47 protein-coding genes and 4 pseudogenes (1 of these 51 running past the window's edge) are annotated in these 57,671 nt (G+C 71.7%); 36 read left to right on the top strand and 15 right to left on the bottom strand.

The annotated features are described in order from the left end of the window. From BG482_RS20320 to BG482_RS20265, 12 genes are all read left to right on the top strand, one after another. Positions 1 to 1,183, top strand: partial view of a bifunctional diguanylate cyclase/phosphodiesterase gene (locus BG482_RS20320; protein ID WP_069770486.1) — the 3' portion only. 1,064 nt of this gene lie to the left of the window's left edge; 1,183 of the gene's 2,247 nt are visible here — the last part of the coding sequence; its start codon lies off the left edge, out of view; its stop codon occupies positions 1,181 to 1,183. Between the two features lie 200 nt (positions 1,184 to 1,383). Beyond that, positions 1,384 to 1,680 carry an Asp-tRNA(Asn)/Glu-tRNA(Gln) amidotransferase subunit GatC gene (gene gatC, locus BG482_RS20315; RefSeq protein WP_007384860.1) on the top strand — a complete coding sequence of 99 codons (297 nt, stop codon included), beginning with the start codon at positions 1,384 to 1,386 and terminating at the stop codon, positions 1,678 to 1,680. 5 nt (positions 1,681 to 1,685) lie between these two features. Then, positions 1,686 to 3,188: an Asp-tRNA(Asn)/Glu-tRNA(Gln) amidotransferase subunit GatA gene (gatA, locus tag BG482_RS20310; RefSeq protein ID WP_069770485.1), complete on the top strand. Its 1,503-nt coding sequence runs from the start codon at positions 1,686 to 1,688 to the stop codon at positions 3,186 to 3,188. After that, positions 3,185 to 3,424, top strand: a complete 240-nt coding sequence (locus BG482_RS20305) for a hypothetical protein (RefSeq protein WP_069770484.1) — start codon at positions 3,185 to 3,187, stop codon at positions 3,422 to 3,424. The genes gatA and BG482_RS20305 overlap by 4 nt, the downstream gene beginning before the upstream one ends. A 15-nt stretch (positions 3,425 to 3,439) precedes the next feature. Further along, positions 3,440 to 4,954, top strand: coding sequence for an Asp-tRNA(Asn)/Glu-tRNA(Gln) amidotransferase subunit GatB (gene gatB, locus BG482_RS20300; RefSeq protein ID WP_069770483.1), 1,515 nt, complete (start codon positions 3,440 to 3,442; stop codon positions 4,952 to 4,954). Positions 4,955 to 5,040: 86 nt separating this feature from the next. After that, a complete protein-coding gene (locus BG482_RS20295; RefSeq protein ID WP_069770482.1) occupies positions 5,041 to 5,361 on the top strand; it encodes a hypothetical protein in 321 nt (106 codons plus the stop codon). Positions 5,362 to 5,538: 177 nt separating this feature from the next. Continuing rightward, positions 5,539 to 7,776 carry an MMPL family transporter gene (locus BG482_RS20290; protein ID WP_069770481.1) on the top strand — a complete coding sequence of 746 codons (2,238 nt, stop codon included), beginning with the start codon at positions 5,539 to 5,541 and terminating at the stop codon, positions 7,774 to 7,776. Next, positions 7,754 to 8,329 carry a GNAT family N-acetyltransferase gene (locus BG482_RS20285; protein WP_069770480.1) on the top strand — a complete coding sequence of 192 codons (576 nt, stop codon included), beginning with the start codon at positions 7,754 to 7,756 and terminating at the stop codon, positions 8,327 to 8,329. Before BG482_RS20290 ends, BG482_RS20285 begins: the two co-directional genes overlap by 23 nt. A 35-nt stretch (positions 8,330 to 8,364) precedes the next feature. Further along, entirely contained in the window at positions 8,365 to 8,943 is a 579-nt protein-coding gene (locus tag BG482_RS20280) for a hypothetical protein (protein WP_069770479.1), read from the top strand. A gap of 197 nt (positions 8,944 to 9,140) precedes the next feature. Then, a complete protein-coding gene (locus tag BG482_RS20275) occupies positions 9,141 to 9,347 on the top strand; it encodes a hypothetical protein (RefSeq protein ID WP_069770478.1) in 207 nt (68 codons plus the stop codon). A gap of 95 nt (positions 9,348 to 9,442) precedes the next feature. Further along, entirely contained in the window at positions 9,443 to 12,496 is a 3,054-nt protein-coding gene (locus BG482_RS20270) for an AAA family ATPase (protein ID WP_069770477.1), read from the top strand. A 40-nt stretch (positions 12,497 to 12,536) separates the two neighbouring features. Beyond that, positions 12,537 to 12,767 (top strand): DUF6191 domain-containing protein, encoded by a 231-nt coding sequence (locus BG482_RS20265; protein WP_069770476.1) that lies wholly within the window; start codon positions 12,537 to 12,539, stop codon positions 12,765 to 12,767. Positions 12,768 to 12,773: 6 nt separating this feature from the next. Here the strand turns inward: BG482_RS20265 and BG482_RS20260 are convergent, their stop codons facing one another. Both BG482_RS20260 and BG482_RS20255 read right to left on the bottom strand, forming a co-directional pair. Beyond that, positions 12,774 to 13,958, bottom strand: a complete 1,185-nt coding sequence (locus tag BG482_RS20260) for a sorbosone dehydrogenase family protein (protein ID WP_176741424.1) — start codon at positions 13,956 to 13,958, stop codon at positions 12,774 to 12,776. A 114-nt stretch (positions 13,959 to 14,072) separates the two neighbouring features. Then, positions 14,073 to 15,068, bottom strand: a complete 996-nt coding sequence (locus BG482_RS20255; protein ID WP_069770475.1) for an aldo/keto reductase — start codon at positions 15,066 to 15,068, stop codon at positions 14,073 to 14,075. 75 nt (positions 15,069 to 15,143) lie between these two features. Between BG482_RS20255 and BG482_RS20250 the strand changes: the two genes are divergently transcribed. The 6 genes from BG482_RS20250 (at position 15,144) to serA (ending at position 25,215) form a co-directional block, all read left to right on the top strand. After that, positions 15,144 to 16,121 (top strand): 2-hydroxyacid dehydrogenase, encoded by a 978-nt coding sequence (locus BG482_RS20250; RefSeq protein ID WP_069770474.1) that lies wholly within the window; start codon positions 15,144 to 15,146, stop codon positions 16,119 to 16,121. 425 nt (positions 16,122 to 16,546) lie between these two features. Further along, on the top strand, positions 16,547 to 19,624 hold the full coding sequence (locus BG482_RS20245) for an EAL domain-containing protein (RefSeq protein ID WP_069770473.1): 3,078 nt from the start codon (positions 16,547 to 16,549) through the stop codon (positions 19,622 to 19,624). A gap of 255 nt (positions 19,625 to 19,879) precedes the next feature. Then, the gene (locus BG482_RS20240) at positions 19,880 to 21,727 is read left to right on the top strand and encodes an acetolactate synthase large subunit (RefSeq protein WP_176741423.1); all 1,848 of its coding nucleotides are present in this window, start codon (positions 19,880 to 19,882) and stop codon (positions 21,725 to 21,727) included. Positions 21,728 to 21,749: 22 nt separating this feature from the next. Next, complete coding sequence (ilvN, locus tag BG482_RS20235) at positions 21,750 to 22,274, top strand: acetolactate synthase small subunit (protein ID WP_069770471.1); 525 nt, start codon at positions 21,750 to 21,752, stop codon at positions 22,272 to 22,274. Positions 22,275 to 22,393: 119 nt separating this feature from the next. Then, entirely contained in the window at positions 22,394 to 23,392 is a 999-nt protein-coding gene (gene ilvC, locus BG482_RS20230) for a ketol-acid reductoisomerase (protein ID WP_069770470.1), read from the top strand. Positions 23,393 to 23,625: 233 nt separating this feature from the next. Continuing rightward, positions 23,626 to 25,215 (top strand): phosphoglycerate dehydrogenase, encoded by a 1,590-nt coding sequence (gene serA, locus BG482_RS20225; protein ID WP_069770469.1) that lies wholly within the window; start codon positions 23,626 to 23,628, stop codon positions 25,213 to 25,215. A 225-nt stretch (positions 25,216 to 25,440) separates the two neighbouring features. Here serA and BG482_RS20220 read toward each other — a convergent pair whose 3' ends face one another. Next, a complete protein-coding gene (locus BG482_RS20220) occupies positions 25,441 to 26,961 on the bottom strand; it encodes an MFS transporter (protein WP_069770468.1) in 1,521 nt (506 codons plus the stop codon). Between the two features lie 97 nt (positions 26,962 to 27,058). Between BG482_RS20220 and BG482_RS20215 the strand changes: the two genes are divergently transcribed. Then, on the top strand, positions 27,059 to 27,649 hold the full coding sequence (locus tag BG482_RS20215) for a TetR/AcrR family transcriptional regulator (protein ID WP_069770467.1): 591 nt from the start codon (positions 27,059 to 27,061) through the stop codon (positions 27,647 to 27,649). An 18-nt stretch (positions 27,650 to 27,667) separates the two neighbouring features. Here BG482_RS20215 and BG482_RS20210 read toward each other — a convergent pair whose 3' ends face one another. Beyond that, a complete protein-coding gene (locus BG482_RS20210; protein WP_069770466.1) occupies positions 27,668 to 28,882 on the bottom strand; it encodes a CdaR family transcriptional regulator in 1,215 nt (404 codons plus the stop codon). A 127-nt stretch (positions 28,883 to 29,009) separates the two neighbouring features. Here BG482_RS20210 and BG482_RS20205 point away from each other — a divergent pair, with 127 nt between their 5' ends. The 11 genes from BG482_RS20205 to BG482_RS20160 all read left to right on the top strand — a co-directional run bounded on the left by BG482_RS20205 (position 29,010) and on the right by BG482_RS20160 (position 42,432). Beyond that, a complete protein-coding gene (locus BG482_RS20205) occupies positions 29,010 to 29,939 on the top strand; it encodes a proline dehydrogenase family protein (protein ID WP_069770465.1) in 930 nt (309 codons plus the stop codon). 58 nt (positions 29,940 to 29,997) lie between these two features. Next, on the top strand, positions 29,998 to 31,629 hold the full coding sequence (gene pruA, locus BG482_RS20200) for an L-glutamate gamma-semialdehyde dehydrogenase (RefSeq protein WP_069770464.1): 1,632 nt from the start codon (positions 29,998 to 30,000) through the stop codon (positions 31,627 to 31,629). 439 nt (positions 31,630 to 32,068) lie between these two features. After that, positions 32,069 to 32,200, top strand: a complete 132-nt coding sequence (locus tag BG482_RS45300; RefSeq protein ID WP_106971817.1) for a hypothetical protein — start codon at positions 32,069 to 32,071, stop codon at positions 32,198 to 32,200. Positions 32,201 to 32,396: 196 nt separating this feature from the next. After that, positions 32,397 to 33,440, top strand: coding sequence for a 3-isopropylmalate dehydrogenase (locus BG482_RS20195; RefSeq protein ID WP_069770463.1), 1,044 nt, complete (start codon positions 32,397 to 32,399; stop codon positions 33,438 to 33,440). 273 nt (positions 33,441 to 33,713) lie between these two features. After that, positions 33,714 to 34,802, top strand: coding sequence for a branched-chain amino acid aminotransferase (locus BG482_RS20190; protein ID WP_069770462.1), 1,089 nt, complete (start codon positions 33,714 to 33,716; stop codon positions 34,800 to 34,802). 177 nt (positions 34,803 to 34,979) lie between these two features. Then, positions 34,980 to 35,687, top strand: coding sequence for an urease subunit gamma (gene ureA, locus BG482_RS20185; RefSeq protein WP_069770461.1), 708 nt, complete (start codon positions 34,980 to 34,982; stop codon positions 35,685 to 35,687). Continuing rightward, entirely contained in the window at positions 35,684 to 37,357 is a 1,674-nt protein-coding gene (locus BG482_RS20180) for an urease subunit alpha (RefSeq protein ID WP_069770460.1), read from the top strand. The genes ureA and BG482_RS20180 overlap by 4 nt, the downstream gene beginning before the upstream one ends. 25 nt (positions 37,358 to 37,382) lie before the next feature. Next, a complete protein-coding gene (locus BG482_RS20175; protein WP_069770459.1) occupies positions 37,383 to 38,420 on the top strand; it encodes an agmatine/peptidylarginine deiminase in 1,038 nt (345 codons plus the stop codon). A gap of 54 nt (positions 38,421 to 38,474) precedes the next feature. Beyond that, positions 38,475 to 39,089 (top strand): TetR/AcrR family transcriptional regulator, encoded by a 615-nt coding sequence (locus BG482_RS20170; RefSeq protein WP_069770458.1) that lies wholly within the window; start codon positions 38,475 to 38,477, stop codon positions 39,087 to 39,089. Positions 39,090 to 39,396: 307 nt separating this feature from the next. After that, the gene (gene cimA, locus BG482_RS20165) at positions 39,397 to 41,001 is read left to right on the top strand and encodes a citramalate synthase (protein ID WP_069770457.1); all 1,605 of its coding nucleotides are present in this window, start codon (positions 39,397 to 39,399) and stop codon (positions 40,999 to 41,001) included. Between the two features lie 54 nt (positions 41,002 to 41,055). After that, on the top strand, positions 41,056 to 42,432 hold the full coding sequence (locus BG482_RS20160) for a hypothetical protein (RefSeq protein WP_069770456.1): 1,377 nt from the start codon (positions 41,056 to 41,058) through the stop codon (positions 42,430 to 42,432). A gap of 136 nt (positions 42,433 to 42,568) precedes the next feature. Here BG482_RS20160 and BG482_RS41230 read toward each other — a convergent pair. Further along, a pseudogene (locus BG482_RS41230) lies at positions 42,569 to 42,781 on the bottom strand (trypsin-like serine protease); the annotation flags it as partial. A 254-nt stretch (positions 42,782 to 43,035) separates the two neighbouring features. Here BG482_RS41230 and BG482_RS20155 point away from each other — a divergent pair. Then, positions 43,036 to 43,443, top strand: a complete 408-nt coding sequence (locus BG482_RS20155) for a YciI family protein (RefSeq protein ID WP_069770455.1) — start codon at positions 43,036 to 43,038, stop codon at positions 43,441 to 43,443. 8 nt (positions 43,444 to 43,451) lie between these two features. Next, positions 43,452 to 44,597 carry an RNA polymerase sigma factor gene (locus tag BG482_RS20150; RefSeq protein ID WP_069770454.1) on the top strand — a complete coding sequence of 382 codons (1,146 nt, stop codon included), beginning with the start codon at positions 43,452 to 43,454 and terminating at the stop codon, positions 44,595 to 44,597. Positions 44,598 to 44,661: 64 nt separating this feature from the next. On the opposite strand, the gene BG482_RS20145 is transcribed toward BG482_RS20150, so the two are convergent. Beyond that, positions 44,662 to 45,300, bottom strand: coding sequence for a hypothetical protein (locus BG482_RS20145; RefSeq protein WP_069770453.1), 639 nt, complete (start codon positions 45,298 to 45,300; stop codon positions 44,662 to 44,664). 93 nt (positions 45,301 to 45,393) lie between these two features. Beyond that, the gene (locus BG482_RS20140) at positions 45,394 to 46,005 is read right to left on the bottom strand and encodes a YceI family protein (protein ID WP_069770452.1); all 612 of its coding nucleotides are present in this window, start codon (positions 46,003 to 46,005) and stop codon (positions 45,394 to 45,396) included. A gap of 378 nt (positions 46,006 to 46,383) precedes the next feature. On the opposite strand from BG482_RS20140, the pseudogene BG482_RS42740 reads away from it, so the two are divergent. From BG482_RS42740 to BG482_RS20130, 4 genes and pseudogenes are all read left to right on the top strand, one after another. Beyond that, positions 46,384 to 46,872: pseudogene (locus BG482_RS42740) on the top strand (carboxyl transferase domain-containing protein); the annotation flags it as partial. A gap of 1 nt (position 46,873) precedes the next feature. Continuing rightward, a pseudogene (locus tag BG482_RS20135) lies at positions 46,874 to 48,384 on the top strand (acyl-CoA carboxylase subunit beta); the annotation flags it as partial. Between the two features lies 1 nt (position 48,385). Continuing rightward, positions 48,386 to 48,880 (top strand): carboxyl transferase domain-containing protein (locus BG482_RS44030; protein ID WP_306286936.1); only part of this gene is annotated, 495 nt, incomplete at its 5' end. 66 nt (positions 48,881 to 48,946) lie between these two features. Further along, entirely contained in the window at positions 48,947 to 49,138 is a 192-nt protein-coding gene (locus tag BG482_RS20130) for an acyl-CoA carboxylase subunit epsilon (RefSeq protein ID WP_069770451.1), read from the top strand. A gap of 163 nt (positions 49,139 to 49,301) precedes the next feature. Here BG482_RS20130 and BG482_RS20125 read toward each other — a convergent pair whose 3' ends face one another. From BG482_RS20125 to BG482_RS20090, 8 genes and pseudogenes are all read right to left on the bottom strand, one after another. Further along, positions 49,302 to 49,883 (bottom strand): ATP/GTP-binding protein, encoded by a 582-nt coding sequence (locus tag BG482_RS20125; protein WP_026248371.1) that lies wholly within the window; start codon positions 49,881 to 49,883, stop codon positions 49,302 to 49,304. After that, positions 49,864 to 50,451, bottom strand: a complete 588-nt coding sequence (locus BG482_RS20120; RefSeq protein ID WP_069770450.1) for a DUF742 domain-containing protein — start codon at positions 50,449 to 50,451, stop codon at positions 49,864 to 49,866. The genes BG482_RS20125 and BG482_RS20120 overlap by 20 nt, the downstream gene beginning before the upstream one ends. A 96-nt stretch (positions 50,452 to 50,547) precedes the next feature. Then, positions 50,548 to 50,961, bottom strand: coding sequence for a roadblock/LC7 domain-containing protein (locus tag BG482_RS20115; protein WP_037737006.1), 414 nt, complete (start codon positions 50,959 to 50,961; stop codon positions 50,548 to 50,550). 10 nt (positions 50,962 to 50,971) lie between these two features. Further along, the gene (locus BG482_RS20110) at positions 50,972 to 54,379 is read right to left on the bottom strand and encodes a nitrate- and nitrite sensing domain-containing protein (RefSeq protein WP_069770449.1); all 3,408 of its coding nucleotides are present in this window, start codon (positions 54,377 to 54,379) and stop codon (positions 50,972 to 50,974) included. A gap of 376 nt (positions 54,380 to 54,755) precedes the next feature. Beyond that, on the bottom strand, positions 54,756 to 55,331 hold the full coding sequence (locus BG482_RS20105; protein WP_030793795.1) for an ATP/GTP-binding protein: 576 nt from the start codon (positions 55,329 to 55,331) through the stop codon (positions 54,756 to 54,758). After that, entirely contained in the window at positions 55,312 to 55,710 is a 399-nt protein-coding gene (locus BG482_RS20100) for a DUF742 domain-containing protein (RefSeq protein WP_009190816.1), read from the bottom strand. Before BG482_RS20100 ends, BG482_RS20105 begins: the two co-directional genes overlap by 20 nt. Positions 55,711 to 55,822: 112 nt before the next feature. Further along, positions 55,823 to 56,236 (bottom strand): roadblock/LC7 domain-containing protein, encoded by a 414-nt coding sequence (locus tag BG482_RS20095; protein WP_003993189.1) that lies wholly within the window; start codon positions 56,234 to 56,236, stop codon positions 55,823 to 55,825. A 9-nt stretch (positions 56,237 to 56,245) separates the two neighbouring features. Continuing rightward, positions 56,246 to 57,671: pseudogene (locus tag BG482_RS20090) on the bottom strand (hypothetical protein); the annotation flags it as partial.

The following is a 57,671-nucleotide window of genomic DNA, read 5'->3' as shown; positions in this document are numbered from 1 at the left end:
CCTCGGCCATCTCGCCGGCGACCGCCTGTTGCTGCAGATAGCCGACCGGCTGCGGGTCGCCCTCCCGCGCGGGGCGGAGGTCGCGCGGCTCGGCGGGGACGAGTTCGCCGTCTTACTGCCCGTCGCGGACTCCACCACCTCCGCGAGCCGGATCGCCCGCGCCCTGGTCGCCGACCTGAGCTCGCCGCTCGACCTCGACGGCCTCACCCTCGTGCTGGAGGCCAGCGCCGGGGTCGCCGTCTTCCCCGACCACGCCCTCGACGCCGAGGGCCTGTTGCGCCGTGCCGACGTGGCGATGTACCAGGCCAAGCGGGACCGCACCGGAGTCGAGGTGTACGAGTCCAAGCGCGACTCCAACACCCCCGACCGGCTCGGCCTGCTGGGCGACCTGCGGCGCGCCCTCGACGCGCACGAGGTACAGCTGCACTACCAGCCGAAGGTCCGCTTCGACGGACAGGTGGCGGGACTCGAGGCCCTGGTCCGCTGGGTGCACCCGGAGCGCGGGAAGGTGCCGCCGGACGAGTTCATAGCGATCGCCGAGTCGTCCGGGCTGATGCCCTATCTGACGGAGTACGTGCTGGACACCGCGCTCGCCCAGGTCGCCCGGTGGCGGGCCCAGGGCCTGTACGTGCCGGTCGCGGTGAACGTGTCCCCCCGCGACGTCCACACACCGGGGTTCGCCGGATCCGTCGCCGCCCGCCTCGCCCGGCACGGAGTGCCCGCGGGAGCGCTCCAACTGGAGATAACCGAGCACGTCCTCCTGGAGGACCCGCAGCGCGCCGCCGACACCCTCAACGCGCTGACCGGCCACGGAGTCAAGATGTCCCTGGACGACTTCGGCACCGGCTACTCCTCCCTGGTCCATCTGCGCCGGCTGCCGGTGAGCGAGCTGAAGATCGACCGCTCGTTCGTGGCCCGGCTGGCCGTGGACCCCGAGGACGCCGAGATCGTGCGCTGCACCCTCGACCTCGCGCACTCCCTGGGCCTGCTGGTGGTCGCCGAGGGCGTCGAGGACGACGAGACGTGGGAACGTCTGCGCGACCTGGGCTGCGACGCGGTCCAGGGCTGGCTGGTCGCCGCCGCGATGCCCCCCGAGGAGACGACGGCCTGGCTGCGGGCCCGCGGCTCACGCGGCTGGCAGCGCCCCGCCGCGGCCCTCCCGGCGGCCGCGTCGGACGAGTAGCCGCCCCCTCCGCCCCCTTCGCCCCACACGTTCACCCGTTCGCCGGCGCCCGTGGGCCGAGGCCCGGCGAGGGCGCCGCAGCCGCGGAACGCCGGTGGGAACCCGGGAGGCGAGCCGAACCGTTTCACGGGTAGGCCGCCCCGCACCCTAGGATTGGGCGGAAGCACACACTCACTCACTCCACCCCAGAGGAACGCTGCATGCCTGGCATCACGCGCGAGGAGGTCGCCCACCTCGCCCGGCTGGCGCGTCTGGAGCTGAAGCCCGAAGAGCTCGAACACTTCGCGGGACAGCTGGACGACATCATCGGCGCGGTCGCCCGCGTCAGCGAGGTCGCCGACCAAGACGTACCGCCGACCTCGCACCCGCTCCCGCTGACCAACGTCATGCGGGCGGACGAGGTCCGTCCGTCGCTCACCCCCGAGCAGGCGCTCTCCGGCGCCCCGGCCCAGGAGCAGCAGCGTTTCAAGGTGCCGCAGATCCTGGGGGAGGACTAACCGCCATGACGGACAACGTCACCATCATCAAGCTCACCGCCGCCGAGACCGCCGCGAAGATCGCCTCCGGCGAGCTCACGGCCGTCCAGGTCACCGAGGCGCACCTGGCGCGCATCGAGGCCGTCGACGAGAAGGTCCACGCCTTCCTGCACGTCGACCGCGAGGGCGCCCTCGCGCAGGCCCGCGCCGTCGACGAGAAGCGGGAGCGCGGCGAGAAGCTCGGGCCCCTCGCCGGCGTCCCGCTCGCCCTCAAGGACATCTTCACCACCGAGGGCATCCCGACGACCGTCGGCTCGAAGATCCTCGAGGGCTGGATCCCGCCGTACGACGCGACGCTCACCAAGCGGCTGAAGGCCGCCGACGTGGTCATCCTCGGCAAGACCAACATGGACGAGTTCGCCATGGGGTCCTCCACCGAGAACAGCGCCTACGGCCCGACCGGCAACCCCTGGGACCTCACCAAGATCCCCGGCGGCTCCGGCGGCGGCTCCTCCGCCGCCCTCGCGTCCTTCCAGGCGCCGCTGGCCATCGGCACGGACACCGGCGGTTCCATCCGCCAGCCGGCCGCGGTCACCGGCACGGTCGGCGTGAAGCCGACGTACGGCGCGGTCTCGCGGTACGGCATGGTCGCCTTCTCGTCCTCCCTCGACCAGGGCGGCCCCTGCGCCCGCACGGTCCTGGACGCCGCGCTGCTGCACGAGGTCATCGCCGGGCACGACCCGCTGGACTCGACGTCCATCGACGCGCCCGTCCCGCCGGTCGTCGAGGCCGCCCGCAACGGCAGCGTCGACGGCATGCGCGTCGGTGTCGTCAAGCAGTTCCGCGGCGAGTTCTACCAGGCCGGCGTCATCCAGCGGTTCGACGAGTCCGTCGCGCTGCTGAAGGAGCTGGGCGCGGAGATCGTCGAGCTGGACTGCCCGTCCTTCGACCTCGCCCTGCCGGCGTACTACCTGATCGCGCCGTCCGAGTGCTCGTCCAACCTGGCCCGTTTCGACGGCCTGCGCTACGGCCTGCGCGTCGGCGACGACGGCACCCGCTCCGCCGAGGACGTCACCTCCCTCACCCGTGAGGCGGGCTTCGGTCCCGAGGTCAAGCGGCGCATCATGCTCGGCACGTACGCCCTGTCGAGCGGCTACTACGACGCCTACTACGGCTCCGCGCAGAAGGTCCGCACGCTCATCACGCGCGACTTCGAGAAGGCCTTCGAGCAGGTCGACGTGATCGTCTCGCCGACGACCCCGACCACCGCCTTCGCGATCGGCGAGCGCGCCGACGACCCGATGGCGATGTACCTGGCCGACCTGTGCACCATCCCGACCAACCTCGCGGGCAACGCGGCCATGTCGCTGCCCTGCGGTCTGGCCCCGGAGGACGACCTCCCGGTCGGGCTGCAGATCATCGCCCCGGCGATGAAGGACGACCGTCTGTACAAGGTCGGCGCCGCCGTCGAGGCCGCCTTCGTGGAAAGGTGGGGTCACCCGCTTCTCGAGGAGGCTCCGTCGCTGTGAGCGCACTGAACAAGGCCAAGGGCTTCAAGAAGTCCAAGTCCGGTACGTACCTGTCCATCGCCGGGACCGCGTTCGGCGCGATCGGCGTCGCCAAGCGGCTCAAGAAGGCCCGTGCCGAGAAGGACACGCTGGTCCTGATCGACGCCACCGTGTCCGCCGTCGCCATCGTCACCGGCCTCGCCATCCTGTACCGCGAGCTGAAGCGGCTGGGCGACGACGACGTCCTGCTGGGCTGAGAGGGAAGTTTCACCGTGACCACCACGACCGACCTGGTGTCGTACGAGGACGCACTCGCGTCGTACGACCCCGTCATGGGCCTCGAGGTCCATGTCGAACTCGGCACCAAGACGAAGATGTTCTGCGGTTGTTCGACCGAGCTCGGTCAGGACGCCAACACGCAGACCTGTCCCACCTGCCTCGGCATGCCCGGCGCGCTCCCGGTCGTCAACGCGATCGGGATCGAGTCGGCGATCAAGATCGGTCTCGCGCTGAACTGCGAGATCGCCGAGTGGTGCCGCTTCGCCCGGAAGAACTACTTCTATCCGGACATGCCGAAGAACTTCCAGACCTCCCAGTACGACGAGCCGATCGCCTTCGACGGCTACCTCGACGTGCAGCTGGAGGACGGCGAGACCTTCCGGGTGCAGATCGAGCGCGCCCACATGGAGGAGGACACCGGCAAGTCGACCCACGTCGGCGGCGCCACCGGCCGCATCCACGGCGCGTCCCACTCGCTGCTGGACTACAACCGCGCCGGCATCCCGCTCATCGAGATCGTCACCAAGCCGATCGAGGGCGCGGGCGAGCGTGCTCCCGAGGTCGCCCGGGCGTACGTGCGTGAGCTGCGCGAGGTCATCAAGGCGCTCGGCGTCTCCGAGGCCCGCATGGAGATGGGCCAGATGCGCTGCGACGTGAACCTGTCGCTGCGCCCGCACGGCCGGGAGAAGTTCGGCACGCGGTCCGAGACGAAGAACGTGAACTCGCTGCGGTCCGTGGAGCGCGCGGCCCGTTTCGAGATCCAGCGGCACGCGGCCGTGCTGAACGGCGGCGGCACGATCATCCAGGAGACCCGCCACTTCCACGAGGACACCGGGTCCACGACCTCGGGCCGTGTGAAGGAGGAGGCCGAGGACTACCGGTACTTCCCGGAGCCCGACCTGGTGCCGGTCGCCCCGTCGCGCGCGTGGGTCGAGGAGATCCGCGCCGGACTGCCGGAGCTGCCGCTGGTCCGCCGCAACCGGCTGGTCGCCGAGTGGGGCATCTCCGCCACCGACATGCAGTCGATCCTGAACGCCGGTGCGCTGGACCTGATCGTCGCCACCATCGACGCCGGGGCCGACGCGGCCTCGGCCCGCAAGTGGTGGATGGGCGAACTGGCCCGCAGCGCCAACGAGTCGGGCGTCGCGCTCGACGAGCTGGCCATCACGCCGGCGCAGGTCGCGCGGGTCGCCGAGCTGGTCCTCAAGGGCGATCTGAACGACAAGCTGGCCCGCCAGGTCATCGAGGGCGTCCTCGCGGGCGAGGGCGGCCCGGACGAGGTCGTCGACAAGCGCGGGCTGAAGGTCGTCTCCGACGACTCCGCGCTCGGCACGGCCGTCGACGAGGCCATCGCGGGCAACCCGGGCGTCGCCGACAAGATCCGCGGCGGCAAGGTCGCGGCGGCCGGCGCCCTGGTCGGCGCGGTGATGAAGGCCACGCGCGGCCAGGCCGACGCGGCCCGCGTCAAGGAGCTGATCCTGGAGAAGCTGGGCGTCAGCGAGGGCTGAGCCCCGCCGGACTCCCGAAGGGGTGCACCGCGAGCCGGTGCACCCCTTTGCCCTGCCGCGAACGCGACGCGCTACGCTCGCCCGCCATGAGTGCACGAACCGACTCCGAACCCCACAGCGACACGGAGGACCTGGAGGGCCCGGACGAGGAGTACGGCACCGAGGACGCCCGACGGGCCCGCTGGACGGCGACCGCCACCGGAGCGCTGCTCACCCTCGCCGGCCTCGCCGCGTCCCTCATACGCCTCACCCGTTCCGCTCCGGCCCTCGTCCCGGCGGCCTACGCCCTCGGCGCCGTCGTCTGCGCCCTCGCTGCGTTCCTCGGATCCCGGGGCCGCACCCGGCGCGCCCTGTGGCTGCTCGTCGCCGGCGTCACGGTGATGGCGTTCGGCGACCAGGCCGACTGACGTGCCCCGACAGCACGGACGTTATTGTCCTGTGATCTGTCTCCCACTCCTGTGAAAAGCCACACGAACACGACAAACGATCTCGTGCGCCTGCAAGAGTGAACCCGTATCGCTCATACGTTCTTTGCGGGCTGTTTCCCGGTCAAAGATCCACAATTCACCTCCGGGAGCACGTCAGTGGCAGCCCTCGCACGTTGGTGTGTCCGCAACCGCCTGCTCGTGGTGGTGCTCTGGCTGCTGGCCCTGGGCGGCACGGCCACGGCGGCCGTCGTCGCAGGCTCCGCGTACTCCGACGACTACGAGGTTCCCGGCACCGAGTCCGGCCGCGCCACGCACCTGCTCACCGAGGCCTTCCCGGGCCTCGGCGGCGACAGCGACACCGTCGTCTGGCACACCACGCAGGGCACGGTCCGCGCCGTCGACGTCGAACAGACCATGACCCGCACGCTGGAGAAGATCGCCGACCTGCCCGGTGTGGCCTCCGTCGCCGGGCCCTACGACGGGCAGGGCGCGGCGCAGATCAGCAAGGACGGGCACACGGCCTACGCCACCGTCGTCTTCGAGGACCGCGCCGAGGACGTCGACCGCGGCGAGGCGCAGACCGTCGTCGACACCGCCGAGGCCGCCCGCGGCGACGGCCTCCAGGTCGAACTGGGCGGCAGCGCGATAGCCCTCACCGAGTCCTCCGGCGGCCATGCCGCCGAGATCGTCGGCGTGGCCGTCGCCGCGGTGGTGCTGTTCCTCGCCTTCGGCTCCCTCGCCGCCTCGGCGCTGCCCATCGCCACCGCCCTGGTCGGGGTGGGCACCGCGTACGCGGGGATCGCGCTGCTCGGGCACGCCATGACCGTCGCCGACTTCGCCCCCATGCTCGGTCTGCTCGTGGGACTCGGTGTCGGCATCGACTACGCGCTGTTCATCGTCACCCGGCACCGGCGCGGACTGAAACGCGGGCTGCCGGTCGCCGAGGCCGCCGGGAACGCGGTGGCCACCACCGGACGCGCCGTGGTCTTCGCGGGCGCCACGGTGTGCCTGGCCCTGCTCGGCATGCTGACCCTGCGCCTGAGCTTCCTCAACGGCGTGGCGGTCGCCGCCTCACTGACCGTCGTCCTCACCGTCGCCGCCTCCGTGACGCTGCTGCCGGCCCTGCTGTCGTTCCTCGGCATGCACGCCCTCAGCCGCCGCGAACGACGCCGCCTCGCCGACCACGGGCCGCAGCCCGAGCTGCCGACCGGGCTCGCCGCCCGCTGGTCGGCGTTCGTCGAGCGCCACCCCCGGCTGCTCGGTGCGCTCGCCCTCGTCGTCATCGCGGTCCTCGCCCTGCCCACCCTCTCCCTGCGCCTGGGCACCTCCGACCAGGGCAACGCCCCGAAATCGGCCACCACGCGCCAGGCCTACGACCTCCTCGCCGAAGGCTTCGGCCCCGGCGTGAACGGTCCGCTGACCCTGGTGACCCGCGTCCAGGGCGCCGAGGACCGGCTCGCCCTGGACAACCTCGACACGGCCCTGCGCGCCGCCGACGGGGTGGCGTCCGTGACGCCGGTGACCTTCGACTCCGGCGGCCACGCCGCCCACCTCACGGTCGTGCCGCAGTCCTCGCCGCAGTCGCCGCGCACCAGCGAGCTCGTCGACCGGCTGCGCACCGAGGTGCTGCCGCGCGCGCAGGCCGGCACCTCCCTCGACGTGCAGGTCGGCGGGGTGACCGCCGGCTACGACGACTTCGCGGACGTCATCGTCGGCAAGCTGCCGCTGTTCGTCGGGGTCGTCATCACCCTGGGCGCTCTGCTGCTCCTGCTCGCGTTCCGGTCCGTCGGCATCCCGCTCAAGGCCGCGGTGATGAACGTCGCCGCCGTGGCCGCCGCGTTCGGCGTCGTCGTCGCGATCTTCCAGTGGGGCTGGGGGAGCGAGCTGCTGGGCCTCGGCCGGGCCGGGCCGATCGAGCCCTTCCTCCCCGTGATCATGGTGTCGGTGCTGTTCGGTCTCTCCATGGACTACCAGGTCTTCCTGGTCAGCCGGATGTACGAGGAGTGGCTGGAGACCGGTGACAACCGGCGCGCCGTCCGGGTCGGCCTCGCCGAGACCAGCCGGGTGATCAACTCCGCCGCCGTCATCATGATCTCGGTGTTCCTGGCCTTCGTCCTCAGCGGCGACCGGGTGATCGCCATGTTCGGCATCGGCCTCGCCGCCGCCGTCGCCCTCGACGCCTTCGTGCTGCGCACGCTCCTGGTGCCCGCGCTGATGCACCTGCTCGGCGGCGCCAACTGGTGGCTGCCCCGCGGGCTCGACCGGCGCCTGCCGAGGATCAGCATCGAACCGCCCGAGTGCCGCGCCGCCCATGAGAGGCTCGCGGAGGCAGTGGACACAGCACATGTACTGGAGAAGGAGCCGCAGCCGGATGTACGCGATATCGCTGGGTGACGACGGAGCCGAGCTGCGCCCCCTGGAGCCCTGGCACGCCGAGGAGTTCCTCGCACACCTCGAACGCGGCCGCGAGTTCATCAACCAGTACGTCCCCTTCGGCTCGAAGGCCGTGGACCCGGCCGGCGCGCGCGAGGTGCTCCAGCGCTACGCCGACATGCGGGCCGCCGACACCGGCTCGCTGCACGGCCTGTGGCTGGACGGCCGGCTCGTGGGCGGCGTGCTCTTCCTGAACTTCGACGCCCAGGCGGGGAACTGTGAGGTCGGCTGCTGGCTGGAGCCCTCCGGGACCGGCCGCGGGCTGATCACCAGGGCCGTCCGGGTGCTGATCGACTTCGCCGTGGAGCAGCGGGGGATCCAGCGCATCGAGTGGATCGCCTCCGCGGGTAACGCCCCCAGCCTGAACGTCGCCCGGCGGCTCGGCATGACCCGCGACGGCGTGCACCGGCAGGCGTACCCCTATCGTGGGGTGCGGCACGACCTCGAGGTGTGGTCCGTGCTGGCCCAGGAGTGGCGCGACGCACGTGCGCGTGCCGCTCACGACGATCATTAAGGGACCTCTCAGAGAGCGTCCGTACGGTGCGAGGTATGGGAACCAAGACTGCTGACGAGACCGGCGCCGAGACCGCCGGGACCACGACCGACGACGAGAAGGCGGCCCTCACCGGGACCGACGCCGCGAACGAGGTGACCGAGGAGGCCCCGCACTCCCCGGAGGACGCCGACGAGCTCGCCGCCGAGGACGAGGCCGCCGTCGCGGACGGCTCCGTCGGCGTCGGCCAGGGCGCGGGCGCCGTCGTCTCCGCCGCGCTCGGCTTCGTCTCGCTCACCGGCAGCTGGATCGGCACCCTCGCCGGCGCCCGCCAGACCCTTGTCGGCCAGCTGCAGACGTCCGCCTCCTCGGGCACGACCGTCGCCAAGCAGCTGGAGGTGATCTACGGCGACGCCTGGCAGGCCACCGCGCTGTGGGCCGGTCTCTTCGCCCTGGCCGCGCTGGTCACCGGCGTCGTCGTGCTGGCACGCCCCGCCTTCGGCAGCCCCGCCCGTCCGCAGGCGGCCTGGATCAAGTCGGTCTCCTGGGCCGGCGTGGCCCTCGGCGTCATCGGCCTGCTGCTGGCCGTCCTGAAGTACACCGACGCCCTGCTCGGCCTGCCCTCCGCCGGCTGAGTCCGCGCACGTCACGAGGGGCCTTAGGCCGGCCGTAAGCACCTTACGGCCGTCCTGAGGCCCCTTCGGCGCGTCTAAGGCGCCGTCCGCCGCCGAAGATGCGGAACTCTCCCGATGTGGCGTACCCCCCTGGCGGACGAAGGTGGAGGCATCGCAGCAAGCGAAGCCCGACACCGACCTCTCAGGGGACACACACCATGTACGAGTACGAGCTCCACCAGGCCCGTTCCGCCGAACTGCGCCGCCGGGCCGCCGACGAGCGGCTGGCCCACGAGGCGGCCCGCAACGCCCGCGCCGCCCGTCGCGAGGCCGCCTCACGCACCGCCCAGCGGTCGGACGGTGACGCCGAGAGCGAATCGCATACCCGCCGTCCGCGCCGGTTCGGCTTCCCCCGGCCGGCGTGAACACCGCCGTGGAGCGGGGTGGCCGTACGGGGGTCGGCCGCCCCGCAGAGGAGGGCCCGGCGATATCCGCTGGGCCCTCCTCGTTCCCGCGTGCCATGCTCGCCCCCGTGGAGACCAGGTCAGTCAGCCCCGTCTTCGTCGGCCGCGCCGACGAGTTGGACACCCTGAACGAGGCGCTCTCCCGCGCCGCGGCGGGAGAGCCACAGGCGTTGCTCATCGGCGGCGAGGCCGGCGTCGGAAAGACCAGGCTGGTCGAGGAGTTCGCCACGGCCGCCTGCCGCCGCGGCGCCGTCGTCGCCCTCGGCGGCTGTGTCGAGATCGGCGCCGACGGACTGCCCTTCGCCCCGTTCTCCACCGCCCTGCGCGCCCTGCGCCGCGCGCTGCCGGACGAACTGGCCGCCTGCGCGGCCGGCCAGGAGGAGGAACTCGCCCGGCTGCTACCGGAGTTGGGGCAGAGCCGGACCGGCCGCCACGACGAGGAGGGCATGGCCCGCCTCTTCGAACTCACCGCCCGTCTCCTGGAACGCGTCGCGGCCGAGCACACCGTCGTCCTCGTCCTGGAGGACCTGCACTGGGCCGACGCCTCCACCCGCCACCTCCTGTCCTACCTGCTGCGCACCCTGCGCGCCGGCCGCCTCGTCGTCCTCGCCACCTACCGCGCCGACGACATCCACCGCCGCCATCCGCTGCGCCCCCTGCTCGCCGAACTCGACCGGCTGCGCACCGTCCACCGCCTCGAACTGGCCCGACTCACCCGTGACGAGGTCTGCCGCCAGATCGCCGGCATCCTCGCCCACGAACCCGACCCCGCCCAGGTCGACGACATCTTCGAACGCTCCGACGGCAACGCCTTCTTCGTCGAGGAGCTGGCCGTCGCCGCCCACGAGGGCTGCTGCGCCGGCCTCACCGACTCCCTGCGCGACCTGCTGCTGGTCCGCGTCGAGGCGCTGCCCGAGAGCGCCCAGCACGTCGCCCGGATCGTGGCGGAGGGCGGCTCCACCGTCGAGTACCGGCTGCTCGACGCCGTCGCCCGGCTCGCCGAGGACGACCTCATCGAGGCGCTGCGCGCCGCCGTGAACGCCAACCTGCTGCTCGCCACCCCGGACGGCGACGGCTACCGCTTCCGCCACTCCCTGGTCCGCGAGGCCGTCAGCGACGACCTCCTGCCCGGCGAACGCGCCCGCCTCAACCGCCGCTACGCCGAGGCCCTGCAGGGCGACCCGACACTCGTCCCCGCCGACGAACGCGTCATGCGGCTGGCCAGCTACTGGTACCACGCCCACGACCCGGCCAAGGCCCTGCCCGCCGTCCTCGACGCCTCCGTCGAGGCCCGCTCCCGGCGCGCCTACAGCGAGCAGCTGCGGCTGCTGGAACGGGCGATGGAACTGTGGGAGTCCGCCCCGCAGGACGTGCGGGCCGCGCTGCGTCCCGTCGACTACACCGAGGCCTACCCTCCGTGCGGCTGCGACCCCGGCACCACCCCGCTGCGCTATCTCGACCTCATGGCCGAGGCCGCCGTCGCCGGCCGCTACTGCGGAGAACGCGAACGCGCCCTGAAGATCGCCAAGCGGGCGCTGCGGCTGCTGGAGGACGAGGACGACCCCCTGCGCGCCGCCTGGTTCTGGATGCAGCGCTCCCGGCTGGCCCGCTCCCTGGGCCGGGGCAGCGGCCGTGAGGAACTGGCCACCGCACAGGAGCTGTTGCGCGGACTGCCGCCCAGCGCGGTGCACGCCGAGGTGCTCACCCACATAGCCAACTGGTCCACGATCCACGCCCCCGGCCCCGAGGCCTACGAGGCGGCCGAGCGTGCCGTGCAGTACGCCCGCATGGTCGGCTCCCGCGAGACCGAGCTCGACGCCCGCCAGATCCTCGGGGTCCTCATGGTCCACGCCGGCCATATCGAGGCCGGGCTCGCGGAACTGCACGAGGTCAGGGAGCGGGCCCTCGCCGAGGACGCCCCCTCCGTCGCCCTGAACGCCTATGTCAACCTCCCCTCCGAACTGGAGGCGGTCGGCCGCTCCCGGGAGGCCGTCCCGATGCTGGAGAAGGGCCTCGACTTCGCGCGACGGCACGGACCGCCCGACACCGAGGCCTGGGTGTGGGGCAACCTCGCCGAATCCCTGCTCTCCCTGGGCCGATGGGACGAGGCCGACCGCGCCTGCGCCGCCGCCGGCCGAGTGGGCCAGGGCGTGGCGGTCCGAGGGGTCCACGCCACCCTACGCGCCGAACTCGCCCTCGCACGCGGCGATCTCGCCGAAGCCGAGCGCCAACTCGACGCGGGGAGGAACTTCTTCGGCTCCCAGGAGCACGCACCCCAGCACCACCTTCCTCTGACCCGTCTCGCCGTCCAACTGGCCGCGGCACAGGGCCGTCCGCTGGACGCCCGCGCCCACGTCGCCCCCGTCCTCGACCGGGGCTTCCCGCTCGGCACCCAGCGCGACGCATGGCCCCTGCTGCTCGCCGCCGCCTCCGTCGAGGGCGACGCCCGCGCGCTGTCCGCCGCCGACGCCGGCCGCGCCGACCTCCTGGCCCGGATCCGGGCCGCCGCCAAGAAGCTCGTCACGATCGCGCCCGTGTGGCAGGCCCACGAACACTGGGTCCGTGCCGAACTCCTGCGGGCCGAGGGCCGCACCGCTCCGGACGACTGGTGCGAGGTCGTCACCGCCTTCGAACGCCTGGAGCGCCCCTACGACCTCGCCCGCACCCGGCACCGTCTGGCGGAGGCCCTGCTCTCCACCGGCGGCGAATCCGAGCGCGACCGGGCAGCCGAGCTCCTGCGCCTCGCCCACGCGGTGGCCGGCCACCTCGGCGCCCGCCCCCTCGCCGACGCCGTCGCCCTGCTCGGCCGGCGGGCCCGGCTGTCCCTGGCCCCCGTCGCGGGCCGGCCGGACGCCTCGGCGGCTCCCGCCGATCCGCTCACCGCCCTGGGCCTGACCAGCCGGGAACGGGACGTCCTGCGCCTGGTGTCCGAGGGCCGTACCAACCGCCAGATCGCCGGGGAGCTGTTCATCTCGCCGAAGACGGCGAGCGTTCATGTCTCGAACATCCTGTCCAAGCTCGACGTCTCGGGCCGGGGCGAGGCGGCGGCGGTGGCCCACCGGCTGGGGCTGTTCCCGCCGAAGGCCGAAGACCGGGTGACCGCGCGATAATGGGGCTCAGGCCCGTGACCAGGCACGGCGGAGGAGGACGATGTTCAATCCCTTCGAGGAACTCTTCGCACCGGGCCGCAAGCACACCCGGGACGAGCAGAACCGGCTGGAGCTGACCCGGGAGGACGTCGGCGACGCCGATCCGGGGCACGGACCGATAGACCTCGCCTCCGGAAGGGTCGTGGTCCGGGCGGCCGGGCCCGACCCGGCGGGGGAGGAGCCGCCCCAGGAGGAGCCGGCCTGGGAGGAGCCGCCGCCCGAGGCCGGGTGACGGCGCTCAGCTCACCCGCAGCTCCAGGATCCGGTCGTCGCCCGCCTTCGGGTGGCCGCGGCCGTCCGTGTTGCTGGTCGTGACCCACAGCCGGTCCCCGCCCGCAGACACCACCGTGCGCAGCCGGCCGTACTCGCCCTCGAGGAAGGCCTGCGGGGCCGCCGAGGCCGTCGTGCCCCTGAGGGGGATGCGCCACAGGCGCTGTCCCTTGAGACCGGCCATCCAGATCGAGCCCTCGGCGTAGGCGATGCCGCTGGGGGAGGCGTCGTCGGTGTGCCACTGGGCTATCGGGTCGCGGAACTTCGCGTTCGCGCTCCCGCCCCCGGCGCTCTTGCCCTCCGCGATCGGCCAGCCGTAGTCGGCGCCCGGCGCGATCGCGTTCAGCTCGTCCCAGGTGTCCTGGCCGAACTCCGAGGCGAACAGCCGCTGCTCGGCGTCCCAGGCCAGGCCCTGCACGTTGCGGTGGCCGTACGAGTACACCGGTGAGTCCGGGAAGGGGTTGCCGGCGGCCGGTTCGCCCTCCGGGGTCAGGCGCAGGATCTTGCCGCCCAGGGACTTCTTGTCCTGGGCCAGCCCGCGGTCGCCGTTCTCGCCCGTGCCGGCGTACAGCATGCCGTCGGGGCCGAAGGCGATCCGGCCACCGTTGTGGATCATGCCCTTGGGAATGCCCTTGAAGACCGTGTCGGGCGCCCCCAGCTGGTCGTCGGCCGGTCGCTTCGCGTCGTAGAGCATGCGGACGACGCGGTTGTCCGAGGCCGTGGTGACGTATGCGTAGACCATGTGGTCCGAGGCGTACCGGGGGGAGAGGGCGAGGCCCAGCAGACCGCCCTCGCCCGCGGCGGAGACGCCGGGCACCTCGCCGAGCTCCGTCTTCGCGCCCGTCTTCTCGTCGACCCGTGTGATCGTCCCCTTGTCGCGCGAGGCGACGAGCAGGCCGCCCTCGGGAAGGGGAGCCAGACCCCAGGGGCTGCCCAGGCCCTCCGCGACGGTGCGCACCACCGTGACCGTGCCCTTCGCGGGCGGGGTGCGCCCGGCGGGCGGCGAGGCCGACGCGGTGGCAGCGCCGGGGGAGGCGCTGGCGGAGGCGCCCGGCGACCCTCCGGCGCCGGAGGAACAGCCGGCCGTCGCCAGCAGGGAGCCCCCGGCCAGCACGGCCAGCACGGCGGACACAGCTCGACGTCCCACGATCACGGTCCCTTCGGCACGGCGGTTCCTTCGGCGGGCTCCACTCGCCCTACGCCTAGTCCTACGCAGTTCGCGTCTCCCGGGTTCCCGATCCGCGGGGACGCCACCCACGTGTGTCACTCACTCCCACGATCCCCGCGCCGCCGGCAGCTTCGCCACCTCCGCCAGATCCTGCGGCGTCAGGCGCAGCCCGGCCGCCGCCGCGTTCTCCGTCACCCAGCGCTCCTGCTTGGCGCCCGGGACCGGGACGACGTGCCGGCCCCGCGTCAGCACCCAGGCCAGCGCCACCTGCGCCGCCGTCACCTCCTCGCCGTGCCGTGCGGCGACCCGGCGCAGCCCGGCGACGATCGGCTGGTTCGCGGCCATCATCTCGGCGGTGAACCGGGGATGCCGGGCCCGCATGTCGTCCGGTTCGAAGCCCTGGCCGGGTTTCAGCGTGCCGGTGAGGAAGCCGTTGCCGAGCGGCATCGCCGCCAGGAACCCGACGCCCCGGGCCTCGCACCACGGCAGCAGGGTCTCCAGCGCCTCGGGCGACCACACCGACAGTTCCGCCTCCACCGCGCCCACCGGGAAGACCTGTTGGACGCGCCGCAACTGCCGAATCGTTCCGTCGTACAGTCCGCCCGACCGGCGACCGCCGCGCGCCCCCACCGCGCACCACCCCAACGCCCGTACCTTGCCCGCCCGCACGAGCTCCGCCATCGCGCCCCATGTCTCCTCCACCGGGACCTCGGGGTCGGCGCGGTGCAACTGGTAGAGGTCGATGACGTCCGTCTGCAGACGCCGCAGCGACGCGTCGCAGGCCCGTCTCACGTACCCGGGACGGCCGTTGGCGACGATGTGCTGCTGGCCGACGAGCAGACCCACCTTCGTCGACACGAAAGCGTCCGCGCGCCGCTCCTTCAACACCCGCCCCAGCAACAGCTCGTTGGTGAAGGGGCCGTACATGTCGGCGGTGTCCAGCAGGGACGACCCCGTGTCCAGCGCCCGGTTCACCGCCCTGAGCGACTCGTCGCCCCGCTGCCGCGACCCGCTGTACGCCCAGCTCATCGGCATGCACCCGAGGCCCACGGCCCCCACCTCGAGCGCCCCCGCGCCGATCGTCCTGCGCTCCACCTGCTCGTGACCCTCCCTCGCCGGACCCCCCAACCTAACCGCTGGGCCGACACACGCCTGACATAGCCTCCTGACATGACCGCTGACCAGGCACGCGACGTATGGCTGCCCATCCCGCCCGACGAGATCGACGGGCTTCCGGACGGGCTCGACTACCTTTTCTGGGACGGGGGAGAGGCCGGCGACCAGCCGTTCCCCGGAGATCCCGCGCGCTGCGTCGTGTACGTGGTGCCGTACATGAAGCGGCAGCCCGTGAAGGTGCGCCCGTTGCGGGAGATGCGCCGCCTCCAGGTCGTGCAGACCCTCACCGCCGGCGTCGACGACATCACCGCGCGGCTGGCGGATCTCGTGCCCGGGGTGCAGTTGTGCAACGCGCGCGGGGTGCACGAGGCGAGCACCGCGGAGCTGGCGCTCACCCTGACCCTGGCCGCGCTGCGCGGGATCCCCCAGTTCGTCCGCGCGCAGGACGAGGGGCGCTGGCAGAGCGCGTTCCATCCCGCGCTCGCCGACAAGAACGTCCTCGTCGTCGGGTACGGCTCCATCGGCTCCGCCATCGAGGACCGGCTCGTGCCGTTCGAGGTGGCGCGGGTGGCGCGCGTCGCGCGCTCCTGGCGCACGACGGCGCGCGGTCCCGTGCATCCGATCGCCGAACTGCCCGGCCTGCTCCCCGAGGCGGACGTGGTGATCGTCTCCACGCCGCTGAACGACAGCACGCGCGGTCTGGTCGACGCCGACTTCCTGGGCCGGATGAAGGACGGCGCGCTGCTGGTCAACGTGGCCCGCGGGGCGGTCGTCGACACCGATGCGCTGCTCGCCGAACTGGAGAAGGGCCGCCTCATCGCCGCCCTGGACGTCACCGACCCCGAACCCCTGCCCCCGGGACACCGGTTGTGGACCGCGCCGGGCGTCCTCATCAGCCCGCACGTCGGCGGACCCAGCTCCGCCTTCCGGCCTCGCGCCGAGCGACTGCTGGCCGACCAGTTGAGCCGCTTCGTGAACCAAGAGCCCCTGCGCAACGTGATCGTGACGACGGGCACCGACAACGGGATCTGACGGCCCGGGGGTTCTCCGTCCCTGTTCGCGCACGCTCCGCAGTCCCGCGGACGCGTTCTGTACCTCATCCGGACGCATATGCCGATGATCGTCACGCAGCGTAGAGGAACTATGTCCCTGAGTGACGAGACTGGTGTATCGTCCCGACAGGGGCTGCGCCGCGCACGATCGGCGTCAGGGATGGACATTTCAGACTTGTGAGGGGGGCGACGGGCGATGCACGGCCTATGGACGAACGATCCGACGCGGCGGAGCCGCCGGCGGCGACCCTGGCACCCGGCAGCGGGCGCACACGGCCACCGCACTCACCACGGTCCTCCCCACGGCCCACCCCCGCGCGGGTGCGGCGGTCGCGGGAGGCGGACCCAGCCGCCGCACCCCAGCCCTCGGGACCCGGGAGCGACGCGGCAGACCGGGAGGGCGCGGTGAGTTCGCCGTCGACCTCCACGCCCCTCCTCGACGGGGCGCTGCGGACCCAGCCCCCGACCGGGAGGCCGCGCCTCGGACCGCCGTCCGCCCACGGCCCCGGATCGAACCTGGCCCACCAACTTCTGCTGGCCCTGGTCTGCGCGGTGTACGCCGTCGGCTCCGCGCTGGACTGGGGCTCCGACCGACTCGCGCTGATCATGGGTGACTTCGGGCTGACCGGCGCGGCCGGCACGGCCGCCGTCTCGTGCCTCCTCTACGCACGCAGCCGCCGCGTCCGCTTTCGACCCGCCTGGATGCTGTTCTCGCTCTCCTCGGCGATGGCGGCCCTCGGCAACCTGGTCTGGGGCTGGTACGAAGTGGTCCTGGGCCGTCCCGTGCCCAGCCCCAGCTTCGCCGACCTGTTCTTCCTGTGCTTCGCGCCCCCCGCCATCGTGGGGCTGCTGGTGCTCGCCGCCCGCCCCATGACCAAGGCCGGCTGGGTCTGCCTGGCGCTGGACGCCTGGCTGATCGCCGGCTCGCTGCTCACCCTCTCCTGGAGCCTCGCGCTCGCCCAGGCCGCGAAGTTCGACGGGCCGAGCGTGGCGCACGCCGCGCTGTCGCTGGCGTATCCGCTGCTGGACATCGCGCTGGTGAGCATGGTGCTCGTGCTGCACTTCCGGCGCACCTCGGTGAACCGCACGGCGGTGAACACGGCCGTGGGCGCGCTCGCGCTGACCGTGATGTGCGACGCGCTGTTCACCTCGCCGCTGCTGCACAACAACTACCACTCGGGCCAGCTCCTCGACGCGGGCTGGTTCGCCGGCTCCCTGCTGCTGGCCTACGCGCCCTGGGCCGCCTCCCGCCGCCGGACGGCCGAGGAGGGGCACACGCGCGTGGTGCTCGAGCACCTGCCCGGCCAGCGCACCGGCGGCCGGCCCCCGGCGCCGCCGCGGGCCCCGGGCTCCCCGCAACAGCCCCCGCACCTCCAGGCGCAGGCGCCTCCACAAGGAGGCGACCACGGCCGGTCTCCGGTCACCCGGCCCATCACCGGTTCCCTGGCCGCGCTCACCCCCTATCTCGCCGCCGCCGTCTGCACCCTGGGGATCCTCTACAACGTCCTCAACGGCCGCAGCGTCGACCGCGTGGTACTGCTGACCGGCGGCACCGTGGTGCTGGCGCTGGTGGTGCGCCAGGGGATCATGCTGCTCGACAACATCACCCTCACCCAGGAACTGGCCCAGAAGGAGAACCACTTCCGCTCCCTGGTGCAGGGCTCCAGCGACGTCATCATGATCGCCGCGCCCAGCGGGGTCCTGCGCTACGTCTCCCCGGCCGCCGCCGGCGTCTACGGCAGGCCCGCCGAGGACCTGGTGGGCACCGAGCTGGCCGACCTGATCCACCCCGGGGACCTGGGCGGCGTGGTGCACGAGGTGCGCCGCTTCCTCGCCGCCAGCCCCCAGGACGAGCCCACCACCCGCATCGAGTGCCGGTTCCGCTCCGGCGACGGCGGCTGGCTCAACGTCGAGTCCACCGTCAACCGCCACCACGGCGGTCTGATCTTCAACAGCCGGGACGTCACCGAGCGTGTGCGGCTGCAGGCCCAGCTCCAGCACAACGCCGAGCACGACCCGCTCACCGACCTCCCCAACCGCGCGCTGTTCACCCGGCGCGTCCAGCAGGCCCTGTCCGGCCGGCGCAGCTCCGACCGCGGCGCGGCCCTGCGGGGCACGGCGGTCCTCTTCATCGACCTCGACGGGTTCAAGGCCGTCAACGACACCATCGGCCACGCGGCCGGCGACCAGCTCCTGGTCCAGGCCGCCCGCAGGCTCCAGGACGCCGTCCGCAAGGGAGACACCGCGTCCCGGCTGGGCGGCGACGAGTTCGCGGCCCTGATCGTCGGCGACGGCGCCCGCGACCGCGCGGCCCGTGAACGGCACATACTGGAACTCGCCGACCGCCTCAGGCTCACCCTCTCCCAGCCGTACCTCATCGACGGCAACGAGGTCCGGGTCGCCGCGTCCATCGGCGTCGCCTTCGCCGACCCCGGTCTCGGCGCCGGCGAGCTGCTGCGCAACGCCGACCTCGCCATGTACCGCGCCAAGGCCGGCGGCAAGGGCCGGGTCGAGCTCTACAAGCCGCAGATGCAGCAGGACGTCGTACGCAAGGCGGAGCTGGCGACCCGTCTGCGGGCCGCACTGCACGACGGCGAGTTCGCGCTGCTGCACCAGCCCGTGGTGCGCCTCGAGGACGGCCGGATCACGTCGGTGGCCGCGCAGGCCCGCTGGCGCTCCTCCCAGGGCGTCCTCTTCACGCCCGCCGAGTTCCTGCGGGTCGCGGAGGACGGCGACAAGGCGGCCGAGCTGGGCCGCTGGGTGCTGGAGGAGGCCGTCGAGCAGGCCGCCGACCGGGCCGCGAGCGGGCTCACCCTGCCGGTGGTCGTGCGGGTGAACGCCCGGCGGCTGACGGACCGTTCGATGCCGCTGGGCTCGGTGGAGGCGCTGCTGACCCGGCACGGGCTGCCCTCCGGTTCACTGGTGGTCGAGCTCTCCGACACCGACCCCCGGGTGCCGCTGGACGAGCTGGAGCGCCGCCTGGGGGCCCTGAAGCGCCTCGGGGTCCGCATCGCCCTGGACGGCTTCGGCAGTGGCTACGCCGCCCTCACAGCGCTGCGCCGCCTCCCCGTGGACATCCTCAGGCTGGACCGTTCGCTGGTCGAGGGCGTCGTCGAGTCCGCGCGGCTGCACAAGATCACCAGCGGGCTGCTGCGGATCGCCTGCGACCTGGGAGTGCAGTCGGTCGCCGACGGTGTGGACCTCCCCGAACAGGTCGTCGCCCTGCGCGCGATGGGCTGCACCCATGGCCAGGGCACGGCCTTCTCCGGGCCGCTGGACGAGTACCGGCTGCGCCGGGCCCTGGCGGCAGGCCGCTTCCCGGTTCCGCACGAGCCCGCCGAGCCTGCGTTCGCGGGCGGAGGCGCGGGGGTGTACACCAGTGGTGTCCACGCCGGTGGCGTCGTCGCCGGCGGCGTCACGGCCGTGCTGGGGAGCGGAAGTGCCCGTCGCTCACATAATGAGACTCCCGTCCCACCCACTTGACAGTCGGTGCGCGCCAGGGGGAGGGTCAATGCCATGCGCACCCGAATTCTCGTACTTGGAAAGCGCGTCGGCTGAAGCTGGTGACGTCCGGGCGGACCGGAACTCACCGCGACCCACACCCGGCGCGCTCCCCTCGCTTGCCTTTTGGCACGAGGGGTTTTTTGTTGCACAAAACCCGCAGGCTTCACCCCCAGCAGGACCGGCACCACCCGCACGACCCTCAGTAAAACCCTCAGCATCGAGAAGAGAATGCCGATGACCGAGCAGGCCACCGGGGCCCATCCGCAGCCGCGGCCCCGATCCGGAGGACAGCACTCCGCCTCCGTCGAGCACGTGACGGGTGCGCAGTCCCTCATCCGTTCTCTCGAGGAGGTCGGCGCCGACACGGTATTCGGCATTCCCGGCGGTGCGATCCTTCCCGCCTACGACCCGCTGATGGACTCCACCCGGGTCCGTCACGTCCTGGTCCGGCACGAGCAGGGCGCCGGACACGCCGCCACCGGCTACGCCCAGGCGACCGGCCGGGTCGGCGTCTGCATGGCCACCTCCGGGCCCGGCGCCACCAACCTGGTGACCCCCATCGCGGACGCCCACATGGACTCGGTGCCGCTCGTGGCGATCACCGGACAGGTGGCCTCCAAGGCGATCGGCACGGACGCCTTCCAGGAGGCGGACATCGTCGGCATCACCATGCCGATCACCAAGCACAACTTCCTGGTCACCAAGGCCGAGGACATCCCGCGGATCATCGCGCAGGCGTTCCACATCGCCTCCACCGGCCGCCCCGGCCCGGTCCTGGTCGACATCGCCAAGGACGCCCTCCAGGCGAAGACCACGTTCTCCTGGCCGCCCGTCATGGATCTGCCCGGCTACCGCCCGGTGACCAAGCCGCACGCCAAGCAGATCCGCGAGGCCGCCAAGCTGATCACCGCCGCCAAGCGGCCGATCCTGTACGTCGGCGGCGGCGTGCTCAAGGCCGGCGCCACCGCCGAGCTGAAGGTCCTCGCCGAGCTGACCGGCGCGCCCGTCACCACGACGCTGATGGCGCTGGGCGCGTTCCCCGACAGCCACTCGCAGCACCTGGGCATGCCCGGCATGCACGGTTCCGTGGCCGCCGTCACCGGACTGCAGAAGGCCGACCTCATCGTCGCCCTCGGCGCCCGCTTCGACGACCGCGTCACCGGCAAGCTGGACAGCTTCGCGCCCTTCGCCAAGATCGTCCACGCCGACATCGACCCGGCGGAGATCGGCAAGAACCGCACCGCCGACGTCCCGATCGTGGGCGACGCGCGCGAGGTCATCGCGGACCTGGTGCAGGCCGTCCAGAAGGAGCACAGCGAGGGCCACCGGGGCGACTACACCGCCTGGTGGAAGGACCTCAGCCGCTGGCGCGAGACCTACCCGCTCGGCTACGACCAGCCCTCCGACGGCTCGCTCTCCCCGCAGCAGGTCATCGAGCGGATCGGACAGCTCGCCCCCGAGGGGACGATCTTCGCCGCGGGCGTCGGCCAGCACCAGATGTGGGCCGCCCACTTCGTCCAGTACGAGAAGCCCGCCACCTGGCTGAACTCCGGAGGCGCGGGCACGATGGGCTACGCGGTCCCGGCCGCGATGGGCGCCAAGGCCGGCGTGCCGGACCGGGCGGTCTGGGCGATCGACGGCGACGGCTGCTTCCAGATGACCAACCAGGAGCTCACCACCTGCGCCCTGAACAACATCCCGATCAAGGTCGCCATCATCAACAACGGCGCCCTCGGGATGGTCCGCCAGTGGCAGACCCTGTTCTACAACCAGCGCTACTCCAACACGGTGCTGCACTCCGGTCCGGACGACGTGAACCCGAACGCCCGGGGCACGCGCGTCCCGGACTTCGTGAAGCTGTCCGAGGCCATGGGCTGCCACGCGATCCGCTGCGAGTCCCCGGACGACCTCGACAAGGCCATCGAGGAGGCGAACTCGATCAACGACCGTCCGGTCGTCGTCGACTTCATCGTCCACCAGGACGCGATGGTGTGGCCGATGGTCGCCGCCGGCACCTCCAACGACGAGATCATGGCCGCCCGGGACGTCCGCCCCGACTTCGGCGACAACGAAGACGACTGAGCGAGAGAGACGTAAAGAAGACATGTCCAAGCACACGCTCTCGGTCCTGGTGGAGAACAAGCCGGGCATCCTGGCCCGGATCGCCGCCCTGTTCTCGCGCCGCGGCTTCAACATCGACTCGCTCGCCGTCGGCGTCACCGAGCACGCCGACATCTCCCGCATCACGATCGTGGTGAGCGTGGAGGCCCTGCCGCTGGAGCAGGTCACCAAGCAGCTCAACAAGCTCGTCGAGGTGCTGAAGATCGTCGAGCTGGAGCCGGGACAGGCCGTTCAGCGCGAACTCGTTCTGGTGAAGGTGCGCTCCGACAACGAGACGCGCTCCCAGATCGTGGAGATCGTCCAGCTGTTCCGCGCCAAGACCGTCGACGTCTCCCCGGAGGCCGTGACCATCGAGGCCACCGGAAGCAGCGACAAGCTGTCCGCCATGCTCAAGATGCTGGAACCGTACGGCATCAAGGAACTGGTCCAGTCCGGCACGATCGCGATCGGCCGTGGCGCACGTTCGATCACGGACCGGTCGCTGCGCTCCCTCGACCGATCGGCTTAAGACACGGAACGGGCGGCCGGGGTCATCCGGCCGCCCGCATACCGAGACCCCGAGACTTCCCTTCCGCCCGCCGTCATACGGTGGGACGCAACACCTGCACCCCAAGGAGAGAACCCAAAGTGGCCGAGCTGTTCTACGACGCCGACGCCGACCTGTCCATCATCCAGGGCCGCAAGGTCGCGGTCATCGGATACGGCAGCCAGGGCCACGCCCACGCCCTGTCGCTCCGTGACTCCGGTGTCGACGTCCGGGTCGGTCTGCACGAGGGCTCCAAGTCCAAGGCCAAGGCCGAGGAGCAGGGCCTGCGCGTGGTGACCCCGGCCGAGGCCGCCGCCGAGGCCGACGTCATCATGATCCTCATCCCGGACCCGATCCAGGCCCAGGTCTACGAGGAGTCCATCAAGGACAACCTGAAGGACGGCGACGCGCTGTTCTTCGCCCACGGCTTCAACGTGCGGTTCGGCTTCATCAAGGCCCCGGCCGGCGTCGACGTCGCCCTGGTCGCCCCGAAGGGCCCGGGTCACCTGGTCCGCCGCCAGTACGAGGAGGGTCGCGGCGTCCCCGCGATCGCCGCGGTCGAGCAGGACGCCACGGGCAACGCCTTCGCGCTGGCCCTGTCGTACGCCAAGGGCATCGGCGGCACCCGCGCGGGCGTCATCAAGACGACCTTCACCGAGGAGACCGAGACCGACCTGTTCGGTGAGCAGGCCGTGCTGTGCGGTGGCACCTCGGCGCTGGTCAAGGCGGGCTTCGAGACCCTGGTCGAGGCCGGCTACCAGCCGGAGATCGCCTACTTCGAGTGCCTGCACGAGCTGAAGCTGATCGTGGACCTCATGTACGAGGGCGGCCTGGAGAAGATGCGCTGGAGCGTCTCCGAGACCGCCGAGTGGGGCGACTACGTCACCGGCCCGCGCATCATCACCGACGCCACCAAGGCCGAGATGAAGCAGGTCCTCGCCGAGATCCAGGACGGCACCTTCGCCCAGAACTGGATGGACGAGTACCACGGCGGTCTGAAGAAGTACAACGAGTACAAGGACGCGGACTCCGAGCACCTGCTGGAGACCACCGGCAAGCAGCTCCGCAAGCTGATGAGCTGGGTGAACGAAGAGGCGTAGCCTCGGGGACGGGGGCCGGAGCGTACTGCTCCGGCCCCGTTGTCCATTCCGTCCGACCACGGACGGGTGATCCTTCCGCGGAGGCATGAGGCGACCTCCGCCGCAGCACTACACTGCTGCCTACATTCGCGTTCAGGCCCACAGCGTCGTGCGTCTTCCACGCGGCTAGCCCCTCCCTCCGCCTGCGGCCGTCGGGACGGCCGTCCGCACGCACTGGACTTGTGAGGACTCACGTGAGCTCGAAACCTGTCGTACTCATCGCTGAAGAGCTGTCGCCCGCGACCGTGGACGCACTCGGCCCGGACTTCGAGATCCGGCACTGCAACGGAGCGGACCGAGCCGAACTGCTCCCGGCCCTCGCCGACGTCGACGCGATCCTGATCCGCTCGGCCACCAAGGTCGACGCCGAGGCGATCGCCGCCGCGCACAAGCTGAAGGTCGTCGCACGAGCCGGCGTCGGCCTGGACAACGTCGACGTCTCCGCCGCCACCAAGGCCGGCGTGATGGTCGTCAACGCCCCCACCTCGAACATCGTGACCGCCGCCGAGCTCGCCTGCGGTCTGCTGCTCGCCACCGCCCGCCACATCCCGCAGGCCAACGCCGCGCTGAAGAACGGCGAGTGGAAGCGCAGCAAGTACACGGGCGTGGAGCTCGCCGAGAAGACCCTCGGCGTCGTCGGCCTCGGCCGCATCGGGGCCCTCGTCGCCCAGCGCATGTCCGGCTTCGGCATGAAGGTCGTCGCCTACGACCCCTACGTGCAGCCCGCGCGCGCCGCCCAGATGGGCGTGAAGGTCCTCTCGCTGGACGAGCTGCTGGAGGTCTCCGACTTCATCACCGTCCACCTCCCCAAGACCCCTGAGACGGTCGGTCTGATCGGCGACGAGGCGCTGCGCAAGGTCAAGCCGAGCGTGCGGATCGTCAACGCCGCGCGCGGCGGGATCGTCGACGAGGAGGCGCTGTACTCCGCGCTGAAGGAGGGCCGGGTCGCCGGCGCCGGCCTCGACGTGTACGCGAAGGAGCCCTGCACGGACTCCCCGCTGTTCGAGTTCGACCAGGTCGTGGCCACCCCGCATCTCGGCGCGTCCACCGACGAGGCGCAGGAGAAGGCCGGCATCGCGGTCGCGCGGTCGGTGCGCCTCGCGCTCGCCGGTGAGCTCGTCCCCGACGCCGTGAACGTCCAGGGCGGTGTCATCGCCGAGGACGTCAAGCCCGGTCTGCCGCTCGCCGAGCGCCTCGGCCGGATCTTCACCGCCCTGGCCGGCGAGGTCGCGGTCCGCCTCGACGTCGAGGTCTACGGCGAGATCACCCAGCACGACGTGAAGGTGCTGGAACTCAGCGCCCTCAAGGGCGTCTTCGAGGACGTCGTCGACGAGACGGTGTCCTACGTCAACGCCCCGCTGTTCGCGCAGGAGCGCGGTGTCGAGGTGCGGCTGACGACCAGCTCGGAGTCGGCCGACCACCGCAACGTCGTCACCGTGCGCGGCACCCTCTCGGACGGCGAGGAGGTGTCGGTCTCCGGCACGCTGGCCGGCCCCAAGCACCTCCAGAAGATCGTCGCGGTCGGTGAGTACGACGTCGACCTCGCGCTCGCCGACCACATGGTCGTCCTGCGGTACGAGGACCGGCCCGGAGTCGTCGGCACCGTGGGCCGGGTGTTCGGCGAGGCCGGGATCAACATCGCCGGCATGCAGGTCGCCCGCGCGGTCGCCGGCGGCGAGGCGCTCGCCGTTCTGACCGTCGACGACACGGTGCCTCCCGCGGTGCTGGCGGAGGTCGCGGAGGAGATCGGCGCGACGTCCGCTCGTGCCGTGAACCTCGTCTGAGGTTCGCCGCACGGTCCGGGGGCTGCCGCCCCCGGGCCCCCGCTTCGGCCCTGAAGGGACCTCGTCCCCGAACTCCCCCAAAGGGGGCACCCCGAGACGGGCTGAGCAAACCGACCCGGCTCGAAAACGCAGCCAGCCGGGCGGGCTGAATCGACCGACCCTGCTCGAAGACGCACGCCGGACGGGCTGAGAACCTCAGCCCGTCCGGCGTTTTCGTGCGTGCCGTCAGCCGGCGTCGCCGACGCGGCCCCGCCGCAGTGTCGCCGTCGCCGCCACCGCGGCCCCCGCGAGGATCACCGCTCCCGCGATCGCCGCCCCCTGCATGCCGTGGGTGAAGGCCTCGCGGGCGGCGGTGGCCAGGGCGTCTCCCGTGCGCCCGGGCAGGTGACCGGCGATCGCCAGGGCCCCGCCGAGCGTCTCGCGTGCCTCCGCCGGGGCCGAGGACGGCATGTCGTGGCGGTAGATCGCGGTGCCGACCGAGCCCAGGACCGCCATGCCCAGCGCGCCGCCGAACTCGGCGCCCGTCTCCAGCAGGGAGGAGGCGGAGCCGGCGCGCTCGACCGGGGCCGCGCTCATCGCCAGGTCCGTCATCTGGGAGAGGACCATGACGATCCCGGAGGCGAGCACCCCGCAGGCGATGAGGACGAGCCACATCGAGTCGGTGCCGGCGAGGGCGAGCAGGCCGTAGCCGGCCGCGCCGATCGCGAAGCCCGCCGTCACGACGTGGGCCCGGTCGACGCCCTTCTGGACCAGCGAGGTGGCCAGCGGGGCCGCCATGCCGATCGGGACCGAGGGCAGCAGCGCCCACAGCGCCGCCTCCAGCGCGCTCTTGCCGAGGACCGACTGCAGGTACTGCGTGGTGAAGAACGCCGAGCCCAGCATCCCGAACGAGGAGACGAGGTTCAGGACGACCGCGGGGCCGAAGCCCGTGCCGCGGAACAGTGCGGGGGAGATCATCGGGTCGGCCGCCGTGCGCTGACGGTGGACGAAGACGGCGGCGAAGAGCAGGCCCAGGGTGATCGAGACGACGTACTCGGCGGGCCGGCCCTGCGAGGCGATCTCCTTCAGGCCGTAGACCACGGGGAGCACGGCGGCCATGGACAGCGGAACGCTCGGCCAGTCGAAGCGGCCCGGGGCGGGGTCGCGCGACTCGGGCAGCAGGACCGGGCCGAGGACCAGCAGCAGGGCCATCGCGGGCAGGTTGACCAGGAAGACCGAGCCCCACCAGAAGTACTGGACCAGGACACCGCTCATCACCGAGCCGAGCGCGATGCCGCCCGTCATCACGCCGGACCACAGGCCGATCGCCTTCGCACGCTGGCCGGGGTCGGCGAACATCGTGCGGATCAGGGCCATCGTCGAGGGCATCAGCGTCGCACCGCCGATGCCGAGGACCGCGCGGGCGGCGATCAGGGTCTCGGCGCTGTCGGCGTAGGCCGCGGTGAGTGAGGCGGCGCCGAAGGCGGCCGCGCCGATCAGCAGCAGCTTGCGGCGGCCGACGCGGTCGCCGAGCGAGCCCATCGTCATCAGCAGGCCGGCCAGGACGAACGCGTAGACGTCGAAGATCCACAGCTGCTGGGTGCCGCTGGGCTGCAGGTCCGCGTTGATCGCCGGGATGGCGAAGTAGAGGACGGAGACGTCCATGGAGACCAGCAGCAGCGGCAGCATCAGCACGCCGAGGGCGGTCCATTCGCGGCGGCCGGCGCGGGCGGCCGGAGGTGTGGCGGTGCTCGTCGGGTTCGTCATGCCGATGACTGTACGAGCGTCTTAAACGATTGTCTAGAACGAATGTATAAATCACGCGTCTAGGACGTCTGTATGGATCGAGAGTAGGGTGAGGGGCATGGGACACCGTGAGGATCTGCTCGAAGGCGCCAAGCGCTGCCTGCTGGGGAAGGGATTCGTGCGCACGACCGCGCGCGACATCGTCAAGGAGTCAGGGACCAACCTCGCGTCGATCGGCTACCACTACGGGTCGAAGGACGCTCTGCTGGTGCAGGCCTACGTCTCGCTGATCGAGGGACTCGGCGACACCTTCGACCCCGGCTGGGGCGCCGGCGGCGAGAGCACGTCGGCCCCCGGGTCGCTGGAACGCTTCCAGGAGGTCTGGGCGAACATCATCCGTTCGCTGCCCGAGGCCCGGGCGGTGTGGATGCTGAGCCTCGAAGTCATCCTCTACGCCGACCGGTTGCAGGAGGTGCGCTCGCTGCTCGCCGTCGCGCAGGAGCAGGGCCGCGCGGGGATCGTGCCCATGTTCACCGGCGTCCCCGAGGACGAGCTCGACAAGGAGACCGTCGACTCGGAGGGCCGCTTCTACCAGACCCTGCTCAACGGGCTGATGGTCCAGTGGCTCTTCGACCCGCCCTCGGCGACCGACGCGGCGCAGCTCACCGAGGGGCTGCGGCGGGTGATCGCGGGCGCGGCGCGCGACTGATCCGCCCGGGGCGTCCGGTCAGGGCAGCCGGGCCGCCTTCAGCGTCATGTGCAGCAGCAGCCGGTCCTCGCCGTCGTCCAGGTCCAGGCCCGTCAACTGCTCCACCCGCGACAGCCGGTAGTACAGGGTCTGCCGGTGGACGCCCAGCTCCGCGGCCGTGCGGCCGGCCTGGCCCGCGCAGTCGAGGTACACCTCGGCGGTGCGGGCCAGTTCCCGGTGGGCGGGCGCCAACAGGGGCCGCACACAAGGATCCTGGGCGACTTCGGGCGGCAGTGCGGTCAGCAGGCGGTAGGGGCCGACGGACGCCCACCGCGCGACCGGGCCGAGGCGCGGCTCCGCCAGCGCGGCCCGCGCCGACGCCGAGGCCTCCTCCCAGGCCGCCCCGAGTCCGGCCAGCCCGATCCGCCCGGCGGCCACTCCCGCCGCCGCCCCCGGTGTCGCCTCCGCCGTCCGCTCCAGCAGACGCGCCGCCGCGGACGTCGCCGGGGTGAGGGTGTCCGCGGAACGCAGCCGCACCAGCACCGCCAGACACTGCCCGGCCGTCGCCCACGGCACCGTGCACAGCGCCGTCGCCCCCGGCAGGGTGCGCAGCGAGGGGGCGTCGTCCGGGTCGGCGGAGGGCCAGGGGGCCACGCAGACCACGGTGTGCGGGGCGTCGGCGCGGGAGCCGAGCGCGGTGCGCAGCTCCGCCACCGCCATGTCCCGGGGCCAGCCCCGAGCGGCGGTGAGAACCGCCCGCAGCTCCCGGGTGAGGTCCGCGCCGTGCTGGGCCTCGTCCGCGAGCAGGGCGCCGATCCGCACGGTCACCTCCATCGCGGCCGTCAGCTGGGCGTCCGTGGGTCCGGGGTCGTCGTCGAGCAGCCAGACGTAGCCGAGGGCGACCCCCCGATGCCGGACGGGCAGGCAGACACGGCCGCGGTAGACCCCCGCCTCCGGGGTCGGCGGGATGCGGACCGGGCCGGTGGCGCGGGTGATGCCGAACCCCTCGAACCAGGTGCGCACGGCCGCGGTCGAACGCCGGGTGAGGATCGAGCGGGTGCGCACCGGGTCCAGTGCGGACGCGTCCAGCTCGTCGTCGCTGTCGTACGCCCCGAACGCGATCAGCTCGAAGTCGCGGTTCTCCAGGGTCGCGGGGGCGCCGAGCAGCTCCGAGATCTCGTCGACGAGCTCCTGGTAGTCGCCCGCGCGGGAGGAAGATGCCGCATCGCCGGTCACCGGGGCATTCTCTCCCATCCCCGCGCCCCTTCATACATCTGTCTGAGATCTGCGGCACGGATGCGTGACAGCTGTCGATGGCCCACGATCGGAGGGATCCTTAGGTTTCACGGTGGTTCTATCTGCTGGTTTGTGGAGGTGCCCCGTGCTGGGTCCCGTGATTCTCGCCGCGTCGCGCAGCGACCGGATGCGACGCCTGATCTCGGCGGCCCCGGTGACGAAACAGGTCGTGGACCGCTTCATCCCCGGTGAGACCGTCGACGACATCGTTCCGATCATCGAGGAGCGCACCGCCCAGGGGCTGGAGCTGACGATGGACGTCGTCGGCGAGGACATCACCACCCCCGACGAGGCCCGCGCCGCCCGCGACGCCTATCTGGCCCTGGTCGACCGCCTGGCGGAGCTGGAACTCGGCGAGCGGGTCGAGATGTCCGTCAAGCTGTCGATGTTCGGCCAGGCGCTGGGAGACGGCGGCCACGAGCTGGCGCTCGCCAACGTCCGCCCGGTGGTGGAGGCCGCCGCCGCCATCGGCACCACCGTCACCCTGGACGCCGAGGACCACACCACCCTCGACTCGATGTTCGCCATCCACGACGAGCTGCGCAAGGACTTCCCGCAGACCGGCTGCGTCATCCAGGCCTACCTCTTCCGCACCGAGGCCGACGCCCGCCGCCTCGCCGCGAACGGCAGCCGGGTACGCCTGGTGAAGGGTGCGTACAAGGAGCCCGCCGAGGTCGCGTACCAGCAGAAGCACGAGATCGACAAGGCGTACGTCCGGGTCCTGCGCACCCTGATGGAAGGCGAGGGGTACCCGATGATCGGGTCCCACGACCCGCGCCTGATCTCCATCGCGCAGGAACTCGCCCGCAGGGCCGGCCGCAAGCCCGACGAGTACGAGTTCCAGATGCTGTACGGCATCAGGGGCGACGAACACCTGCGCCTCGCCGCCGAGGGCCACCGCATGCGCGTCTACACCGCCTACGGCACCGACTGGTACGGCTACTTCATGCGCCGTCTGGCGGAGAAGCCGGCCAACCTGCGGTTCTTCGTCCGCTCGATGATCAGCAAGGGCTGAGCCCACCCCCGCTCGCCACACCGCTTGCAACACCGCTCAGTAAGGAGTTACGGAACCCATGGACGCTGTGACCCAGGTCCCCACCCCCGTCAACGAGCCGGTGCACGGCTACGCCCCCGGCTCTCCCGAGCGCGCCCGGCTGGAGGCCAAGCTCAAGGAGCTGGCCGACAACCCGATCGACCTGCCCTGCACCATCGGCGGCGAGCGGCGGATGGGCGGCGGTGAGCGGTTCGACGTCGTGCAGCCGCACAACCACAAGGCCCGCCTCGGCACCTACGCCAACGCCACCCGCCAGGACGCGCAGGACGCCGTCGACGCGGCCCTCGCCGCCGCGCCCGCCTGGCGCGCGATGTCCTTCGACGACCGCGCCGCGATCATCCTGCGCGCCGCCGAACTGCTCGCCGGCCCCTGGCGCGAGACGCTCGCCGCCTCCACGATGCTCGGTCAGTCCAAGACCGCCCAGCAGGCGGAGATCGACTGTCCCTGCGAACTGGTCGACTTCTGGCGCTTCAACGTCGCCTACGCCCGTCAGATCCTGGCCGAGCAGCCGCCGGCCAACTCCCCGGGCGTCTGGAACCGGCTCGACCACCGCCCGCTGGAGGGCTTCGTCTACGCGATCACGCCGTTCAACTTCACGGCGATCGCCGGCAACCTGCCGACCGCGCCCGCGCTGATGGGCAACGTGGTCGTGTGGAAGCCGTCGCCGACGCAGACGCACGCCGCCGTGCTGCTGATGCGGCTGCTGGAGGAGGCCGGGCTGCCCAAGGGCGTCATCAACCTGGTCACCGGCGACGGCCTGGAGGTGTCCGAGGTCGCCCTAAACCACCGCGACCTCGCCGGCATCCACTTCACCGGTTCCACCAAGACCTTCCAGTACCTGTGGAAGACGGTCGGCGCGAACATCGAGAAGTACCGCTCCTACCCGCGTCTGGTCGGCGAGACCGGCGGCAAGGACTTCGTCGTCGCCCACCCGAGCGCCGACCGCGCGGTGCTGAAGACCGCCCTCACCCGCGGAGCCTTCGAGTACCAGGGCCAGAAGTGCAGCGCGACCTCCCGGGCCTACATCCCGGCGTCGATCTGGAACTCCGGCTTCAAGGAGGAGTTCGCGGCCGAGGTCGACTACCTAACCATGGGTGACGTCACCGACCTGTCCAACTTCGTCGGCGCGGTCATCGACGAGCGTTCCTTCGCCAAGAACAAGGCCGCCATCGACCGGGCGAAGGCCGACCCGGCCTGCACGATCGTCGCCGGCGGCTCCTACGACGACTCGGTCGGCTACTTCGTCCGTCCGACGGTCGTCGAGTGCTCCGACCCGGAGAACGAGGTCTTCACGACCGAGTACTTCGGCCCGTTCCTCGCCGTGCACGTGTACGAGGACGACCAGTACGACGCCATGCTGACGCAGATGGAGTCGGTGTCGGACTACGCGCTGACGGGCTCGGTGATCTCGGGCGACCGCGCGGCCGCCGCGTACACCATGGAGAAGCTCCGCTACGCGGCCGGCAACTTCTACATCAACGACAAGTCCACCGGCGCCGTCGTCGGCCAGCAGCCCTTCGGCGGCGGCCGCGCCTCCGGCACCAACGACAAGGCGGGGGCCCCGCAGAACCTGATGCGCTGGACTCTCACCCGCGCCATCAAGGAGACCCTGGTCGCGCCGACCGACTACGCGTACCCGCACATGGGCTGACGGGTCCGATGAGCCGACGCCCCACGGGGGCCGACGCCCGCACCGGGGTCGGAACCGGCCGGGTGACGCGAAGGGCCGGGCGATCCGCCCGGCCCTTCGCGTTGCGCCCGGTGCGGGTGCTCGGAGGTGGCGGTCGGGGAAGTCGCCGATCAGGGCGGCGGTCTGCCCCGTGTGCACCACGCGGCCGCCTAACCGGTCAATGAGTTTTCAGCGGTTAGATAGCCGGTGTCCGTCTCAGATAGTAGGAAGTCCGAGTAATTGTGGAGACAGGCGCGCGCTCCTCCCTTAGTTTTGTAGGAGCCGAACGTCTCGCTCGACCAAGCGAATGGCGGTCGTGACCGGGCCCGTGGCAGGCAATCCCTGCGGTCCGCTCCCCGCCCCCTTCCGGCGTCTCGTAACCCCTTTGGCACTCCCTGGAATTCGAAGGAGTCGATTCCCCATGGCCGAGACGACCGTCCGCCGCCGAGTCCGTCACGTCTCCCGTACGACCGAGTCCGACCGCAAGAACGCCGCCGCCGCCCTGCAGCGCGCCCTCGACCGCCGTGACAACGGCGGCGAGACCGGCCACTGAGCCAGGCCGCCCCGTAGCCCGGTCGCACCGTGTCCGGGACAGTGAGGAGCCGCATCCGCACGGGGTGCGGCGCGGGCGCCCGAACGGGACTTCGGGCATCCGCGCCGCACCGCGGACCCGCGCCCGCCCCGCGACGGAGCTGTCCGTATGACGGACGGTCCGTGTCATCCCATGGGACGAGGAGTAGGGTTCCCGCATGTCTCGCAGCCTCAATCTCGCAGTGATCCCCGGTGACGGCATCGGCCAGGAGGTCGTGGCCGAAGGTCTCAAGGTCCTCTCCGCCGTCCTCCCGCAGGACGTGAAGCTGGAGACCAAGGAGTACGACTTCGGCGCCCGGCGCTACCACGCCACCGGTGAGACCCTCACCGACGCCGACGCGGAGGCGCTCAAGCAGCACGACGCGATCCTGCTCGGCGCGATCGGCGACCCGAGCGTGCCCTCCGGCGTCCTGGAGCGGGGCTTCCTGCTCAAGCTGCGCTTCCTCTTCGACCACCACGTCAACCTGCGCCCCTCGAAGCTGCTCCCCGGCGTGGCCACCCCGCTGGCCGGTCAGCCCGAGATCGACTTCATCGTGGTCCGCGAGGGCACCGAGGGTCCGTACACCGGCAACGGCGGCACGATCCGCAAGGGCACCCCGCACGAGGTCGCCACCGAGGTCTCCGTGAACACGGCCTTCGGCGTCGAGCGTGTGGTCCGCGACGCCTTCGCCCGCGCCCAGGCCCGCCCCCGCAAGAAGCTCACGCTGGTCCACAAGAACAACGTGCTGGCCTTCGCCGGCCACCTGTGGACGAACGTCTTCAACCGGGTGGCCGCGGAGTTCCCCGACGTCACCACGGACTACATCCACGTGGACGCCGCGACGATCTACCTGGTCACCGACCCCGGCCGGTTCGACGTGATCGTCACCGACAACCTCTTCGGCGACATCATCACCGACCTCGCCGCGGCCGTCTCCGGCGGCATCGGCGTCGCCGCGAGCGGCAACATCAACCCCTCCGGCGACTTCCCGTCCATGTTCGAGCCCGTGCACGGCTCGGCTCCGGACATCGCGGGCCAGGGCAAGGCCGACCCCACCGCCACGGTCCTGTCCGTCGCCCTGCTGCTGCGCCACCTCGGACACGACGCCGAGGCGGTCCGCATCGAGGACGCCGTCTCCGCCGACCTGGCGGAGCGCGCCGCGCTGCCCGCGCGCAGCACCTCGGAGATCGGCGACGCGCTCTCCGCACGAGTAGCCGGCTGACCCGGCGCACCACGCCCCCCGGCTCCCAGGAGCCGGGGGCGACCCATCGAAGCCGCCGGGGTCTCATCGCACCCGGCGGCTTCTCGTATGTCCTGCCGGGTGTCACCATCTACCCCGGGTCGCATTCACGCCGTTTTCCTCCGCGCACCCCGCTTGCGATAATCGAACGCGGAGCCGCGGTATCAGGCAATGCTCGGACGTCCTGGCACCGGCCACTGGCCGTACGGACGTGAGCGCGGCCCGTCACACACAACCGGTGAAGGACAACCACTCATGACGACGCCCACGATCGAGCTCAAGCCCTCCGCCAGCCCGCTCTCCGCCGCCGAGCGCGAGGCGATCCTGGCGAACCCCGGCTTCGGCCGCCACTTCACCGACCACATGGTGACGATCAGGTGGACCGAGGGCCGCGGCTGGCACGACGGTCAGCTCGTTCCGTACGCGCCGATCCCCCTCGACCCGGCGACCAACGTCCTGCACTACGCGCAGGAGATCTTCGAGGGGCTGAAGGCCTACCGCCGTCCCGACGGCTCCGTCGCCACCTTCCGCCCGGACCAGAACGCCAAGCGGTTCCAGCGCTCCGCCCGCCGCCTGGCGATGCCCGAGCTGCCGGTCGAGACGTTCATCGAGGCCTGTGACGCGCTCGTCGGCCAGGACAAGGACTGGGTGCCCGCGCACGGCGGCGAGGAGTCCCTCTACCTGCGCCCCTTCATGATCGCGACCGAGGTGGGCCTGGGCGTGAAGCCGGCCAACGAGTACCTCTTCATCGTGATCGCCTCCCCGGCCGGCGCCTACTTCCCGGGCGGCGTCAAGCCCGTCTCGATCTGGGTGTCCGAGGACCACGTCCGCGCCGTCCCGGGCGGCATGGGCGACGCCAAGACGGGCGGCAACTACGCCGCCTCCCTGCTCGCCCAGGCCGAGGCCGCCGCGCAGGGCTGCGCCCAGGTCTGCTACCTCGACGCGGTCGAGCGCAAGTGGGTCGAGGAGCTCGGCGGCATGAACCTGTACTTCGTCTACGGGAACAAGATCGTCACGCCCTCGCTGACCGGCTCCATCCTGGAGGGCGTCACCCGTGACAGCCTCCTCACCGTCGCCCGCGACCTGGGCTACGAGGCCGAGGAGGGCCGCGTCTCCGTCGACCAGTGGCAGCGCGACTCCGAGAGCGGCGCGCTGCAGGAGGTCTTCGCCTGCGGCACGGCGGCCGTGATCACCCCGGTCGGCACGGTCAAGCGCACCGGCGGCGAGTGGCAGCAGTCGGGCGGCGAGCCCGGCGAGGTCACCCTCCGGCTCCGGCAGGCCCTGCTGGACATCCAGCGCGGCACGGCCGAGGACAAGCACGGCTGGATGCACCGGCTGGGCTGATCCCGAGTCCTCCCGACGTCGCCGCAGGGCCGCCCCGACCGGGGCGGCCCTGCGGCGTCTCCGTGCGTCCACCGTCGCGTCCCGCATTTTGAGCAGTGCTCTAAATCTTCCGGTGAAGTCTTCTGATCACCGAGCCTGACCTTTAGAGTGCTGCTCAAAGACTGAGAGGGAGGCCAGGTGCGACTCACCCCCACCGAACGGGATCGGCTGCTGCTCTTCGGGGCGGCCGAGCTGGCCCGGGCGAGAAGGGCCCGCGGGCTGCGGCTCAACGTGCCGGAGGCGACCGCGCTCGTCGCGGACACCGTCTGTGAGGCCGCTCGTGACGGCGTCCGGCTCGCCGAGGCGATCGAGCGGGCCCGGTCGGTCCTCGGCCCGGACGACGTGCTGCCGGGGGTCGTGGACGTCGTCACCGAGGTGCACGTGGAGGCCGTCTTCGACGACGGCTCGCGGCTCGCCGTCGTCCGCGATCCGATCGGCGCGGGCAGCGCGGGAGACCGGCCGGACGGAGGGGGGCCGGGCGCGCTGCTGCCGGGGCCCGCTCACGTGGAGCCCGAGGCGCTCGTGCGGCTGACGGTCGTCAACACCGCCGACGTGCCGGTCTCCGTCACGTCCCATTTCCACTTCTTCGAGGCCAACCCGCGGCTGGACTTCGCACGGGACACGGCCTACGGGATGCGCCTCGCCGTCCCCGCCGGGTCCTCCGTGCGCTTCGGACCGGGGGAGAGCGCCGAGGTCGGACTGCGGCCCATCGGGGGCGATCGGGTGGCGATCGGCTTCGCCGGACTGGTCGACGGGCCGCTGGACGCGCCGGGGGCTCGCGCAGAGGCCCTGCGCCGGGCCGCCGCCTGCGGATATCTGGGGGCGGAACGGGGAGGGACCCGGTGAACCCGTACGAGTACGCCGCGACCCACGGCCCCCGCGCCGGCGACCGCGTCCGGCTCGGCGACTCGGGCCTGGTCGTCCGCGTGGAGTCCGACTCCCAGCTCCCCGGCGACGAGTTCCTCGCCGGCTTCGGCAAGACCGCCCGCGACGGACTGCACCTGCGGGCCGCCGCCGTCCGGGACACCTGTGACGTCGTGATCAGCAACGTCGTCGTGATCGACGCGGTGCAGGGGATCCGCAAGCTCTCCATCGGGATCCGGGAGGGCCGCATCCACGCGATCGGGCGCGCCGGGAACCCCGACACCCTGGACGGGGTGGACGTCGTCGTCGGCACGGGCACCTCGATCGTCTCCGGCGAGGGGCTCATCGCGACCGCCGGCGCCGTCGACACCCATGTCCATCTGCTGTCGCCGCGCATCATGGAGGCCTCGCTGGCCTCCGGCGTGACGACGATCATCGGGCAGGAGTTCGGCCCCGTATGGGGCGTCGGGGTCAACTCGCCCTGGGCGCTGCGGCACGCGTTCAACGCCTTCGACGCCTGGCCGGTCAACATCGGCTTCCTGGGCCGCGGTTCGTCCTCGCACGACGCCCCACTGGTCGAGGCGCTGGCCGAGGGAGGCGCCTCGGGCTTCAAGGTGCACGAGGACATGGGCGCCCACACCCGCGCGCTGGACACGGCGTTGCGGGTCGCCGAGGAGCACGACGTCCAGGTCGCCCTGCACAGCGACGGGTTGAACGAGTGCCTGTCGGTCGAGGACACGCTGCGGGTCCTGGAGGGCCGGACGATCCACGCCTTCCACATCGAGGGCTGCGGCGGCGGCCATGTGCCCAACGTGCTGAAGATGGCGGGCGTGCCGAACGTCATCGGCTCCTCCACCAACCCCACCCTCCCCTTCGGCCGGGACGCCGTCGCGGAGCACTACGGGATGATCGTCTCCGTCCACGACCTGAAGACCGACCTGCCCGGCGACGCCGCCATGGCCCGCGACCGCATCCGCGCCGGGACGATGGGCGCCGAGGACGTGCTGCACGACCTGGGCGCGATCGGCATCACCTCGTCCGACGCGCAGGGCATGGGCCGCGCGGGCGAGACCGTCCGCCGCACCTTCGCCATGGCGGGGAAGATGAAGGCCGAGTTCGGCGCCCCGCACGACGACCACGACAACGAGCGCGTCCTGCGCTACATGGCCAAGCTGACCGTCAACCCGGCCATCGCGCACGGACTTTCGCACGAGGTCGGCTCGATCGAGGTCGGCAAGCTCGCCGACATCGTGCTGTGGCGTCCCGAGTACTTCGGCGCCAAGCCGCAACTGGTCCTCAAGTCGGGCTTCCCGGCGTACGGGGTGGTCGGCGACCCGAACGCCGCCACCGACACCTGCGAACCCCTGGTCCTCGGACCGCAGTTCGGGGCGTACGGCGCCACGCCCGCCGACCTCTCCGTCGCCTTCGTCGCGCGGGCCGCCCTCGACCAGGGCGGCGACTCCATGCCCACCCGCCGCCGCAGGGTCGCCGTCCGCGGCACCCGCGGCATCGGACCCGCCGACCTGCGCCTGAACTCCCGCACCGGGGCGGTCGACGTCGACCAGCGCACCGGCCTGGTCACCCTCGACGGCGAGGTGCTGCGCTCCGAGCCGGCCGAGTCCGTCTCCCTGAACCGCCTCTACTTCCTCTGACTCCCCAAGGACCAAGGACCGTCTCATGAGCAACGCAGCCGCCGACGGCTTCCGCATGCCCGCCGAGTGGGCCCCGCACGAACGCACCTGGATGGCGTGGCCGGGCCCCAACCCCACCTTCGACGACCCCGACGGCCTGGCCGCCGCCCGGGCGGCCTGGGCCGAGGTCGCCCGCGCCGTCCGACGTTTCGAGCCGGTGACCGTGGTGTGCGGCCCCGGTCGGTCGGCGGACGCCCGCACCCTGCTCGGACCCGGCGTTCAGACGGTCGAGCGCGAACTGGACGACGCCTGGATGCGCGACATCGGCCCGACGTTCCTCACGAACGGCCGTGAACTGGCCGCCGTCGACTGGACGTTCAACGGCTGGGGCGCCCAGGACTGGGCCCGCTGGGAGCACGACGCGAAGATCGCCGCGTCCGTCTCCGACCTCGCGGGGGCGAGGACGTACGCCTCGCGGCTGGTCAACGAGGGCGGTGCGATCCACGTCGACGGCGAGGGCACGGTCCTGCTGACGGAGACGGTCCAGCTCGGTCCGGAGCGCAATCCGGGATGGTCGCGGGAGGAGGCCGAGGCGGAGATCCACGCCATGCTCGGCACCCGCAAGGCGATCTGGCTGCCCCGCGGCCTCACCGGCGACTATCCCCCGCACGGGTTCGGCACCCTCGGCCATGTGGACATCGTCGCGGCGTTCGCCCGCCCCGGAGTCGTCGTCGCCCACAGCCAGCCGGACCCGGCGCACCCCGACCACGAGGTGACGCGGGAGATCGTCGGGCTGCTGCGATCGCAGACCGACGCACGCGGCCGCCGGCTGGAGGTCGTCGAGGTCGCCGCCCCGACCGTGCTGGAGGCCGACGGCCACTGGGCCGACTACTCCTACATCAACCACTACCTCTGCAACGGCGGCGTGGTGCTGTGCGGTTTCGACGACCCGCGGGACGAGCTCGCGGCGGGAGTCTTCCGCCGGCTGTTCCCGGAGCGGACGGTCACGCTGGTGGACGCCCGTACGATCTTCTCCGGTGGCGGTGGCGTCCACTGCATCACCCAGCAGCAGCCGAGGGTCTGAGACCCGGAGGCGCCCGACGACGACCGAGACGACCGAGAACAGGGGAGCCGGGACATGGCCGCAGCGGCACGGGCACGCAGGAACGCCCCGCCCCGCGAGGACGTCCTCGCCGCCGCCATGAGGATGATCTCCGAGCGCGGTCTGGAGAAGCTCACCATGGCTGCGCTCGGCCGTGAGGTCGACATGAGCAGCGGCCATCTCCTCTACTACTTCCACTCCAAGGACGAACTCCTGCTGCGCACTCTGGAGTGGAGCGAGGGCCGGCTCGGCGCCGAGCGCGCCCGGCTGCTGGCCCGCGCCGCACCCGCCCGCGAGCGCCTCGACGCCTACGTCGACCTGTACGTCCCCGACGGCCACCGCGACCCGCACTGGACGCTCTGGCTGGAGGTCTGGAACCGATCACAGAACGCCGCCGACGGCGCGGACGCGCGCGACCGCCAGGCGGCCATCGAGGGCGCCTGGCATCGCGACCTGGTGGCGCTGCTGGCGGAGGGGACGTCGCGCGGCGAGTTCCGGCGGGTGGACCCCGACCGGTTCGCGGCCCGGCTGCGAGCCCTGCTCGACGGCTTCTCCATCCACGTCGCCGTCGGCCTGCGCGGCACGGACCGCGGACAGGTCCTCGGGCACGTCGGCGAGTTCCTCGCCGGGAGCCTCCTCACGGACGCGTGAGAACGCACTGCTCGCATCCTGAGACACCCGGTGAGCGCGAGGACGGTCTGTGCCAGACTGCCGCCGTGCTCTCGTTCGCCATGATTATTGGCAGCAGGCGCGCCGGTCCGCAGTGACCGCTCCGTACGACCAGGTACGAGCGGCCATCGTCGTCCTCGACCCGCGCGCAGACCTCTCGCACCCGCGAGGGGTTTTTCGCTTTTCTGGCCCACCCACAGCCGGAGGCGAGAGCGCGAGGGACCATGGGGGGACGGTGGAGCCGGTCATTCCGGTAACGACCGAGATCCGACACAGGAGCCTTCAGACCATGACCGCACCCAGCGAACTCGACGATTCCTTCCACGTCTTCGACACCACCCTGCGCGACGGCGCGCAGCGTGAGGGCATCAACCTCACCGTCGCCGACAAGCTGGCCATCGCCCGGCACCTGGACGACTTCGGAGTGGGCTTCATCGAGGGCGGCTGGCCCGGCGCCAACCCGCGCGACACCGAGTTCTTCGTCCGCGCGCAGGAGGAGATCGACTTCCGGCACGCCCAGCTGGTCGCCTTCGGCGCGACCCGTCGGGCAGGTGCGAAGGCCGCGGAGGACCCGCAGGTCAGGGCACTGCTGGAGTCGGGAGCCGGGGTGATCACCCTGGTCGCGAAGTCCCACGACCGGCACGTCGAGCTGGCCCTGCGCACCACCCTGGACGAGAACCTGGCCATGGTGAGCGACACGGTCTCCTTCCTGAAGGGCCAGGGCCGCCGCGTCTTCGTCGACTGCGAGCACTTCTTCGACGGATACCGGGCCAACCCCGAGTACGCGAAGGCTGTCGTCCGGGCCGCCGCCGAGGCCGGGGCGGACGTGGTCATCCTGTGCGACACCAACGGCGGAATGCTCCCCGCGCAGGTCCAGGCCGTGGTCTCGACGGTGCTCGCCGACACGGGCGCCCGGCTCGGCATCCACGCCCAGGACGACACCGGCTGCGCCGTGGCCAACACCCTCGCCGCGGTGGACGCGGGCGCCACCCACGTGCAGTGCACCGCGAACGGCTACGGCGAACGCGTCGGCAACGCGAACCTGTTCCCCGTCGTCGCGGCCCTGGAGCTGAAGTACGGCAAGAAGGTGCTGCCCGAGGGCCGGCTCCGGGAGATGACCCGCATCTCGCACGCCATCGCCGAGGTCGTCAACCTCACGCCGTCCACGCACCAGCCCTACGTGGGCGTCTCGGCGTTCGCCCACAAGGCCGGGCTGCACGCCTCGGCCATCAAGGTCGACCCCGACCTCTACCAGCACATCGACCCCGAGCAGGTCGGCAACACGATGCGGATGCTGGTCTCCGACATGGCCGGCCGTGCCTCCATCGAGCTCAAGGGCAAGGAGCTCGGCGTCGACCTGGGCGGCGACCGCGAACTGGTCGGCCGGGTCGTGGAGCGGGTCAAGGAGCGCGAGCTCCGGGGCTACACGTACGAGGCGGCCGACGCCTCCTTCGAACTCCTGCTGCGCGCCGAGGTCGAGGGCAAGGCGCTGAAGTACTTCGACGTCGAGTCCTGGCGCGCCATCGTCGAGGACCGTCCCGACGGCACCCACGCCAATGAGGCCACCGTGAAGCTCTGGGCCAAGGCCGAGCGCATCGTCGCGACCGCCGAGGGCAACGGCCCGGTCAACGCCCTGGACCGCGCCCTGCGGGTGGCCCTGGAGAAGATCTACCCCCAGCTGGCCAAGCTCGACCTGGTCGACTACAAGGTCCGCATCCTGGAGGGCGTCCACGGCACCCAGTCCACCACCCGCGTCCTGATCTCCACGACCGACGGCACGGGGGAGTGGTCCACGGTGGGCGTGGCGGAGAACGTCATCGCCGCCTCCTGGCAGGCGCTGGAGGACGCGTACACGTACGGACTGCTGCGGGCGGGCGTGGACCCGGCTGAGTGATGCCCGAGAGGCGCCGGATGTCCGCTCTGTGAGGGGTTCGGGTAGCTTCGAGGTATGAAGGTCGTGCTCTCGGCCCGTCGGGCCCGAGGCCTCACCGGACCGCTGCTCGCGCTGGTGCTCGTCGCCCTCACGGTGTGGACCGTGTGGGCGGCGGCCCCGCGGGCGTCTGCCGCCACCGGCGTCTCGACGATCGCCGACTCGCTCCGCCACAGCCCGGTCTACGTCGACCCCCGGGCGGCCGCGCAGCTGTCCGGGGCGGACCGGCGCGCCCTGGAGCAGCAGATCGAGGACGCCGACAAACCCCTGTTCATCGCCGTCCTGCCGGCCGACTACCCCACAGCAGACCTTTTCAGCGACCTGCGCACCGCCACCGGGGTCACCGGTCTGTACGCGATCCGTCTGGGCGACCGCTTCGACGCCCGCGCCGACTCGTCCGTCCTGTCGCGGACGGCCGTGCGCAACCTGGTGGGCAGCGTCGGCGGCGAGAGCGACGCCCGAACCCAGCTGACCGACTTCACCGACCGCGCCCTGACCCACATGGGCGGCTCCGCGCCCGCGAGCTGGGGCTCCCCGAACGGCGGCAGGATGATCTCGACCTCCGCGCTGATCGCCGCGGTCGTGGTGCTGGGGGCCGGTGGGGTCGGGGCGTACACCCTGGTGCGGCGGGGCCGCCGGCGCCGGGCCGAGGAGCAGCGGGCCGCGCTCGACCGGCTGCGGGTCGTCGTGGACGAGGACATCACGGCCTTCGGCGAGGAACTCGACCGTCTCGACTTCCATCCGGCCGAGGCGGGCGCCGACGACGCCATGCGCGCCGACTACGAACGCGCTCTGGACGCCTACGAGCAGGCGAAGACGGCCATGGCGGCGGCGGCCCGGCCGGAGGACGTCCGGGCCGTCACCGAGGCGCTGGAGGGCGGCCGTTTCTCGTTGGCGTCCCTCGCGGCCCGCCGGGCGGGAGGGCCGCTGCCCGAGCGCCGGCCACCCTGCTTCTTCGATCCGCGCCACGGCCCTTCGGTCGGCGACGCCACCTGGACGCCGCCCGGCGGAGCCACCCGCGAGGTCCCGGTCTGCGCGGCGGACGCGACCCGTCTGGCCGACGGCCGCGACCCCGTGATCCGCGAGGTCGACAGCGACTACGGCCGCCGCCCGTACTGGGAGGCCGGTCCCGCCTACGGTCCCTGGGCGGGCGGCTACTTCGGCGGCGGCATCCTGCCCGGCCTCCTCGTCGGCACGATGCTCGGCTCGATGATGGCGGCCCCCTCCTACGCGGCCGACTACGGCACCGGCTACGGCGACTTCGGCGGCTACGACGGCGGCGACGTCTCCGGCGCGGACTTCGACCCCGGGGACTTCGGGGGCGGCTTCGGCGACGGGGGAGGCGGGGACTTCGGCGGCGGCGGGGGCGGCGGTGACTTCGGCGGAGGATTCTGACCCGGGCGGGCACGGGGACGGGTACGGGCCCGGCGTCGCGGAGTGCCGCGCGACGGTCCCAAGAACCCCGCGGGGGGCTACTGGTGGAAGATCCGACCGGAAGAAGGGCATGGCCCGCCGGGCCGTCGTCCGGTCGGAGCGAGGCGGCCGCCGAGGCGATCGCGGAGGCGAAGGCGGACACCTCGGAGCAGACGCCGGGGGCGTCGGCCCGGGCGCAGCCGATGCCCCGGCTCACGACGCCGACCTGGATCCAGGCGTTGGCGTCGTCCGGGCGGACCATCGGGCCGCCCGGATCGCCCTGGCAGGCGTCGGTGCCCCCGGCCGCGCACCCGGCGCAGATCTCGTCGCTCTGCGGCGCGGGTCCCGCCGACCACGGGCGAGGGGGGCGGCCTGTGCGGCGGACACGTGCTGGAGCCCGGCGATCGCCGGCGCGGCCGCGCCGATGACGGCGCATCTCCTGAATGCCGTGAGGACGGCTCACCCGGGTTCGCCGGAGAAGAAGACCGCGAGAAGCAGGGCGGGGATGTCGAGAACCCGCGTCCGGCTCCGTCCCCGGGGCGAGCGCGGCCACAATGGGTCGTACCAGCACCGAGGAGAACCACGATGGCCAAGTACCTGCTGCTCAAGCACTACCGCGGCGCGCCGGCTCCGGAGAACGACGTGCCGATGGAGCAGTGGACGCCGGAGGAGATCTCGGCCCACGTGCGGTACATGAACGACTTCGCGGCCCGCCTCGAAAGCACCGGCGAGTTCGTCGACAGCCAGGCGCTCGCCCCCGAGGGCACGTTCGTGCGCTACGACGGCGAGGGCCGCCCGCCCGTCACCGACGGCCCCTTCGCCGAGACCAAGGACCTCATCGCCGGCTGGATGATCATCGACGTCGACAGCCACGAACGAGCCCTCGAACTGGCCGGCGAACTGTCGGCGGCCCCGGGGGCCGGCGGGAAGCCGATCCACGAGTGGCTCGAGCTGCGCCCGTTCCTGGGCGAGCACGGCACCATCGCGGAGTGACCTCGACGATGGACGAGGCCCTGCTCCGCAGCCTCACACCGAGCGTGATCACCGTCCTCGTCCGCCGCGGAGCCGACTTCGCGGCGGCCGAGGACGCCGTCCAGGACGCGCTCGTCGAGGCGGTGCGCGTCTGGCCGGCCGACCCCCCGCGCGACGCGAAGGGCTGGCTGATCACCGTCGCGTGGCGCAAGTTCCTGGACGCGACCCGGGCGGACGCCGCCCGCCGCCGCCGCGAGGACCGCCTCGACGCGGAACCCGAGCCCGGGGCCGCGCCCGCCGGGGACGACACCCTCCAGCTCTACTTCCTGTGCGCCCACCCGTCGCTGACGCCGGCGTCGGCCGTCGCGCTCACCCTGCGCGCCGTCGGCGGGCTCACCACCCGGCAGATCGCCCAGGCGTACCTGGTCCCCGAGGCGACCATGGCGCAACGCATCAGCCGGGCCAAGCGCACCGTCTCCGACGTGCGATTCGACCAGCCCGGCGACGTCGCCACCGTGCTGCGCGTCCTGTACCTGGTGTTCAACGAGGGCTACTCCGGCGACGTCGACCTCGCCGCCGAGGCCATCCGGCTCACCCGCCGGCTCTCGGCCGCCGTCGACCACCCGGAGGCGGCGGGGCTGCTCGCCCTCATGCTGCTCCACCACGCACGGCGCGCCGCCCGGACCGCGCCCGACGGCAGCCTGGTCCCGCTCGCCGAGCAGGACCGCGGCCGGTGGGACACCACGGCGATCGCGGAGGGCGTGACGATCCTCCAGGCGGCCCTCGCCCGCGACCGGCTGGGCGAGTTCCAGGCCCAGGCCGCCGTCGCGGCCCTCCACGCCGACGCGCCCACCGCGCAGGAGACCGACTGGGTGCAGATCGTCGAGTGGTACGACGAGCTCGTGGCCCTGACCGACAGTCCGGTCGTCCGGCTGAACCGCGCGGTCGCCGTCGGCGAGGCCGACGGCCCGCGCGCCGGTCTGGCGGCGCTCGCGGCGCTGGACGACTCGCTGCCCCGCCACACCGCGGTCGCGGCGTACCTCCACGAGCGCGACGGCGACCCGGCGACGGCGGCACGGTTGTACGCCGAGGCGGCCCGCAAGGCGCCCGACCTAGCCGAGCGCGACCATCTGACGCGCCAGGCCGCCCGGCTCAACTCCCGCCGACGTCCCTGACGGGTCGCGCTCGGATCGTCCCCCGGTCCGGGCGCCCGCTGCCGCGGCCGCCGCCCGGGCGCCGTCAGTCCTGCGCGGCGGACTTGGCGAAGCCGAGCAGGGCCTCGAAGTCGATCGCCCCCGGGTCTCCATGGGTGTTCTCCGGCACGTGCATATGGCCGCACACGCCCTTGAACGCGTTCCACCGCTCACCGCTCATCCGCTGCCCGCCCCCGTTCCCCGCGGACTTGGGGTAGGCGGGCCACAGGGTCGGTCCGCGCAGCGGCACGTCGTGGTGGAGGTGCATCCACGCCAGGTACTGGGCGACGGCGCGCAGCGCCCACTCCGGGGCCTTGGGCCAGTAGACGTGGGCCTGGTCGTGGGTGTTCCACTTGGTGTGCAGCTCGGGATCGCAGGTGCCGACGAGCTCCACCTGGCAGACGTTGAGCGTGTTCGTCTCGACGCCCCCGCGCCGGTTGACCAGCGCGCGGGAGGAGACGTCGATCCCGAAGTGCTGGTACCACCGCAGCCGCTTGGCCGCGAAGTCCGGCACGGCCGTCAGGTTGGGCGCGACCGAGCCGCCCTGGTAGTCGGGCAGCGAGCGGCCCTCCGTGGTGTGCAGGACGACGACGTTGACCTCCATGCGGTCACCGCCGAAGTCGTCCTGGTACCAGTGGTCGCGGTTGGCGCCGGGGTAGTACTGGGGTCCGGTCATGATGCTCATGGTTCGCGACTGTGACACAGGACACACCAAGGGGCCGGAAGCTCTTCGCTTCCGGCCCCTTTCTGCCGGTATTCGCCGTATTCGACCACACGGTTACGCGTTCTTGATCGCCGAGATGTCGAAGTTCAGCTTGATCTTGTCGGAGATCAGGACGCCGCCCGTCTCCAGGGCCGCGTTCCAGGTCAGGCCCCAGTCCGAGCGGAGGATCTCGGCCTTGCCCTCGAAGCCCACGCGCTCGTTGCCGAACGGGTCCTTGGCGGAGCCGTTGAACTCCAGGTCGATGGTGAGGGGCCTGGTCACGCCGAGGATGCTCAGCTCACCGACGATGCGGTAGTCGTCGCCGCCCAGCGCCTCGGCGGAGGTGGAGCGGAAGGTCATCAGCGGGAATTCCTCGGTCTTGAAGAAGTCCGCGCTCTTCAGGTGGCCGTCGCGGTCGGCGGACCCGGTGTCGATGCTCTCCATCGTGACGTCGATGGAGGCGGTGGACCGGGACGGGTCGACGCCGTCCAGCTGCAGCGAGCCGGTGAAGTCGGTGAACTTGCCCTTGACGTTGGTGACCATCGCGTGGCGGGCGGTGAAGCCGATCGTCGAGTGCGCCGGGTCGATGGCGTACTCGCCCGTCAGGGCGGCGAGCTCCGGGTTCACCGCGGCGGCGGTGGCGGCGGAGGCGGTCTCGTCGGTGGTCTTGCGGCCGAAGATGCCCATGGCGTGCTCCTTGGGGACGGGAGGGGTCGAAGATGTTTAATCTTCAACGAGGTCGTGAAACCGACTGTAGACCCATTCCGTTCAACTTTCAACTTAATCGGGGAGGGGATTCCCGAAGGGTCCGTCGGGTCGCCGAGGACGCGGCGGCCGACCGCCGTCCGGCGCTGCCGGTTCACTCCGGGGAGGGCAGGTGGGGCGCGAAATGTGAGCCGGGTCTCAGCAGTGGGGTTTGTGCGACCCCTACAACCCCCTGGCCCCCTGAGCAGTCGTAACGGCTGCATGCCGACCGGGTTCTGTTCAGGGGTACCAGGAAAACGCTCCGAGGACTGTACGGAGTCGACGTCCCTCTTTCCTTGGTGGGCTTCGTAAGGTCACTACATGACCGTTTTGGAAGAGACGACGGGTGAGCCGACCGCGGAGCCCTCGGAGCCCACGGATGCGCGTGGCCGGGTGGCCGAGCTGCACGAGATCCGTGCCCAGGCGCTGGCCGGCCCGAGCGAGAAGGCGACCCAGGCGCAGCACGCCAAGGGCAAGCTGACCGCCCGGGAGCGGATCGAGCTGCTGGTGGACCCGGGATCCTTCCAGGAGGTCGAGCAGTTGCGCCGGCACCGGGCGACCGGGTTCGGTCTGGAGGCCAAGCGGCCGTTCACCGACGGTGTCATCACCGGCTGGGGCACGGTCGAGGGCCGCACGGTCTTCGTCTACGCCCATGACTTCCGTATCTTCGGCGGCGCGCTGGGCGAGGCCCACGCCACCAAGATCCACAAGATCATGGACATGGCCATCGCGGCCGGGGCTCCGCTGGTCTCCCTCAACGACGGCGCCGGCGCCGTCGTTGAGGGAGACCAGCGGAGCCCCGGCCGCGATNGAGCCCACGGATGCGCGTGGCCGGGTGGCCGAGCTGCACGAGATCCGTGCCCAGGCGCTGGCCGGCCCGAGCGAGAAGGCGACCCAGGCGCAGCACGCCAAGGGCAAGCTGACCGCCCGGGAGCGGATCGAGCTGCTGGTGGACCCGGGATCCTTCCAGGAGGTCGAGCAGTTGCGCCGGCACCGGGCGACCGGGTTCGGTCTGGAGGCCAAGCGGCCGTTCACCGACGGTGTCATCACCGGCTGGGGCACGGTCGAGGGCCGCACGGTCTTCGTCTACGCCCATGACTTCCGTATCTTCGGCGGCGCGCTGGGCGAGGCCCACGCCACCAAGATCCACAAGATCATGGACATGGCCATCGCGGCCGGGGCTCCGCTGGTCTCCCTCAACGACGGCGCCGGCGCCCGTATCCAGGAAGGCGTCTCGGCGCTCGCCGGCTACGGCGGCATCTTCCAGCGCAACACCAAAGCCTCCGGAGTCATCCCGCAGATCAGCGTGATGCTGGGCCCCTGCGCGGGCGGCGCGGCCTACAGCCCCGCCCTCACCGACTTCGTCTTCATGGTCCGCGAGACCTCGCAGATGTTCATCACCGGCCCGGACGTGGTCAAGGCCGTCACCGGCGAGGAGATCACCCAGAACGGCCTGGGCGGCGCCGACGTGCACGCCGAGACCTCCGGTGTCTGCCACTTCGCGTACGACGACGAGGAGACCTGCATCGCGGAGGTGCGCTACCTGCTGTCGCTGCTGCCGCAGAACAACCGCGAGAACCCGCCGCGCGTCGACTCCGCCGACCCGGCCGAGCGCCGCGGYGASGTCCTGCTCGACCTGGTCCCGGCCGACGGCAACCGCCCGTACGACATGACCAAGGTCATCGAGGAGATCGTCGACGACGGCGAGTACCTGGAGGTCCACGAGCGCTGGGCGCGCAACATCATCTGCGCCCTGGCCCGGCTCGGCGGTCAGGTCGTCGGCATCGTGGCCAACCAGCCCCAGTCCCTCGCGGGCGTTTTGGACATCGAGGCCAGCGAGAAGGCCGCACGCTTCGTGCAGATGTGCGACGCCTTCAACATTCCGATCATCACCCTTCTGGACGTACCCGGCTTCCTGCCCGGCGTCGACCAGGAGCACGGTGGAATCATCCGCCACGGCGCGAAGCTGCTGTACGCCTACTGCAACGCGACCGTGCCCCGGATCTCGCTGATCCTGCGCAAGGCCTACGGRGGYGCCTACATCGTCATGGACAGCCAGTCCATCGGGGCCGACCTCACCTACGCCTGGCCGACGAACGAGATCGCCGTGATGGGCGCCGAAGGCGCGGCCAACGTCATCTTCCGCCGTCAGATCGCCGAGGCCCAGGACCCCGAAGCCATGCGGGCCCGCATGGTCAAGGAGTACAAGTCCGAGCTGATGCACCCCTACTACGCGGCCGAGCGCGGCCTCGTCGACGACGTCATCGACCCCGCCGAGACCCGCGAGGTCCTCGTCAGGTCCCTGGCCATGCTCCAGTCGAANTTCAACATTCCGATCATCACCCTTCTGGACGTACCCGGCTTCCTGCCCGGCGTCGACCAGGAGCACGGTGGAATCATCCGCCACGGCGCGAAGCTGCTGTACGCCTACTGCAACGCGACCGTGCCCCGGATCTCGCTGATCCTGCGCAAGGCCTACGGGGGCGCCTACATCGTCATGGACAGCCAGTCCATCGGGGCCGACCTCACCTACGCCTGGCCGACGAACGAGATCGCCGTGATGGGCGCCGAAGGCGCGGCCAACGTCATCTTCCGCCGTCAGATCGCCGAGGCCCAGGACCCCGAAGCCATGCGGGCCCGCATGGTCAAGGAGTACAAGTCCGAGCTGATGCACCCCTACTACGCGGCCGAGCGCGGCCTCGTCGACGACGTCATCGACCCCGCCGAGACCCGCGAGGTCCTCGTCAGGTCCCTGGCCATGCTCCAGTCGAAGCACGCGGACCTGCCCTCGCGCAAGCACGGCAACCCCCCGCAGTAACCCGACGGACCTCACGGGTAACCCGCCGGATCCCCTGCGGAAACCTCATCCACGGAGACTGACACCATGAACGCTCCCGACATCCGCGTCGAGAAGGGCCATGCCGAGCCCGAGGAAGTCGCCGCCATCACGGCGATCCTCCTGGCTCGCGCGGCCGCCCGCCCCTCCGAGCCCACCGTGCACCGCTCCCGTCCCCGGGCCGGCTGGCGCCGCCTGGAACGCGAGGGCGGCTTCCGCGCCCCGCACAGCTGGCGCTGAACCCTCCTGCACGTCCCCGAAGGGGGGCCCACCCGCCCGGGTGGGCCCCCCTTCGGCATGGGCGGATGCCTTCGGCACGGGCCGACGCCGGGGCGGCGCCCGCCCCACACGAAAGGCCCCCTCGTCGTGGAGGGGGCCTTCGGCTGTGCGGGGGAGGGCGGCGCTACCGCAGGCGCGCCATCAACGCGTGCTCCACCAGGGTGATCAGCGCGGACTTGGCGTCGGCGCGATGGCGGGCGTCCGTCGTGATGATCGGGGTGTCCGGGCCGATCTGCAGCGCCTCGCGGACCTCGTCGGGGTTGTACGGCTGGTTGCCGTCGAAGCCGTTCAACGCGATGACGAAGGGGAGGCCGCTGTTCTCGAAGTAGTCGACCGCGGGGAAGCAGTCGGCGAGACGGCGGGTGTCGACGAGCACGATCGCACCGATGGCGCCGCGCACCAGGTCGTCCCACATGAACCAGAAGCGGTCCTGGCCGGGCGTGCCGAAGAGGTAGAGGATCAGGTCCTGATCCAGGGTGATGCGACCGAAGTCCATCGCGACCGTGGTGGTCGTCTTGTCCCCGGTGTGGGTGAGGTCGTCGATGCCCGCCGACGCGGACGTCATGACGGCCTCGGTGCGCAGCGGATTGATCTCCGAAACAGCCCCGACGAACGTGGTCTTGCCCACGCCGAAGCCGCCCGCCACCACGATCTTCGCGGAAGTGGTGGAGCGGGAGGGACCCCCGCTAGAGCTTGCGAAGTCCACTGAGCACCCTTTCGAGCAGTGTCACGTCTGGCTGGCCGCCGGCGCTCTCGTCGCCGCCGGGCTGATGGATGGCGACCAGTCCCGCCTCCGCCAAGTCGGCGACGAGGATCCTGGCCACGCCGAGGGGGATGGTCAGCAGCGCCGAGATCTCGGCGACCGACTTGATCTCTCGGCAGAGGTTGCAGATCCGCTGATGCTCGGGCAACTGGCCCTGCATCTGGTGCGGCTGCGCGGTCGTGTGCACCAGCGCCTCGATGGCGAGCTGGTAACGCGGGCGGGTCCGGCCACCGGTCATGGCGTACGGACGCACCAGCGGGTTGTTCGCCGCCCCGGCGGGCGCTGCCTCGGGGGTGCGGCGATGCGGCTGCACGGGCTGGATGCGCGGCGCCTGCGGCTGGTCGTACGGGGACGGCCCGGGACCCTGGGGGCTCTGGGGCGAGTACGGCCGCTGCTGGCTGGGCGCGGAGGGGAAGTCGTAACGGTTCGGGTTCTGGGAACCGTCGCCGTGGCCCTGGGCAGGGCCGTACGACCAGTTACCCGAATTGGAACCGCCTGGGGGTGTTGCCACTCTCTCTCCTCCTCCGACTGTGCCTGGCGCCCATCACATGGAAGCCGCGTCCCGAAACCCTACGGCCTCGGGACGCCAAAACGCACCGTCCCGCTGTTAGTTGAGAAGGCTCCCTTGGAGCTCCGCACGAAGGTCGGGCGTCAGGACCGAGCCCGCACGGTCCACCAGAAGGGCCATCTCGTACCCAATGAGGCCGATGTCCGCCTCGGGATGAGCGAGGACCGCGAGCGAGGAACCGTCGGAGATGGACATGAGGAAGAGGAATCCCCGCTCCATCTCCACAACCGTCTGGTTCACGCTGCCGCCCTCGAAGATCCGGGAGGCGCCTGCCGTCAGGGACGTCAGGCCGGAGGCGACGGCCGCGAGCTGGTCGGCACGGTCGCGGGGGAAGCCTTCGGACATCGCCAGAAGGAGTCCGTCGGCGGAGACCACCACGGTGTGGGACACCCCCGGGGTGTTGTCCACGAAGTTGGTGATCACCCAGTTCAGGTTCTGTGCCGCCTGGCTCATCGGGCTCACACTAACGCTCCTGGTTGTAGGTGCTGTCAGGACCGAGGCCCTGGCCGTTCGTTTCACTGCTTCCTGCGTTGCGTCCGCGCTGGACGCCCCGTCGCAGGTTGCTCAACCTGCCTCGGACGTCCTCCGGGGCGCGGGAGACCTGTGGGCCGCCCTGGGGGGTGTTCTCGGCGGCGCCCTCGACCAGGTTGGCCTTGGGCACCCGCCGCGGCAGGCCGGAGGAGGTGACCCCGCCCGCCTTGGGCTTCTTCAGGGCGGAGGCCTGGTGCCAGCGCTCGTCGTTCGCCGATCGCCAGACGTCGGTGCCGCCGCCGCTCTCGGAGGAGGAGGCCGGCGCGTCCTGCTTCGCGGGCCGAGTGCCGTTCGCACCGCTTGCGGTGGATCCGCGGCGAGGCAGACCGGCTTCGGTCAGTGCGTGGGAGGCGGAGGGGGCCGGTCCCGGACGGTCGAAGCCTACGCGGTTCTGCTCGCCCGCGTCAGCGGCCTGCACGGATTCCGCTTCCGGAGCGTACTGGTCCGGGTAGCCGTTCTGGTAACCGTTTGTGTGACCGTTCTGCTGCGGCCAGTCGTCCTGGTAGGGCTGCTGCTCCTCGTAGGGCTGGAAGCCCTCGGAGGCGCCGGCGGCCGTGGCAGGCCGCTCTTCCAGAACGGGCTGAGCGGGCTCCGCATACGCGGGGTCGGGGTAGCCGCCGTTCGACGCGTAGGCGTCGTTCTGCGGCAGACCGCCGTTCGTGGAGAACGCGTCGTTCTGCGGCAGGCCACCGTTCTGACCGAAGTACTGGTCGTCGTACGCCGGGCGCTGCTGCTCCTCGTACGCCGTCTGCTGGTCGAACGTCCCGGGCCGGTCGGCATAGCCGGTGGCGTTGCCGTCGTAGCCGCCCTGGGCGCCGTTCTGCGCGGGGTCGTAGCCGTTCTGCCCGGCGTCGTACTCCGGTCGGCGGTTGGCGTCGAAGCCCTCGCCGTAGGAGGCGGCCTCGGCCGGCTGCTGCTGGCCGTGCTGACCGGGCTGCTGGCCGTGCCGGCCCGGCTCATGCCCTTGCTGACCCTGCTGCCCCTGCTGCCCCTGCTGCCCCTGCTGGTCCGGCTGGGTCTCCAGCGCCGCACGCCGTTCCTCGCGCAGCAGGGAGCGGCCCACCGGGTCCAGCTCGCGGATGTCGTCGGGCACCTCGTAGCGGCTGTCGTCGAAGCCGAGCTCGGCGGCCGTGCGCATCGGCAGACCGGTGTTGAAGTCCTCGCCGCCGAAGTTCTGCTGCTGCTCGGGGATGATCTGCGAGACCGTGAAGTCGTCGCGCGACTGCTGCTGCTCGCCGCCGCCACCGTGGGTGATGGCGTCCGGCAGCATGACCAGCGAGGTGGTGCCGGCCTGCTCGCCCGAAGGACGGAGCTGGACGCGGATGCCGTGCCGGTCGGACAGCCGGCCGACCACGAACAGGCCCATACGCTGCGAGATCGCGGCGTCCACCGTCGGCGGGTTGGCCAGCTTGTGGTTGATGTCCGCGAAGTCCTCGGCGGTCAGGCCGATGCCCTTGTCATGGATCTCGATCATGACGCGGCCGTCGGGCAGCCGGGTGGCGGTCACGCGGACCTTGGTCTGCGGGGAGGAGAACGTGGTGGCGTTCTCGAGCAGCTCGGCGAGCAGGTGCACGAGGTCGGTCACGGCGCGGCCGTGGATCTCGGCCTCCGGGACGCCCGACAGCTCGATGCGCTCGTACTGCTCCACCTCGGAGGAGGCGGCGCGCAGCACGTCGACCAGCGGAACCGGCTGGTCCCAGCGGCGGCCCGGCTCCTCGCCGGCGAGGACCAGGAGGTTCTCGCCGTTGCGGCGCATACGGGTGGCCAGGTGGTCCAGGCGGAAGAGGTTCTCCAGCTGGTCCGGGTCGGCCTCGTTGTTCTCCAGGTCGGTGATCAGGGTCAGCTGGCCCTCGATCAGCGACTGGTTGCGGCGCGAGAGGTTGGTGAAGATCGCGTTGATGTTGCCCCGCAGCAGGGCCTGCTCGGCGGCGAGCCGGACGGCCTCCCGGTGGACCTGGTCGAAGGCGCGGGCGACCTCGCCGATCTCGTCCGTGGTGGTGATCGGGATGGCCTGGACGCGGGTGTCCACGCGTCCGGGGTCGGTGCGCGAGAGCTGGTCGACCAGCATCGGCAGCCGCTGCTCGGCGATGCCGAAGGCCGCGTTGCGCAGCTGGCGCATCGCGCGGCTCATCTGACGGGCCACGGCGCCGGCGAGGATGAACGCCAGGAGCAGGGCGACGACGACGGCGGCACCGGTGATGATCGCGGACGTCTTGGCGTCAGCGGCGATGTCCGAGGCCTCGGTCACGGCCTTGTCGGCCATGTCCGACTCGATCTGCCGGTAGGCGTCGTACTTCAGCGTGGTGACCGCCCACCAGTTCTCCTTGCTGATGCCCTTCTCGGCGAGACCGGCGCGCTCGGCGCCCGACTTGGTCTCCATCGTGGAGATCGCGCCGACCATCGTGGTCGGGTCGGACGGCGGCGGAACGTAGTCCGGGTCCTTCTGCTTCTGCTCGGCGGCCAGCGCGGCGCCGTCGCCCTTGATCTTCGCCGAGGCGTCGGCCAGCCGCTTGGCGTCGGCCTCGGTGCCGCCGCCGATGTACTCCTCGACGGCGATGCCCTCGAGGTAGGCGTACGAGGAGAGGGAGACCTTCTGCTTGGCGAAGTCGGTGTCCTGCGGGCCCGGCTTGATCAGCAGATGCATGCCGATCGAGCGCTCCAGGGAGAGCGCGGCCTTGGTCAGCGAGATGGCGTAGACGGTACGGCCGTAGGAGGTGATGTTTCCGGTGCCCAGACCGAGCTCGTTGGAGAACTCCATCAGCGGGTGCGCGACCTGGGTGTAGCCCTCTTCCGTCTGCACGCCGGTGAGCTTGGAGGTGTAGGCGGCCGCGCGCAGCGTCGGCAGCTTGGTCTCGGTGACGCGGAACAGCTTCAGCCTGCGCTCCAGGCCGGGCTTGGCCGGCATGTCCTGCGCGGCTGCGTCGAAGGCGTCGGCGGCGGCGTCGGTGGCCTTGCGGGACGCCGTGACCGTCGCGTCGTCCTTCTTGCCGGCGAGCAGGGGCGCGGCGGAGACGTCGCGTTCCTTGTAGAGGGCGTCGCCGTAGCTCAGTGCGGCCCGCACCAGACGCGCGGTGTTCTCCGCGTCCTCGGCCTCCTGCCAGGTGTCGATCGAGCTCTTCACCTGGAAGCCGCCCATGACCAGGCCGACCACCACGGGTATGAGCAGAATCGCGTTCAGCCGGGTCGGCACCCGCCAGTTGCGCGGGGAGAGACGGCCGCCGCTCTTCGCGGGCGCGGCCGTCGGCTCCGAGCCGGGCACAGGGGCGGTCGCCGCTCCGCGCGGCGGCGGGGTGAAGTTGCCCCGCGCCGCCGGCTCGGGACTTTTCTTGCTTCGCCTCACTCGACCAACAACCTCTCGGCGGTCGGCACCTTCGTCGTGCCGCAGTGTCTCAGAGCCCGGTCAGCCATCGACCATCAGTACGTCATTGACTATTGGGCAGTTCAGGCATTCCAGCACGACGACCAGTCCTCTTCCAAACATGGGAAAGAGTTGGTTCGACGTGATGTAAACCCCAGATAAAACGGTCAAACAGAACGAGCCCCGCCAAAAGGCGGGGCCTTCGTGCGCGCAGTGAGACCGAGCGACCGCGACGCGTGGCGGTGTCCGCCGATTCCTCTGCCGAAACGTTATGAACACCGGAGCCGACCGTGTCAAAGGCCACAGCCGGCTCCGAAGCGCCTACGACAACTGCCGTATGGCGCGAGGATATTGAAAGTTACCGCAGTCGTGCCATGAGCGCGTGCTCGACCAGCGTGATCAGCGCGGACTTGGCGTCCGAGCGATGCCGGGCGTCCGTCGTGATGATCGGGGTGTCCGGGCCGATCTGCAGCGCCTCACGCACCTCTTCGGGCTGGTAGGGCTGCTGACCGTCGAAGCCGTTGAGGGCGACGACGAACGGCAGACCGCTGTTCTCGAAGTAGTCGACCGCGGGGAAGCAGTCGGCCAGCCGCCGCGTGTCCACGAGCACCACGGCGCCGATGGCGCCGCGCACCAGGTCGTCCCACATGAACCAGAAGCGGTCCTGGCCCGGCGTGCCGAACAGGTAGAGGATCAGGTCCTGGTCGAGCGTGATACGGCCGAAGTCCATGGCCACCGTGGTGGTGGTCTTGTCCCCGGTGTGGGTGAGGTCGTCGATGCCCGCGCTCGCGGACGTCATCACGGCCTCCGTGCGCAGCGGGTTGATCTCGGAGACGGCGCCCACGAACGTGGTCTTGCCCACGCCGAAGCCGCCCGCCACCACGATCTTCGCGGAGGTGGTGGCCCGCCCTCCGTCAGAGCTTGCGAAGTCCACTGAGCACCCTTTCGAGCAGCGTCACGTCAGGTGCGCCGCCGTTGTTCTCGTCGCCGCCCGGCTGGTGGATGGCCACCAGGCCGGCCTCGGCGAGGTCCGCGACGAGGATCCGAGCCACGCCCAGCGGCATGGCCAGCAACGCCGAGACCTCGGCGACCGACTTCACCTCACGGCACAGGTGGCAGATGCGCTGGTGCTCGGGAAGCAGCCCCATGAGCGCTGCCGGGTCGGCCGTGGTGCTGATCAGCGCCTCGATGGCGAGCTGATAACGCGGCCGGGTCCGGCCACCGGTCATCGCGTACGGACGCACCAGCGGCTGGTCGCCCTCATCCCCGTACGGCTCCGCGTACGGGTCATGATGGGCGGTGGGCGGGGTCATGGATCCTCCGGGCGGGACAGCATTCTCGGATTGTCGTGCCGTCCGTCTGGGCCGGTGGGGGGAGTGTGTCGGCCGGACGGTGATTTCGTGAGGTGGGTGGTACGAGGGCGGGTCAGTGGAGCAGACTGCCTTGGAGCTCGGCGCGCAGGTCGGGCGTGAGCACCGCGCCCGCACGATCGACAAGGAGCGCCATCTCGTAGCCGACGAGGCCGATGTCGCACTCGGGGTGCGCGAGCACCGCGAGCGACGAGCCGTCCGAGACGGACATGAGGAAGAGGAACCCTCGCTCCATCTCGACGACGGTCTGCGCCACGCTGCCGCCTTCGAAGATCCGTGACGCGCCGGCGGTCAGTGAGGTGAGTCCCGACGCGACGGCCGCCAGCTGGTCGGCACGGTCGCGGGGGAATCCCTCGGACATCGCGAGCAGGAGCCCGTCGGCGGAGACCACGACGGTGTGGGACACCCCAGGGGTGTTGTCCACGAAGTTGGTGATCAACCAGTTCAGGTTCTGTGCTGCCTGGCTCATCTGGCTCAACTAACGCTCCTGCTGGTGAGTGGGGCTGGGGAAGCTGCCGGTCTGCGGGCCGTTGCCGGCCTGTCGACCCTGTGCGATGCCCCGACGGAGATTGGTCAGCCGGCCGCGTACGTCGTCAGGCGCACGCGAGACCTGCGGACCGCTTTGGTGCTGTTGCTGCTGAGCCGTGCCCGGGACGAGGTTCGCCCGGGGCACCCGGCGCGGCAGACCGGAGGTGGTGACGCCGCCCGCGGCCGGCTGCCTGACGCGCTCGGCCTGCCGGACGAGTTCGTCGTTCGGCGAGGTGCGCCAGGATGAACTGGCGGCAGCGGGACGCTGGGGAGCGGCCGGAGCCTGCTGCTCGTGCTGCTGCGGCTCGGCAGCCGCAGCGCCCGCCTGCTGACCGTGGAACCAGTTGGTCTCCAACGTGTCGTACAGCGGAGTGCGGCCGTCGCCCGGACCCGCCGGCGGCAGAGCCTCCGGCTGGGCCGGAGCGCCGTAGCCGTTGGGCTGCGGAGTGCCGAACCGGCCTGCGGCCGAGGGGTCCTGGCGGCCGGGCAGCGCGTGCTGCCCGGTGGCGGAGCCGTCGTAGCCGGGAGCGGCGAACTGACCGGTGGAGCCGTTGTCGTAGGCCTGCGGAGCGAACTGGTTCGCGTTCGGGTTCGGGTTCGGGTTCGCCGGAGCGTTCTGCCCGCCCGGGGCGCCGAAGACGTCGGAGCGGGTGAAGCCGTTCTCGTCCGGACGGCCGGTCGTGCCGGGCCGCTCGAACTGGCCGGTTTCCTGCCGCCCGTTCACGCCGTTGACGCCGTTCAGGCCCGGGCGCTGGAACTGGCCGGTGTCCTGTCGCCCGTCGTAGCCGCCCTGGGGGCTGCCCACGGCCGGGAACTGGCCCGTGCTGTGCAGACCGTTCGCGACCGGGCGGCCGAAGTCGGCGGGACCCGCCGGGCCCTGGCGCTCGTCCATCCGCGGGATGGCGGGTATCTCGGCGGTGGCGCCGGGACCCTGGCGGTCGTCGATGCGCGGCATGCGCGAGGTCTGGGCGACGTCCGGCTCCTCGTGGCCGCGCGGGGCGTCCAACGGGGTGCGCGGCACCGGCGGCTGGGCGTTCTCGTCGCCCCAGCTGGTCACGCGCGGCTGCGGGTTGCCGCCGGGCAGCTCGGCGCGCGGACCCCCGCGCGGCGGGAGCTGCGGCTGACGGCCGCGGCCGCCCTGCTCGTTCTTGGCGCCCCGCTGCTGCTGCGGGGGACGTCCGCCGCCGAACATGTCCGTGCCCGGCGTACCGGTGCCGGCGGCCTGCAGTCCCTGCGGCGCGCCCGGGGCCTGGCCGCCGAAGCCGGCGCCGGCCGGGGCCTGACGGCCCTGCTGCGGGGAGAGCGGAGGCTGCTGCGGTCCGCGCGGCGGCTGGCCGCCGGGACGGCCACCGCCGTCACGGCCGGGCAGCGCGGCC

This window comes from Streptomyces sp. LUP30 (assembly GCF_001746365.1).
Taxonomy (GTDB): Bacteria; Actinomycetota; Actinomycetes; order Streptomycetales; family Streptomycetaceae; genus Streptomyces.
This window is presented reverse-complemented; position numbering and strand designations above follow the sequence as displayed.

Excerpts from the sequence above, each read along its gene's own strand:
- BG482_RS20265 (WP_069770476.1), top strand. The coding sequence starts at position 12,537 with ATGTTCAATCCCTTCGAGGAACTCTTCGCACCGGGCCGCAAGCACACC.
- BG482_RS20145 (WP_069770453.1), bottom strand. The coding sequence starts at position 45,300 with ATGAGCATCATGACCGGACCCCAGTACTACCCCGGCGCCAACCGCGAC.
- BG482_RS20220 (WP_069770468.1), bottom strand. The coding sequence starts at position 26,961 with ATGACGAACCCGACGAGCACCGCCACACCTCCGGCCGCCCGCGCCGGC.
- pruA (WP_069770464.1), top strand. The coding sequence starts at position 29,998 with ATGGACGCTGTGACCCAGGTCCCCACCCCCGTCAACGAGCCGGTGCAC.
- BG482_RS20285 (WP_069770480.1), top strand. The coding sequence starts at position 7,754 with ATGTACGCGATATCGCTGGGTGACGACGGAGCCGAGCTGCGCCCCCTG.
- gatA (WP_069770485.1), top strand. The coding sequence starts at position 1,686 with ATGACGGACAACGTCACCATCATCAAGCTCACCGCCGCCGAGACCGCC.
- BG482_RS20275 (WP_069770478.1), top strand. The coding sequence starts at position 9,141 with ATGTACGAGTACGAGCTCCACCAGGCCCGTTCCGCCGAACTGCGCCGC.
- BG482_RS20175 (WP_069770459.1), top strand. The coding sequence starts at position 37,383 with ATGAGCAACGCAGCCGCCGACGGCTTCCGCATGCCCGCCGAGTGGGCC.
- BG482_RS20250 (WP_069770474.1), top strand. The coding sequence starts at position 15,144 with ATGACCGCTGACCAGGCACGCGACGTATGGCTGCCCATCCCGCCCGAC.
- BG482_RS20115 (WP_037737006.1), bottom strand. The coding sequence starts at position 50,961 with ATGAGCCAGGCGGCACAGAACCTGAACTGGGTGATCACCAACTTCGTG.
- BG482_RS20100 (WP_009190816.1), bottom strand. The coding sequence starts at position 55,710 with ATGACCCCGCCCACCGCCCATCATGACCCGTACGCGGAGCCGTACGGG.
- BG482_RS20215 (WP_069770467.1), top strand. The coding sequence starts at position 27,059 with ATGGGACACCGTGAGGATCTGCTCGAAGGCGCCAAGCGCTGCCTGCTG.
- BG482_RS20160 (WP_069770456.1), top strand. The coding sequence starts at position 41,056 with ATGAAGGTCGTGCTCTCGGCCCGTCGGGCCCGAGGCCTCACCGGACCG.
- BG482_RS20155 (WP_069770455.1), top strand. The coding sequence starts at position 43,036 with ATGGCCAAGTACCTGCTGCTCAAGCACTACCGCGGCGCGCCGGCTCCG.
- BG482_RS20130 (WP_069770451.1), top strand. The coding sequence starts at position 48,947 with ATGAACGCTCCCGACATCCGCGTCGAGAAGGGCCATGCCGAGCCCGAG.
- gatC (WP_007384860.1), top strand. The coding sequence starts at position 1,384 with ATGCCTGGCATCACGCGCGAGGAGGTCGCCCACCTCGCCCGGCTGGCG.
- BG482_RS45300 (WP_106971817.1), top strand. The coding sequence starts at position 32,069 with ATGGCCGAGACGACCGTCCGCCGCCGAGTCCGTCACGTCTCCCGTACG.
- BG482_RS20190 (WP_069770462.1), top strand. The coding sequence starts at position 33,714 with ATGACGACGCCCACGATCGAGCTCAAGCCCTCCGCCAGCCCGCTCTCC.
- BG482_RS20150 (WP_069770454.1), top strand. The coding sequence starts at position 43,452 with ATGGACGAGGCCCTGCTCCGCAGCCTCACACCGAGCGTGATCACCGTC.
- BG482_RS20140 (WP_069770452.1), bottom strand. The coding sequence starts at position 46,005 with ATGGGCATCTTCGGCCGCAAGACCACCGACGAGACCGCCTCCGCCGCC.
- BG482_RS20240 (WP_176741423.1), top strand. The coding sequence starts at position 19,880 with ATGACCGAGCAGGCCACCGGGGCCCATCCGCAGCCGCGGCCCCGATCC.
- BG482_RS20270 (WP_069770477.1), top strand. The coding sequence starts at position 9,443 with ATGCTCGCCCCCGTGGAGACCAGGTCAGTCAGCCCCGTCTTCGTCGGC.
- ilvN (WP_069770471.1), top strand. The coding sequence starts at position 21,750 with ATGTCCAAGCACACGCTCTCGGTCCTGGTGGAGAACAAGCCGGGCATC.
- cimA (WP_069770457.1), top strand. The coding sequence starts at position 39,397 with ATGACCGCACCCAGCGAACTCGACGATTCCTTCCACGTCTTCGACACC.
- BG482_RS20295 (WP_069770482.1), top strand. The coding sequence starts at position 5,041 with ATGAGTGCACGAACCGACTCCGAACCCCACAGCGACACGGAGGACCTG.
- BG482_RS20210 (WP_069770466.1), bottom strand. The coding sequence starts at position 28,882 with ATGGGAGAGAATGCCCCGGTGACCGGCGATGCGGCATCTTCCTCCCGC.
- BG482_RS20170 (WP_069770458.1), top strand. The coding sequence starts at position 38,475 with ATGGCCGCAGCGGCACGGGCACGCAGGAACGCCCCGCCCCGCGAGGAC.
- BG482_RS20095 (WP_003993189.1), bottom strand. The coding sequence starts at position 56,236 with ATGAGCCAGGCAGCACAGAACCTGAACTGGTTGATCACCAACTTCGTG.
- BG482_RS20280 (WP_069770479.1), top strand. The coding sequence starts at position 8,365 with ATGGGAACCAAGACTGCTGACGAGACCGGCGCCGAGACCGCCGGGACC.
- BG482_RS20195 (WP_069770463.1), top strand. The coding sequence starts at position 32,397 with ATGTCTCGCAGCCTCAATCTCGCAGTGATCCCCGGTGACGGCATCGGC.